Source organism: Streptomyces sp. NPDC042002 (assembly GCF_055588305.1).
In genome coordinates, this window is record NZ_JBVJCT010000007.1 from 79819 (window position 1) to 136491 (window position 56673).

Genomic DNA, 56673 nt, shown 5'->3' on the forward strand with positions numbered 1-56673 from the left:
CCGTACGACAAGGACGCTCCTGTGCCGGGTGGAGTGGACCCGGAAGGCTGGCGAGGAGTTCAGTAGACGCCACCGGACGGGAGGCGGCCTGTTTCACGTGAAACAGGCCGCCTCCCGCTGTGTGAAGCCAACGCTGCACGCAGGAGGCCGCGTCCTTGAGGGTCGCCCTGGCGTGTGCTGTACCGCGGGCGGCAGGTGGTGGCGGCAGATCGTCGGCGGCCTGCGTCAGAGCTGGAGTTTGAAACCGACGTGCGAGGCCTCGAAGCCGAGCCGCTCGTAGAAGCGATGGGCGTCGGTGCGGGAGGCGTCTGACGTCAGCTGGACCAACTGGCAGTCCTGGCGGCGGGACTCCGCGACCCCCCACTCGATGAGCTCCGTCCCGAGACCACTGCCGCGCTCGTCCGCGTGGATGCGTACGGCCTCGATGATGGAGCGGGTCGCTCCTTTGCGGGACAGCCCGGGAATCACGGTGAGCTGGAGGGTGCCGACAACGCGGTCCTCCCGGACGGCGACGACCAGATGCTGGTTCGGGTCACGGTTCAGACGTTCCAAGGCGCCCAGGTACGGGGTCAGATCGTCGGGCGATTCCCGTCGGGCACCCAGCGGGTCGTCGGCCAGCATCGCGACAATGGCGGGCACGTCGCCGGCGACCGCGGCCCGTATCTCAAGATCTGCCATGAACGCACCCTACGAGGAAACGCTCACCGAGGGCATGGCGTGCACGGGCACGCCCGCCGACTCCACGACCCGGACCAGGGGCGCCAGTTCAGGATTCTCGGCCGCTTCGTCGAGCGCCTCGCGCAGGGCGGCGTCATTGGTGGGCCGTGCCTCGGCGAGGAGCTTCAGTCCTGCCTCGCTGACATTCGTGTAGATCCCTCGCCGGTCGGTCGGGCAGAGGTAGCGGGCGAGCAGCCCTCGGTCCTCGAGCCGGGTGACCAGCCGCGTGGTGGCGCTCTGGCTGAGTACGACGGCGTCCGCGACCTGCTTCATCTGGAGATGACCGCCGTCGCCGTCGTGCTGTCGGCTGAGGACGTCGAGCAGGGAGTACTCGCGCACGCTGAGCTCGTGTTCGGACTGCAGGGCCCGCTCGATATGGGCCTCGATCCTCCCGTGCAGCAAGGAGAGGGCGCACCATCCCTGAGCGAGGGCGGTGAGCGCGGGGTCCGTGGCTGTCATGGCGTCTTCCTCCGTCCCGGAGCGGCTGAGAACCAGGATAGAGCACGGACGCAATAGACCGCTGTTGCACATAACCCGCGTCTGCAACTATTGTGAATGCAGGTAAAGCGCTCACGCAATCTTCTGGAAGGTGTACCCCACCATGCCTCTCGCGCTTCTGGCCCTCGCGATCGGGGCCTTCGGAATCGGAACGACCGAGTTCGTGATCATGGGCGTCCTGCCCGAGGTCGCCGGAGACTTCGGGGTCTCCATCCCCACGGCCGGACTGCTGGTGACCGGCTATGCCCTCGGTGTGGTGATCGGCGCGCCGATCATGACCGCGCTCGGCACCAAGGTGTCCCGCAAGCGGATGCTCATGGTGCTGATGGGTCTGTTCGTCCTCGGCAATCTGATCTCCGCCGTGGCTCCGGTCTTCTGGCTGATGTTCGCGGGCCGGGTGGTCGCCTCCCTCGCGCACGGTGCCTTCTTCGGAATCGGGTCGGTGGCCGCCGCCGAGCTGGTCGCACCGGAGAAGAAGGCCGGCGCCATCGCGATGATGTTCAGCGGGCTCACGATCGCCAATGTCGTCGGTGTCCCGCTGGGCACGCTGATCGGACAGAGCGCCGGCTGGAGGGTCACGTTCGCGGGAGTCGCCGCACTCGGTGTCATCGGGCTGCTGGGCATCGCCAAGCTGGTTCCGGAGATGCCGAAGCCCGAGGGAGTGCGTCTGCGCCACGAGCTGGCCGCCTTCAAGAACGTCCAGGTCCTGCTCGCGATGGCGATGACCGTGTTCGGTTTCGGCGGTGTCTTCGCGGCCGTCACGTACATCGCCCCGATGATGACGCACGTCGCCGGCTTCGCCGACGGATCCGTGACCTGGCTGCTGGTCCTCTTCGGCCTCGGCATGGTCGGCGGGAACCTGATCGGCGGCAAGTTCGCGGACCGCGCGCTGATGCCGATGCTGTACGTGTCTCTGGGCGGCCTCGCCGTCGTGCTCGCCCTCTTCACCGTCACCGCGCACAACAAGGTCCTGGCGGCCGTCACGCTCGTCCTGATCGGCGGCCTGGGCTTCGCGACCGTGCCTCCTCTGCAGAAGCGCGTTCTCGACCAGGCGCACGGCGCCCCCACTCTGGCCTCGGCGGTGAACATCGGCGCCTTCAACCTCGGCAATGCCCTCGCGGCCTGGCTCGGCGGCGTCGTCATCGCGGCGGGTCTCGGCTACACCGCTCCCAACTGGGTCGGTGCGGTTCTCGCCGCGAGCGCGCTCGTCCTGGCCGTACTCTCGGCCGCCCTGGAGCGCCGCACCGCTCTCCCCAGCGCCTTGGTCGCCGGGGGCATCCCCGCCGAACCGCGGACCGTCGTCCACCACTGACCGGGATCGGGCCCGTCACGGGACCAGGGCCGCTCCCGCGGGGTCTCGATCCAGCACGTCCCCGACCCGACACAGCACACCCCCACAAGGAGAAAACCCTGATGAGCACCACCACCGCCGTTGCCCCCCTGACCATCGAGGACGCCGAGGTTCTCGTCACCGCGGCCCGTCGTGCCGCCGAGGCCGCCGGTGTCCGGATCAGCGTCACCGTCCTCGACGCGGGCGGCCACCTGCTCGCCTTCCGGCGCGACGACCAGGCCGTGCTGATCTCGGGAGAGACCAGCACGCGCAAGGCCTACACGGCACTCCAGCTGAACTCGGCCACTGCCGATCTCGTCGACGCGGTGCAGCCCGGCGGTCTCTTCCACACCCTGCCCACCGCGCTGGACCGCCCCCTGCTGTTCATCGCGGGCGGCGTTCCGGTCCACCGCGAAGGCCGTCTGATCGGCGCGATCGGGATCGGTGGCGGGATGCCCGACCAGGACCACGGCTTCGCCGCCGCCGCTGTCGCATCGCTCGTCTGACACTCGGCAGTCGCGGTGCCCGCCCGAGTACGACGGTCAGAGGCGCCGGTCCCCCCACGTGCTCGGGGGATCGGCGCCTCTTCTGTGGAAGCCGTCGAGGCCCTACCCGGCGGCCACGGTCAGCGGTGCGAAGCGGCGGGTCCAGTCACCGGGCAGTTCCGGGATCCCGTACGTCATGACCGCGTTGAAGCCGACGGAGCCAAGCCCGCGTTCCTTCAGCCAGCTCAGCAGCTCTTCGTGGCGCACGTCGACGTCGGTGCGCAGCGGACGGTCGGTGTGGGCGGCGAGCGAGCGGACGAGAGCTTTCGCCGTCTCCGTGTCCCGCGCGATCAGCGGGCCCACGACATGGTCGGCCATGTTGGGCCAGGCGGCCGCGTAGCCGATGATCCGGCCGTTCTCCTCGGCCACACGCAGTTGGTCCGCGAAGGCGGGCAATCGCGTGATCATGTGGGTGCGGTCGGCGCCGAAGATCTCTTCGTCCAGCCGGAGGATGGGGGCGAGGTCCTCCGCCGTCGCCGGGCGGGTGAGGACCTCGGGCGCAGGACCGCCAGGAGCGAACACCCCACGGACCATCTCGGCCCGGCCGACGACCTTGAATCCCAACTCCTCGTAGAGCGGGAGCCCGTTCACGGTCGCGTGCAGGGTCAGCGGGGTGGTTCCCATCTCCTGGACTACGTGCCGCATCAGACGGCGTCCGACACCCCGGCGGGCGTGCCGCTCGGCGACGAGGACCATGCCGATCGCACCCAGTTCGGGGCGCTCGCGCGGTCCGTATGTGGTCACCACACAGGCGGCGATGAGACCGCCGGCGGGGTCGTCGATCCCGTATCCGGTCCTCGCGGTGAGCAGCAGGCCCCACTTGTGCTCCTCACGGGGCCAGCCCCGGTCCTCGGACAAGTCGGCGCACGCGGCGAGGTCGCGAGGCGTCAGACGACGAACGGGCAGAACGGTGAGGGAAGGTGTCGGCACACAACCAGGCTGTCCGACACCGGCCTCTGCCGTCCACCGCTTTCCCGGTGGTCCCATCGGCTCTGGTCATGTGCTGCGCCACCGGCAGTGAGCGGACAGCTGTTTCACGTGAAACCTCGGCCCTGAACGTCGGTGGCCCCAGTAGCCTCGACAGACATGGCGAGACTTCATCTCTTCGACCTCGACGGGACGTTGCTCCACGGCAGCACCGCGCCCTTGGAGATTTCCCGGCAGCTTGGACTGGAAGCCGAGACCATGGCGCTCGAAAGAGCCATCTCCGAGGGGCATATAGGCCCTCCGGAGTATGCGACGCAGGCGCATGCTCTCTGGGCGGATCTCACCGAGGCACATGTGGCGGCGGCTTTCGACGGTGCGCCATGGATGTCAGGGATTGAAGACGTCTGGAGGGAGGTCCGCCGAAACGGCGACTACTGTGCCGTCGTCTCGCTCTCGCCCTCGTTCTTTGTGGAGCGCCTGTTGTCCTGGGGAGCGCATGCGGCCCATGGCTCGCGCTTTCCCGCCGTCCCGTTCGCGGAGCCGTTGGACCCGGCGGGCGTTCTCAGCGCCGCGGCAAAGGTGCAGATCGCGGACCGGCTCTGTGAAGAGTTCGGGGTGAGTCGAACCGACTGTGTCGCCTATGGCGACTCTCTCTCGGACAAGGATCTTTTCGGCGTTGTACCGGTGTCCGTCGCGGTCAATGCGGACCGGCATCTGCGCAGCCTCGCCACTCACTCCTACGTGGGGCGGGACCTGTATGCCGCCTATCAATTGGCATGTCGCACCAGGTAATTGAGCCATGGTCGACTCCGGTGCGCGTCGGCCGAGATGTGCGCGTCCTGCGTGGCACGCGCGAATGGCAGCGCAGGCCAAAACAGCGTAACGGGACGGAGAGATCAAAGACCTGCGTTTTCCGTTATGCGGCCAGGCGTTGACCCGAAGTGCGATGCTCGATGAGGGCACTGCGGCCAATGCCACTCTCTTGCCTTACTTGTTCGTACGGGGTGGGTATCCGGCTTCAATGCGACCGGATTGGGCCGACAAGGACTGAACCGGGAAGGGGAGCAAACCGGCTGCGGGGGAAAGCAGGCATCTTCCGACCGAGGAGGTGCGCAGACCGACCGAAAGATGTTCGAGGCGAGGCAGACCATGGACGCTCCGACGACCACGTCGGCCGACAACGGCACTTCAGGCGGCAACGGCGGGGGCGGCTGGTTCACGTCGCGCAACGAGCCGTCGGCTTCCAGTAGTGACCAGGGGGCATCCGACGGCCGACGACTGGCCGCGATGCGCCCGGTGGGCCGCTCGGCCTCGACGCAGGGGCAACCGGGTCAAGCCGTCCCTGAGCAACCGGCTTCCGGCCAGGAAACCCCCGAGCAGGCCGGACGGAGAACACCCCAGCAGGAACGAATATCCCCGGTCGTCGAAGCGCCTTTGCCACCTCGTGAGACAGCACCGGTGCCCCACGGGACAGCCCCCACGGAGACGCGAACCCGCGGGACAACACCCCTGGAGTTGCGCCCTCGCGAGGTCGCGCCCCCTGGAACACGGCCTCCCGAACCCCTGGGGGCCGGACCGGTCCCGGCCGTGAAGCGCTTCCTTCCGCCGGCACCGTCCGAGCTACGGCACTTCGATCCCGAGCCCGCCCACGAAGCCGTACGGCCTCGATCGAGCCCGGGACAGGCGGAATTCGGCTCTCCGCGGCTCTCAGGGGCCTCCGCGCCCGAGCACGGGTCCGTGCAGCCACACCACGGTTCTCCTCGGTCTGACGCCCGTCCTGAGCCGCTTGTGACGGGCCGACAGCCCGCTCCCGTCCACGAGGCGTCCCCCGACGCCGTGCTGATCCGCCGGACCATGGCCGAGGTCGGTCACATCGCCGACAAGGTCACGTCCTACTTCTACGCGCTGCTGTTCGTGCGCCACCCGGAACTGCGCCCGCTCTTCCCTGCCGCGATGGACACCCAGCGGGACCGGCTGCTGAAGGCACTGCTGACCGCGGCCGAGCACATCGACAACACCGAGGTCCTCGTCGCGTATCTGCGGAACCTCGGCCGGGGACACCGCAAGTACGGCACCCGGCCCGAGCACTACCCGGCCGTCGGGGAATGCCTGATCGGCTCGCTCGGCCGGTACGCCTCGGCGGTCTGGGACGCCGAGATGGAAGCGGCCTGGGTGCGTACGTACACGACGATCTCCCAGGTCATGATCGACGCGGCCGCCACGGACGAGCTGCGTGCTCCGGCCTGGTGGTTCGCCGAGGTGGTGTCCCACGACCTGAGGACACCGGACGTCGCGGTCGTCACGGTCCGGCCCGACCAGCCGTACCCGTTCCTCGCCGGGCAGTACACAAGCCTGGAGACACCATGGTGGCCACGGATCTGGCGGCACTACTCCTTCGCCTCGGCGCCCCGCTCGGACGGCCTGCTGACGCTCCACGTGAAGGCGGTTCCGGCGGGCTGGGTCTCCAACGCGCTGGTGCACCGTGCCCGGCCCGGCGATGTCATCCGGCTGGGGCCGCCGTCCGGCTCGATGACCGTCGACCACACCACCGACAGCGGCCTGCTCTGTCTGGGTGGCGGAACCGGCATCGCACCCATCAAGGCCTTGGTCGAGGACGTCGCCGAACACGGAGAGCGCCGCCCCGTCGAGGTCTTCTACGGGGCTCGCACCGATCATGATCTCTACGACATCGACACCATGCTGCGGCTCCAGCGGAGCCACCCCTGGCTCTCGGTGCGCCCCGTCGTCGACCGGCGGGCCAATCTCCAGCTGCCGGACGCCGTACGCGAGTACGGACCGTGGAATGAATACGACGCGTATCTCTCGGGGCCGCCCGGCATGATCCGCAGCGGTGTCGACACACTCAGGGACATAGGCATCCCCTCGGACCGCATCCGCCACGACTCGGTGGAAGAACTCGTCACGACAGGCGACTGACGCACCGCGGCTTCTCCGCGTGTCAGCCCAGGTCGGGTGCGTGCATGGCGCGTACGCCCTCGATGTTCCCGTCGAGGTAGTGCCTCAGCGACAGCGGTACGAGGTGCACGGAGGCGATCCCGACCCGGGTGAACGGGACACGGACGATCTCGTACTCACCGCATGGTTCGTCCACCTCGGGACCGTGTCGCAGAGCAGGGTCCATGGACTCAAGCCGGCAGACGAAGAAGTGCTGGACCTTCACACCGGTCGCGCCGCCGCCGTCGTCGCCGATGTGCTCGACCGTGTCGACGAAGCAGGGCACCACATCGACGATCTTGGCGCCGAGTTCTTCGTGCACCTCACGATGGAGTGCTTCGACGACAGTCGTGTCCTCCGGTTCGACCCCGCCACCCGGTGTGAGCCAGTAGGGATCGACGCCGGGCTTGGTGCGTTTGATCAAGATCAGGTCGTCACCGTCCAGCAGGACGGCGCGAGCGGTTCGCTTGACCACGGGTCGGACGGTCATGGGAGAAATGTGGCCCGGCTGGTTCCACGTGAAACATCGCGCGGCCGCGATTCCGCGTGAAAGGTCCTGAAGTCCTTGCCCGGCCCCGGAGAACTGGCGAACGGGCTTCGCCCGAACCGCCACCGTTCGGTCCTCAGCGGCAGGCCTTGTTGCCTTGCGAAGCGGCTCCCGGTCCGGGCCGGCCTCAGCTCCAGTCGGAGGCCGCCCGCAGGAGCCATTCGTGCGCCCGGGCGATGTGCGGCATCGCCAGCGTTCCGGTCCGGACGACGAGGAAGTACGTACGCAGCGGGGGCACCGCGGGGTCGAGGAGCGCCACGACGTCTCCGCGTTCGATGGCGTCGGAGCAGAGATATTTGGGCAGGACGGCGAGGCCGGCGCCCGCGGTGGCGCAGGCGAGGACCGCCCGCAGATCCGGGACGACAACCGTGCCGGCGGCGGCCGGCCGGCAGTCGAAGACCGAGGCCCAGTAGCGGGCGACGAGCGGCAGCGACTCGTGGACCTCGACGATGGGGAAGTCCTCGAGCGCGTGGGCGCCCTTGCGGCGGAGTTTGCCCGGATCGATTTCCTCGGCCCAGCGCGGAGCGGCGACCAGGACATGCTCTTCGTCGCAGAGCGGAGTCGCGGTGAGAAGAGCACCGCGTGGTTGGGCCGTCGTCATGGCCAGATCATGATGTCCGGCGGCGAGCCCCTCCATCGTCTCCTCCGCGTTGCCGAAGGAGACGCGCAGCGCGAAACCCTGTCCGTCGTCGCCGGTCAGTTCCGTGAGAGCGGGCAACGCGCGTTCCGCCGTGAACTCCGGTGGCCCCGCGAGATGCAGTGTGCGAAGGGACGAGTCCTCGTCGAGTCCGGTCTCGGCTATCTCCACGAGGGCATCGAGATGCGGCGCCGCCTTGTGGGCGAGTTCGTCGCCGATGGTCGTGGGTGTCACCCCGCGCGCCTGGCGCAGAAACAGTGGCCGCCCCAACTGGCGCTCCAGTGTGCGGATCTGCGAGGTGACGGCCGGCTGGGACAGACCGAGCAGCGCGGCGGCACGAGTGAAGGAACCGGCCCGGTGCACAGTCACAAAAGTGCGCAGCAAGGCCAAGTCCATGGTGCCCCTCCCCTTTCAGCACCCCCGCGCGAGCCCCAACTATAAATAAGTCGATAGGTCTCTGTCGCTACTGTGATTGGACACTGACACAGAGTCAACTAGCCTTGTTCGCGCGGTTCTTCGCGCGCGGAACCGGGACGGTCCGAGCCACGAGGGGGGAGGCTCGGACCGTCCGTAGTACGTAGCGGGGGTACTGATCCCGACTTCATGGCCGGTTCACTTCGCAGAGGCGTCGAGGGCCCTCAGCACGTCCGCCACCAGGTCCTCGGGGTCCTCGGCGCCCGCGGAGAAGCGGATGAAGCCTTCCGGGACCGAGTCCCCGCCCCAACGGCCGCGCCGCTCCGCCGTGGACCGCACCCCGCCGAAGCTGGTGGCGTCGTCCACCAGGCGCAGCGCGTCGAGGAAACGCTCGGCACGTTCGCGCGAGGGCAGCGTGAAGGAGACCACGCATCCGAAGCGACGCATCTGCTGCGACGCGATCTTGTACGCGGGGTCGTCGGGCAGCCCCGGGTAGCGCAGCCCCGTCACCTCGGGCCGGTCCCGCAGGACCTCGGCGATCGTCCTCGCGGTGGCGGTCTGCCGGTCGGCCCTCAGCTGGAGCGTGGCGAGCGAGCGGTGGGCCAGCCAGGCCTCCATCGGGCCGGGGATGGCGCCGACGACCTTGCGCCAACGTCGTACGGGAGCCATCAGAGAGGCGTCCCGCCCGGTGACGTACCCCAGGAGGATGTCGCCGTGCCCGGTGAGCATCTTGGTGCCGCTGGCCACGGAGAAGTCGGCGCCCAGCTCCAGGGGGCGCTGTCCGAGCGGGGTGGCCAGGGTGTTGTCCACGGCGACGAGCGTGCCCTGCGCGTGCGCGGAGGCGACGAGGCGTCGCAGGTCGCAGACGTCGAGACCCGGGTTGGACGGCGTCTCGATCCACAGCAGCTTCGCGCCGTCGAGGACCTCCAGCTGGGCATCGCCGGCGGTGGGGGCGGTGCGCACCTCGATGCCGTACGCGGTCAGTTGCTCGCGCACCAGCGGCAGCACCTGGTAGCCGTCGGCGGGCAGGACGACGATGTCGCCGGCCCGCAGCTGTGAGAAGAGCACCGCGGAGATGGCGGCCATGCCGGAGGGGAAGGAGAGCGTTTCGACGGAGTCCTGTCCGGGCGCCTCCAACTCGCCGATGGCGCGCTCCAGGAGGGTCCAGGTCGGGTTCTCGTCGCGGCCGTAGGTGTACGGGCCGGTGGGTTCACCGGGCAGATGGAAGTGCGCGGCGAAGACCGGGCCGGGAAGAGTCGGCTCGTACTTGACGGGCTCGGGCAGCCCGGCACGCACCGCCCGTGTGCCGTCGCCCGGCGTTGTCGCCCGGGTGCCCTCCCTCTCTCCCGCCGGGCCTGTGCCCTCGCCGCTCGCCGTGACGAAATCCCCTGACGTCATGCGCTCATCCCTCCATTTGCTCTCGTACCGCGGCGAGCAGACCGGAGCTCGCCGCCTCCACCATCTCAAGACATTCCTCGAAGTCGTCCATATGTCCGTAATACGGATCGGGGACGTCCAGGTCGTCGGCCGCTGCGGGGTCGTACGAGCGCAGCAGCCGGATCTTCTCCGCGTCCTCGGCGCTGGTCGCGAGGCGGCGCAGGGCCTTGAGATGGCCGGTGTCGAGGGCGATGACGAGATCGAGACGGGAGAACCACGAGGCCTGGAACCGCCGGGCCGCGTGGCCGCTCTCGTAGCCGCCCGCTTCCAGCACGGCGACGGTGCGCTCGTCGGCGCCGTCGCCCTCGTGCCAGCCGTCCGTGCCCGCGCTGTCGACCTGGACCAGCTCGCCGAGTCCGGCTTCCGCCACGTAGGCGCGGAAGACGGACTCGGCCATCGGCGAACGGCAGATGTTGCCGGTGCAGACGAAGCAGACGCGGTAGGTCATCGGACTCTCTCAGTCGTTGTCGGGCAGCACGACGTTGAGCGCCCAGGAGACGACGGAGATGATCAGGCCGCCCAGGACGGCGGTCCAGAAGCCCTCCACGTGGAAGCTCAGGTCGAGTTTGTCGGCGAGCCACGAGGTGAGCAGCAGCATCAAGGCATTCACCACAAGGGTGATCAGGCCGAGGGTGAAGACGAAGAGCGGGAAGGTCAGTACCTTCACGACCGGCTTGACCAGGAAGTTCACCAGTCCGAAGACCAGTGCGACGAGGAGGAGCGTGCCTATCTCCTTGCCCGTGCTGTCGCCCGTCAGAGTGATCTTGTCGAGCAGCCAGACGGCGACTGCCAGGGCCCCCGCGTTGGCGAGTGTCTTGACTACGAAATTCTTCATGTGTCTGATCGTGGCAGAGAGATCGACTGGCAAGAAGGGGCTGTGGACACAGCCTGCGGTGCACAAGAGCGGACGAGGGCGATGAAGGCATTCCGGCTGGACGAACTGGAGGCGGAACGCGCCGCCAACGACGGCGCCTACCTGCGGTTTCTGCGTGAGCGGAACATGTCGGTCGGGCTGTACGCGCTCGACGCGGGCGGCCTCGACCCGCAGAAGCCGCACGCCCAGGACGAGGTGTACTTCGTGGTGAGCGGGCGTGCGTCGATCACGGTCGGCCTGGAGACCACTCAGGTGGCACGGGGCAGCGTCGTCTACGTACCCGCCGGGGTCGCCCACAAGTTCCACCACATCACGGAGGATCTACGGGTCCTGGTGGTGTTCTCTCCGCCCGAGAGCTGACCCGCGTCTCAGGGTTCCCTAGGGGGACGGTCAGGGGAGGACAAGGGGTGCGAGGCCACCGCACGGCCTCCCTCCGGCCTAGCATTCGTTGCGAGACATCAGAGAACCCGGAATCAGTGTCCCGGTGTTGGGGCCACGGGCCAGGAGAGGTAAGGACAGGGCGATGCGAGAGATCTTCAACGGTATGCCGTGGTGGGTGAAGTGGGTCGCGGTGCCGGTCATCGCCCTGGTGGTGTTCGGCAGTCTGATAGCGAGCATCGTCGGCTTCGTCATCGGCCTGCTCTTCAAGCTGCTGATCTTCGTCGCGCTGGTAGGCGGGCTGATCTACATCGTGCGGAAGTTCGTGTCGGGTTCCTCCTCGCGCAGCGACTGGTGAGGCGCGAGAGGGTGAGCGACAGGTAACGGCGAAGGGGGAAAGGGAACCCAAGGTTCCCTCGGCCGGGGGAAGTTTTCGGCGAGGCCGTATGCGAGCGGTGACTGGCGGTTAGAGTCCGGAACTCGACGCGGGGTCGACCCGCAGACAGCGCACAGCCCCCTCCCGTGTCTCCCCGCACGGGCGGTCCTCCTCGCGCTTCGGAGTGCCCCTTGGCCACGGTTGACACCGCACCCGCACCATCAGTCGCTCCCCCCTTCCGGCGATCGGGCACGCCCGCGGTGGCACGCGTGCCACCGGTCCAGCCGCGTACGTCACCGGGGGAGCCGCCCGTTTCACGCACCCCGCCGGCCCCACCCAGGGAGCCGACGCCGCAGCGAACTCCGACGGCGGAGGCACGTACTCGGCGCACCCAGCCGGCGGATGGGCTCACCCGGCACGCCAGACCGTCGGTGACCCCCGGTTCGCCCTCGCCGGTCGCGGGGTCGGCACGGCTCGCCCGCCCCCGTACCGCGGAGCCCGACGCCGCCGCTCTGGACTCCCACCCCACCACTCTGATCGGCTCGGTCCAGCGGGCGATGCGGCTGCTGGAGGCCGTCGCCGCGCGTGAGCAGGGCGCCCCCGCCAAGCAGCTCGCCCGGGAGGCGGGACTCGCGTTGCCGACCGCCTACCACCTGCTGCGCACCCTGGTCCACGAGGGTTATCTGTGCCGTGACAGAGGGCTGTTCTTCCTCGGTGAGGCCACCGAACGGCTGAGCAGCAGTGGAGCCCAGCAGAAACGTCGCAGCACGGTGAGGGACACGCTCGCGCACTGGCGCGATGCGCTCGGCACCCCCGTGTACTGGGCGGTCTACCGCGACGGCGAGATCGAGGTCGTGTGTGTCGCCGACACCCCGGCGAACCCCGCGGTCGAGGAGTGGGCCGACTTCCGTGAGACCGGGCACGCCCACGCGATCGGCCAGTGTCTGCTGTCCCAGCTGGACGACAAGTCCAGGCGCGACCACCTCGATCGCTACCCGGTGCAGCCGATCACTCCGTACACGGTGCGTGACAAGGACCGTCTGCTGCGGCGCCTGGAACGGACGGGGCGGATGGAACCGGTGATCGAGCGGCAGGAGTACGCGCTGGGCACGGTCTGTGCCGCGATCCCGGTCACCGCGGGCAGTTCGGCCGCGGCCGTGGCCCTGTCCCTCCCTTCCCACCAGGTCGACCGACTGCTGCCCGCGGCGCGGAAGTTGCAGAGCGAAGTCGGCAGGCTGCTAGGAACACTCGCCATCTCTATCAGTATCTGAAAACTCACTCCTTGTAATGCGGCATGCACGTTGAGCAAGATTTCCAGCAGTGTCAGGGGGACGAATCCTGGCCAGTCGATGGCAAACGACGGGGTAGGCGATGCGCGAGTCGGTGCAGGCAGAGGTCATGATGAGCTTCCTCGTGTCCGAGGAGCTGTCCTTCCGGATTCCGGTCGAGCTGCGATACGAGACCGGTGATCCGTACGCTGTGCGGCTGACCTTCCACTTGCCCGGCGACGCGCCCGTGACCTGGGCGTTCGGGCGGGAGCTGCTGATCGACGGAGTCGGCAGGCCGTGCGGTGACGGCGATGTGCACATCGCTCCGGCGGACCCGGAGGCGTTCGGCGAGGTGCTGATCCGGCTTCAGGTCGGTGGCGATCACGCGCTGTTCCGGTCCGGGGCCGCGCCGCTCGTCGCGTTTCTCGACCGGACGGACAAACTGGTGCCGCTCGGGCAGGAGCGCTCCCTCGCGGGTTTCGACACGTCTCTCGACGAAGCGCTCGACCGCATCCTCGCGGAGGAGCAGAGTGCGGGCTGAAGCCCCGGCAGCCCGGAGCGGAGGAACGCTTCCTCACAAGGGGCGTCCGTGCAGGATGGTTTCAGCGCTTCCGGCGGACGGTTCAGTGCTTGCGGCGGCGACCCTTCCCACTCCGTGCCGGCGTCCTGGCAGCCGCGGGTTCCACGGGGACGGGAGCCGTCCCCTCACGGTCCGCGGCGACCACGAGTGCGGCCAGCGCGGTCGTCACCGGCACCGCGGCGACCAGACCGATCGATCCGACCAGGGTGCGCACGATCTCCTCGGCGACCAGTTCGCTGTTGGCGACGGTGCCCACACTGCTCTGCGCGATCGAGAAGAGAAGCAGCAGCGGCAGCGCGGCGCCCGCGTAGGCCAGGACGAGCGTGTTGACGACCGACGCGATGTGGTCGCGGCCGATACGGATACCCGCGCGGTACAGGCCACGCCAGCCCATCGTGGGGTTCGCCTCGTGCAGTTCCCAGACCGCGGACGTCTGCGTCACCGTCACGTCGTCGAGGACACCGAGCGAACCGATGATGACTCCGGCCAGCAGCAGACCGCTCATGTCGATGGACGGGTACAGACCGTGGATCAGGCCGGTGCTGTCGTCGGTGTTGCCGGTCAGCACGGCCCAGTCGATGAAGACCGAGCCCAGGAGGCCGATCAGCACCAGTGAGAGCAGGGTGCCGACCACCGCCACGGATGTCCTGGCCGACAGGCCATGGCACATGTAGAGCGCGATCAGCATGATCGCGCTGGATCCGACAACGGCCACCAGCAGCGGGTTCGAGCCCTGCAGGATCGCCGGCAGGATGAAGAAGTTCAGGATCATGAAGCTGATGGTCAGCGCGACCAGCGCCATGACTCCGCGCATCCGGCCGATCACCACGACGACCACGGCGAAGATCACGGCGAGCAGCGTCAGGGGCAGCTTCCGGTTCGCGTCCGTGACCGAGTACTGGAGGTCCTTGGGGGCGGAGGGTTCGTACGCGACGACGACCTTCTCGCTCTGGTGCAACTGCCGTGACTGATCCGGCTGAACGATCTCGATGAACGTACGGCCCGTGTCCTTGCCGGTGTCGATCCGGACCGTCGCCTTCTTGCATTCACCCGCGGCCCGCTGCTGGGCGGAGGAGCCCCGGGTGGTGGAAGTGTCGCCCGTCGGGGCCTCCGAGGAGGCGTTCACGGACTTGCAGTCCACCTGGTCGATCCGCGTGACCGTCGCCTGCTGCGTCTGCCGGTCGAAGCCGACACCGGTGCGCTGGTGTGAGGGCGCACCGCCGGGCCACAGCACCACGAGACCCACCGCGACCGCGGCCGCGAAGGGGATCAGTACCGCTGCGATGACCTTGCGCAGGTGCCTGGAGACCGGCGCGGCGGGACCGTGGCTGTGCGAGTGCCCGTGCCCGGCGCTCGCGCCCTCGCCGTGCCCATCGGCGGGACCCGGTCCGCGTTTGCCGTAGGAACCGTGCTGCGCACCGCCCGCCCCGTGACCCGGATCACCACCCGGCTCATGCCCATGCCCATGCCCGTGTCCGGTGCCGGTGCCGTGCCCATGGCCGTCGCCGGCACCCGGACGGTGCGGCGGCTCGGACGGCGGGAACGGCTGCTGTTGGGTCGTTGTCACCGCCCGATCATCGCAAGAACGGCAAGGGGCCCTCTGTTCAGCGCGCCAAATATGACGCTAGCGTGGAGGCACCTTTGCACACGCGGGAGCTCGGAGCACCGGGCTGAGAGGGCGCTGACCTCCGTCTTCGCGATGTTTCACATGAAACATCGACGAACGGAAGCCGCTGCGTCGACCGCTGAACCTGTTACCGGGTAATGCCGGCGTAGGGAGTAGGTCTCATGACCAACAAGGACGTACGCACGCCTGTCTCCAGCCAGACGGACGAGGTTTCCTCTCCGTCCCTTAACGGCGAGGCCGGGAGGTCCATCGGCTGGCACAAGGCGTACGTCGGGGGTACGCGTCCCGATCTGCGGGTGCCGGTTCGCCAGGTGCACCTCACCAACGGTCAGTCCGTGACGCTGTACGACACCTCCGGCCCGTACACCGATCCGACCATCGACACCGATGTGCGCAGGGGGCTGGCACCGCTGCGCGAGAACTGGATCATCGCCCGCGGAGACACCGAGGAGTACGCGGGCCGTCCCGTCCGCCCCGAGGACGACGGGATCAAGCACACATCCCCGCGCGGGGGGTTGCGCAATCTCGACGCGGTCTTCCCCGGACGGCCGCGCCAGCCGCGCCGCGGGCGCACGGGGCAGGCGGTCACCCAGCTCGCGTACGCGCGACGCGGCGAGATCACGCCCGAGATGGAGTTCGTGGCGGTCCGCGAGAACGTCGACCCCGAGGTCGTACGGGAGGAGATCGCCGCCGGCCGGGCGGTGCTGCCCGTGAACGTCAACCACCCGGAGACCGAGCCGATGATCATCGGCAAGCGGTTCCTGGTGAAGGTCAACGCCAACATCGGCAATTCCGCGGTCACTTCCTCCATCGAGGAGGAGGTCGAGAAGATGACCTGGGCGACCCGTTGGGGCGCCGACACGGTCATGGACCTGTCGACCGGCCGCAACATCCACACCACGCGCGAGTGGGTGCTGCGCAACTCCCCCGTCCCCATCGGCACGGTGCCGCTCTATCAGGCGCTGGAGAAGGTCGACGGCCGTGCCGAGGAGCTGACCTGGGAGATCTACAAGGACACGGTCATCGAGCAGGCCGAGCAGGGCGTGGACTACATGACGGTCCACGCGGGCGTGCGCCTGGCGTACGTGCCGCTCACCGCGAACCGTAAGACCGGCATCGTCTCGCGCGGCGGCTCGATCATGGCCGCCTGGTGCCTCGCGCACCACAAGGAGTCGTTCCTGTACGAGAACTTCGAGGAGCTCTGCGAGATCCTCGCCGCGTACGACGTCACCTATTCGCTCGGCGACGGTCTGCGTCCCGGCTCCATCGCGGACGCCAACGACGCCGCCCAGTTCGCGGAGTTGAGGACGCTCGGGGAACTCAACACGATCGCGAAGCGTTTTTACGTGCAGACGATGATCGAAGGCCCGGGGCATGTCCCGATGCACAAGATCAAAGAGAACATCGACCTTCAGCAGGAGATCTGTGATGAAGCTCCGTTCTATACGCTCGGCCCGCTGACGACAGACGTCGCGCCGGCGTACGACCACATCACTTCCGGTATCGGTGCCGCGATGATCGCCTGGTGGGGCACGGCCATGCTCTGCTATGTCACGCCCAAGGAGCACTTGGGCCTGCCCGATCGTGACGACGTCAAGACCGGCGTCATCACCTACAAGATCGCCGCCCACGCAGCCGACCTCGCCAAGGGGCACCCAGGTGCACAGGAATGGGATGACGCGCTCTCCGACGCCCGCTTCGAGTTCCGGTGGGAGGACCAGTTCAACCTGGCTCTCGATCCGGACACGGCACGGGAGTTCCACGACGAGACACTGCCGGCCGAGCCCGCCAAGACGGCCCACTTCTGCTCCATGTGCGGGCCGAAGTTCTGCTCGATGAAGATCAGCCAGAGCATCAACGAGCGGTTCGGCGGGGACACGGCCGACGGCGCTTCCGCGGCGGAGATCTCCGAGGGCATGCTTCAGAAGTCCCGGGAGTTCGCGGAGGCGGGCAACCGCGTGTACTTGCCGCTGGCCGACTGAGCTGCTGAACAGGGGCGCGGTCCGGGGCGGGTTCCCGGACCGTCGCCCCCGGCCCGGTCACTCGGTGATGTCCTGCGGGTACCAGCGCAGTTCCACCGTGTTGCCGTCCGGGTCCTGGACGTAGACCGAGGTGGCGGTGCCCCGCGCGCCGAAGCGTTCCACGGGACCCTCGAGCACGGTGAAGGATCCCGACGCGATGACCTCGTCCCAGTCCAGCGGTTCCACGGTGAGACAGATGTGGTCGACGTTGGACTCCCCGCGGGCATCGGCGACCAGGTCGATGATGGTTCCCTCGGTGACCCTCACCGACGGGAACGGGACCTCGCCGCCCCGCCACTCGGCGACGCGTACGGGAGCGAGGCCGAGAAGTCCGGTGTAGAAGCCCAGGGACCGTTCGACGTCCTCGACGTTGAGGACCAGGTGGTCGAAGGCCTTCACGCGCACGGTGGTCACTTCGTCTCCAGGGCGACGGCGAGGCGGAGCCACTCGCTGAACAGGGCGGGGTCGATGTCGTCGGCACGGCTGAGTCTCACGGAGGCCATCCGGCGGGCTCCCGCGACCAGCCGGCCCGAGGGGTCGGCCACATCCTGGCCGCGCCAGAGGCCGAAGGTGACATACGACGTGTAGGCCTTGAGCAGGCAGACCGGGGTCTGACCCGGCTTGTCTCCGAGGCTCCAGGTGGGGTGGCCGTGCCACAGCGCACCGGAGTCGTCGGGGAGGGCCGAGTCGATGACGGGCCTGATCCTCTCGCCGATGGCGCGTAGCGGGCCGTCGAGTTCGTTCAAGTAGGCGGTGATGCCCGAGGAGTTCATAAGGGTCCCGTTCAGAAGGGGTGTGGTACCGAGCATGAACGCGCTGTGTGTTCGGGTGTCCGGGGGACTCGTCGGGTTCTCTCCGGCGGCCGGGTGGACGCCTTCTACGATCCGCCGCGGGACAGTTCGCCATCAAGACATGATCGGTGAACGACCGTTGAGCCAGATTTAACGCCGGGGGTTTCATGCTGGAGCGACTGGAGATCGAGACCTTTCTGACGCTGGCCGAGGAACTGCACTTCGGCCGGACCGCCGAGCGGTTGCTGATCACGACCGGGCGGGTCAGCCAGGTGATCAAGAAGCTGGAACGCGGAGTCGGCGGCTCGCTGTTCGAACGTAACAGCCGTTCCGTCCGGCTCACCCCGATCGGCCGACAACTGGCGGACGACCTGACGCCCTTGGTCGCCGGGATGGAAGCGGCGCTGCGAAGAGCGGCCGACGCCGGCCGTGGGGTCACCGGAGAGCTGCGGGCCGCCTTCCTCGGTGAGTGGACGGCACCCGCACTGCTCAGAGTGGTCGGCCTGTTCGGCGAGCGGCACCCCGACTGCCGGGTCGACGTGCGGGAGGTTCAGCTGTCCAACTCCCGGGCGAGTCTGCTGGACGGTTCGATCGACGTGCTGCTCGCCTCGTTCCCCTTCGACGGAATGGCCTGCGGGCCCGCGCTGCTGCGGGAGAGACGGGTACTGGCCGTGGCAGCCGGTCATCCGCTGGCCGGCGAGGAGCGGCTGTCCGTGGAGGTGCTCGCGGAACACCCCGTGGTGCAGTACCCACAGGTGACCTCGGCGGGGTTCAAGCGGGACCGCACACCGGAGCGCACTCCGTCGGGCAAGCCCGTTCCCAAGGGCCCGGTCGGCGGGTCGTTCTCCGAAATGCTGACTCTGGTCGCGATGGGCCGGGGCGTCCTCCCCGTCGGGGAGCACTCGCGGCAGTACTACCCCCGGCCCGATGTGGCCTACGTGCCCCTTCACGACGCCCGCCCGATCGAAAGGGGACTGGTGTGGAGGGAGGGCAACACGACCGAGCGGCTTCGCGAGTTCGTCCGGGCGGCGACGGACGCGGCGGGCTCTCCCCGCGCGTAGGCGTATCGGTCGGTTCCGGTGGCGGGTTCTCTAGGCAGACTGGACGTATGACACCGACATCGATGAGCAAGGGCGCCAACATTCCCGTTGCCGCGCAGGAGGTGCAGGTCGTGCTCAGCTGGTCCGGGGGTCCCGGTACCCCGGACGCCGATGCCTCGGCTCTGCTGCTCCGTGCGGACGGACGGGTGCGGGACGACAGCGACTTCGTGTTCTACAACCAGCCGAGGCACGCCTCCGGTGCCGTGCGTCATCTGGGGAAGCGGAGGGAGGGCGACGGGACGACGGACACCGTCGGGGTGGACCTGCGTGCCCTGGAGCCGGAGATCCAGCGGGTCGTCCTGGGCGCCTCCGCCGACGGGGGCACCTTCGGCCGTCTGTCGGGTCTGCGGCTGAGTCTGCTCGACGCCGCTACAGGGAAGGCGCTGGCGCTGTTCGACATGGAGGCGACGACGGAGACGGCGTTCATCGGGGGTGAGCTGTATCTGCGGGGCGGTCAGTGGAAGTTCCGCGCGGTGGGGCAGGGGTACGCCTCCGGACTCGCGGGCCTGGCCGCCGACTTCGGGATCAGTGTGGACGAGGAGCCGGGTGCTCCCGGGAGCACGGACGCCAAGGACGCGGCCTCCGGAGCCGTTGGCGCCGGAGGCACCTCGTCCCGGGCCGAGGCGGCACCTTCGCCGTCCTCGCCTGCCGTTCCGCACAGGCCCGCGGTGACGCCACCTTCCGCACCGATGCCCTCGGCCGCACCGATGCCCCCGTCCACATCGACACCCAAGCCCGTAGGGGCACCGCCGTCAGCGCCCACCCCTCCGGCCGCGCCCGTCCCCACGGCTCCCTCGGCATCCCCGGCCCCGGCCTTCGGCTCGGCTCCTCGTCTCATCAAGGGCGAGGAGCGGTTGCCCGTGGACATGCGCAAGCGGCTCTCCCTGCGCAAGGAGCAGGTGGCGGTCAGTCTGCGCAAGCACGGGGCGGTGGGTGTCACGGCCCGCGTCATCCTGGTCCTGGACGCCTCCGGGTCGATGGCTTTCCTGTATTCGAAGGGCGTCGTGGCCGATGTGGTGGAGCGCATGGCCGCGGTGGCGGCGCAGTTGGACGACGACGGAGAGATGCAGGCGTGGACCTTCGCGTCGAACCCGGCCCGGCTTCCGGACCTTGTCCTGGGGGACCTGCCGGAGTGGCTGGAGCGCCATGTCCGGGTCGGTGAACTGACCTTGTTCCGGCGGAGCAAGAAGCCGCGGAAGGGGATGCTGCCGGGCCAGGTGGACATGCGGGCGGTCGGGATCCAGAACGAGGAACAGAAGGTGATCGCCGAGGTCCGGACGTATGTCCGCGAGCACCCGGCCGCCGATCCCACGCTGGTGCTCTTCTTCTCCGACGGCGGCGTCCACCGCAACAAGGAGATCGAGAAGGAGCTGCTGGAGGCGGTGGACGAGCCGGTCTTCTGGCAGTTCGTCGGGCTGGGGCGCTCCAACTACGGCGTTCTGGAGCGGTTCGACACGCTGCCGGGCCGACGCGTCGACAACGTGGGCTTCTTCGCGGTCGACGACATCAGCGACGTACCGGATCCGGAGCTCTACGACCGGTTGCTGTCCGAGTTCCCGTCGTGGACGAGGGAGGCACGGCGGCTGGGCATCATCTGAGACGCCCCGAAGGCAGTGGCCGACGCCCGCGGGACCGCCTCCACCGCGCCGTACAGGCCCGTACTCGAGGCAGCTGTACGAGGCGCTCGCGGCGGTCGTACGGACTCGCAGCCATGACGCGGCGGCATGGGCCCGCAGCCGTGACGCGGCCGTACAGGCGCACTCGTGACGGCCGTACGGGCCCGCGCGCCCGCGCGGGCCCCTTTCCTCCCTTGAACCCGGCCGTCGGCCGACCGGGTCACTCGGGCTGGTGTTCCGGTCCCCCGAAGTCCGGGCTGGAGAAGTCCGGGCTGGAGAAGCTCGGGCGCGGGCCGGCCGCGGGTCCGCCGTCGGGGCTGCTGAACCCCGGTCGGCCGTAGCCGAGGTGGGGGATACGGCTGGGAGCCGGTGCGGGGCGGCCCAGCGCCGCCGAGCCCGGGTCCGAGAGAGCTTCCCGGAGGAACGGCAGGATGCCGCGCTCCAGCAGGGCATCGCGCCAGGCTTCCTTGGCCCGGGTGACCTGTTCGGTCAGCTCGCCGCCCGCTTCGGCCCGGAGCGAGGACGAGCTGTTGCGCAGTGCGGTCAGCAGCAGTCCGGCCGCGGCGACCAGAATCGCGGCCGCCGTGACCGCGCCGAAGACCCAGCCCGTGGTCAGGAGGGTCTTGGCGATGGTCGGCTCGGGATCGAGCATCTTCAGGACGTAGCCCACGAGCAGGAAGATCACCGCGGCTGTTCCGGCGAGGACGGGGGCGAGCACCGCGACGACGGCGACCGCGCCGGCACCGGCGGTCTCGGTGACCTCCCCCACGGTGGCGGCGAGTCCCATCGCGGTCGTGCCCGGCTCCGTGAAGCCGACTTCCTCGTTCTCGACCGGGGTGGACCGCGCCGGGCGGCGCAGTTCCTCGCGGACCTTCACGTAGTGCGCGTACTCGTCCGACGCGGCCGTCGTGATGAGGGCCGTCGCGTTCAGTGCCATGGTGCGCAGTTGTTCGAGGTTGAGCCGCTGGCCGACAGCGGCGAGTTCCGGGCGGTGTGGTGCGGAGCGCAGCGCCTCGTCGAGGATCCGCTCGTATTCCTGGCGGTCCTCGCTCAGCAGGTGCTGCGGAACGCTGTTCATCTGCATCCCCCGATGCTCCGTAGGGCTGGTGGCTCGCACGCTGACGAGCCGTTGGGCAGAAACGGAGGGGAGCCTGCTACGGATAAGCCGATGGTAGAGCGGTGACGGCACGCCGTGACAGGGGGTTTCCAGAAATTGGCCCCCGGCCGGAGTGGTCCGCCCGGGAGGCGCCTGCCCGGTGAACGCTCAGATATCCAGCGGAAGTTGTTGGACCAGCAGCTTTCCGGCCATGGTCACTCCGCCGTCCATCGCGATGGCCAGCCCGTCGGCGTAGACGTGCGGTCCTTCGACCACGGGGCCCGCGCCGGCTTCGCCGTCCTCCGGGCCGACCTCGCCCAGCAGGTAGGGAATGGGGCTGTGACCGTGGACGACGCGTGAGCCGCCGTACGAGCCGAGCAGCTCGCGGACGGCCTCGGCGCCGTCGTCACGGAAGGCGAAGCGCCGGGTGAACTTGCGGAAGAGGTCCCAGCACTCGTCGGCGTCGTTGCGGGTGAGGGTTTCGCGGACGGTGTCGTTGACCGCTTCGATGGAGTCGCCGTAGTCGAGGTAGGCGGTCGTGTCGGAGTGCACCAGGAGGTGTCCGTCGACCTGTTCCATGGCGTCGAGGCGGGCCATCCACTGCAGGTGGTGGTCCTGGAGGCGGTCCATGTCCGTCTTCTGGCCGCCGTTGAGCAGCCAGGCGGCCTGGAAGGTGGCGGTGCCCGCGCCGGAGCTGACGGGGGTGTCGCCGAACCGCTTGGCGCCGAGGAGCAGCAGCTCGTGGTTGCCCATGAGCGCCTTGCAGTAGCCGCCGGCCGCGGCCGCCTCGGCGGACAGCCGCATCACGAGGTCGATCACGCCGATGCCGTCCGGGCCGCGGTCGGTGAAGTCGCCGAGGAACCACAGCCGTGAGGTCCCGGCCGACCAGTTGCCCGCGGCGTCGACGAGGCCCTTCTCCTGGAGCGCGGCGACGAGCTGGTCGAGGTAGCCGTGCACGTCCCCGACGACGTACAGCGGGCCGGGGCCCGCGCCGGGCGAGGGGACGGGCGCGCCGGTGGAGTCGACGGCGACCTGGAGGGTGTCACCCCGATGGATGACCGGCAGATCGCGCTGTGTGGGGGTGTACCCCTCGGAGAACTCTCCCGGAAACTCCGCGGGAGACTCCCCGGACGCGTAGGGAGAGGATTCCCCCGACGCGTACCGCGCAGTCTCCCCGACGGGTCCGGCGCCCTCGCCCTGAGGCGTGTTCTGCGCATACGGACCGGTCTCGTGGACGTACCCGGGTACCCGGAAGTCGCGCAACGTCGCCGTCCGCACCACCTCGGGTCCCTGACCGGCCCCCTGAGTCATCGACCCCTCCACCACCATCGCGCCGCATCTGCACCGGTTCGGACTGCCTGGTCGCAGCGGCCCGCGGTGTCGTCCGCCCATCATAGGAATGCGGATCGCGCCATGTGATGACCCAGGGGTGGTGAATCGGAACAGGAGCCCGGTTCACCGCGGTTTTCGCCCGAATTGGGCGGGGCTCGCCCCGCCCTCGTCGCCTCGGGCGTCAGCCCTGCTCGGGTGATCGGGGCGGACTGACGGTCGTACGGGGCGGACGGCGCTGGGACGAGGTCCGCACGATCAGCTCCGTCGGTATCACCTGCTCGACCGGTTGGTCCGATTCGACCCCCTCGATGGCGTCGATCAGCAACTGGACGACGGCGGTGCCGATTCTGCGCGGTTTGAGGGACAGGGTCGTGACGGGCGGCTCGGTGCTGGCGTAGACCGTCGACTCGCTGCAGCAGACCAGCAGCAGGTCGTCGGGTACGCGCAGACCGTAGCGGCGGGCCGCGGCCAGCAGATCGGTGCCGTTCGGGTCGAAGAGGCCGTAGACGGCGTCCGGGCGGTCGGGCCGGGCGAGGAGCCGGTCGGCGGCCACGGCTCCCGCGCACGGATCGTGCGCCGGATAGGCCTCGTACACCGGATCCTGTCCCACGCGCTCGCACCAGCGCAGGTATGCGGTGGTGGAGAGGTGGGTGTACGTGTCGGTGGTGGTGCCGGTGAGAAGGCCGATGCGGCGGGCGCCGGCGGCGGCCAGGTGGTCGAGGATGCCGAGGACCGCGGCCTCGTGGTCGTTGTCCACCCAGGCGGTGACCGGGAGGGATCCCGCGGGGCGGCCGTCGGAGACGACGGGCAGCCCCTGGCGGACCAGCTCGCTGACGACCGGATCCTGGTCGGACGGGTCGATGACCACGGTTCCGTCCAGGGCGACGTTCGACCACACGTCGTGGCGGGAGGTCGCGGGCAGGATGACCAGGGCGTATCCCCGGGCGAGCGCGGCCGAGGTGGCGGCTCTGGCCATCTCGGCGAAGTAGGCGAACTCGGTGAAGGTGAAAGGTTCATCCCCGTATGTGGTGACGGTCAGGCCGATCAGGCCCGACTTGCCGGTACGGAGGGTTCGGGCCGCGGCCGACGGGCGATAGCCCAGCCGGTCGGCGACTTCGCGGACGTGGCGTCGGGTGGCGTCCGGGAGCCGGCCCTTGCCGTTGAGGGCATCGGACACAGTTGTGATGGAGACCCCTGCTGCCGCGGCCACGTCTCTGATACCCGCCCGGCCCGGCCGACCGCCTCGGCGGGAGGTCTCCGCCCGGCTCACCTGGTGCTTCCCTGCTGCTGTCATGGCGAGCCGATAGTAGGGCTCATTCGATGGGGTAGTGCGGACGCATATGCACGCGTTGACAGACACGTTTCTGCATGGTCCAAAAGGCCTAACTTCCTTTGAAGTAAAGGCAGTTGAGCGATTCCATGCCAGTACGTGACTTGTCGGCGCGCATGGGCCTGCCAAGTGGGCCATGTTTCGAAGAGGTCTCAACTCACCTGTACGAGGGATGCGCGCCACGGCGTGAGCCACCGGCGCATGTGACGGCTGTCGGCGCGCCCCCTTTTCGTACGACTTCGTACGAGGACGGCCGCCGGGTCGTGCGACGCCGATGGCCGGTCCGGCGTACGCGGATGATCACCGGCTCGGACACGGTGTGGTGTCCGGTTGTCCACAGGCCATTCGCAGCGGCGCCGAATCCTCATAAGGTGAGAAGTATTGGTAGCCGGTGGTGATCATGAGCCGCTGGTGGTCACGAGGAGGACTGCGGTGAGCGAGACGAACCCCAAGCTGCGTGCGGAGCTGGCGGGTATCCCCACCTACAAGCCCGGCAAGCCCGCCGCGGCCGGTGCCGTGGCGTACAAGCTGTCCTCCAACGAGAACCCGTATCCGCCGCTGCCCGGCGTGATCGAGAGCGTCACCGCGGCCATGGGGTCGTTCAACCGCTACCCGGACATGGCCTGCACCGGGCTGATGAACGAGCTGGCGGACCGGTTCGGCGTCCCGGTCTCCCATCTGGCGACCGGCACCGGCTCGGTCGGTGTCGCGCAGTCGCTTCTGCAGGCCACGAGCGGTCCCGGTGACGAGGTCATCTACGCCTGGCGGTCCTTCGAGGCGTACCCGATCATCACGCAGATCAGCGGGGCCACCTCGGTGCAGGTGCCGCTGACCCCGGGCGAGGTGCACGACCTGGACGCGATGGCCGACGCCATCACCGACCGCACCCGGCTGATTTTCCTCTGCAACCCGAACAACCCGACCGGCACCGTGGTGCGCCGGGCCGAGCTGGAGCGGTTCCTGGACCGGGTGCCGAGTGATGTGCTCGTCGTCCTGGACGAGGCGTACCGCGAGTTCATCCGTGATGTAGAGGTGCCGGACGGCGTGGCGATCTACCGCGACCGGCCCAACGTCTGTGTGCTGCGCACCTTCTCCAAGGCGTACGGGCTGGCCGGTCTCCGGGTCGGCTTCGCGATCGCTCACGAGCCGGTGGCCGCGGCGCTGCGCAAGACTGCGGTCCCGTTCGGTGTGAGCCAGCTGGCCCAGGACGCCGCCGTGGCGAGCCTGCGTGCCGAGGACGAACTGCTCGGCCGGGTCGGCTCCCTGGTCTCCGAGCGCACCCGGGTGGTCGACACCCTGCGCGGTCAGGGCTGGACGGTGCCCGAGACGCAGGCCAACTTCGTGTGGCTGCGCCTGGGGGAGCGCACTCTCGACTTCGCCGCCCACTGCGAGCAGGCCGGTGTCGTCGTGCGTCCGTTCGCCGGCGAAGGCGTTCGCGTCACCATCGGTGAGAACGAGGCGAACGACATCTTCCTGAAGGCGACCGAGAGTTTCCACGAGGAGCTGTAGCCGCCCGGCGGAACACCTGCCGGCGGGCGCGCCCGCCCATCGGGCCGGCCTGTCCACCGGGCAACGCCTGCCCGCCGAGCCATGCTTGTCCGCCGAGCCAGGCTTGTCCGTCGGTCAGGGGCCATCCGACCGCGAGCCGTGAGAGGGCCCCGTACGCGTTCACCGCGTACGGGGCCCTCGGCATGCGCGGCGGGATCGGGATGGAGGCGGGGACGGGGCGGACCCGGGAACCTCTCGCACGCCATGGGCCAACTGGGCCCTCCCGGTCGGGGCCCATCGGGTCCCGCTTGGGGACCCCCCACCCCTCATCTCTCGAACGGTCATGCGTCATAATTGCTTGTGAATGTGAACGCGTTCACAAGCGTGTCCTGTTGCTCCCGTGATGTCTGCGATAAAGCGGGCAAACTGCCGCTGTGACCACGGCGACGTAAGGAGACTGACGAAGTGGAATTGGCTTTGGCGCCGGAGACACTGGCGCGATGGCAGTTCGGCATTACCACCGTCTACCACTTCTTCTTCGTCCCCCTGACGATCTCGCTCGCGGCGCTCGTCGCCGGCCTGCAGACGGCCTGGGTGCGTACGGAGAACCAGAAGTACCTCAGGGCCACCAAGTTCTGGGGCAAGCTCTTCCTGATCAACATCGCGATGGGTGTCGTCACCGGCATCGTCCAGGAGTTCCAGTTCGGCATGAACTGGTCCGCCTACTCACGCTTCGTCGGCGACATCTTCGGCGCGCCGCTCGCCTTCGAGGCCCTGATCGCCTTCTTCTTCGAGTCCACCTTCATCGGGCTGTGGATCTTCGGCTGGGACAGGCTCCCGAAGAAGCTCCACCTCGCCTGCATGTGGATGGTCGCCATCGGTACCGTCCTGTCGGCGTACTTCATCCTCGCGGCCAACTCGTGGATGCAGCACCCCGTCGGCTACCGGATCAACAAGGCGAAGGGGCGCGCGGAACTCACCGACTTCTGGCATGTGCTGACCCAGAACACCGCGCTCGCCCAGGCGTTCCACACCCTCACGGCGGCCTTCCTGACCGGCGGCGCCTTCATGGTGGGCATCGCCGCGATCCACCTGGTCCGCAAGAGGCACGTCGCCATCATGAAGACCTCGCTGCGGCTCGGCCTGGTCACCGTGGTCATCGGCGGTCTGCTCACCGCGATCAGCGGTGACACCCTCGGCAAGGTCATGTTCAAGCAGCAGCCGATGAAGATGGCCGCCGCCGAGGCGCTGTGGGACGGCCAGGAATCCGCACCTTTCTCGATCTTCGCGTACGGCGACGTCAGCAAGGGTCACAACAGCGTCGAGCTGTCCATTCCGGGGATACTGTCGTTCCTCGCCAACGACGACTTCAACTCGTATGTCCCCGGCATCAACGACACGAACAAGGCCGAGCAGGCGAAGTACGGCCCCGGTGACTACCGACCCATCATCCCGGTCACCTTCTGGGCGTTCCGCTGGATGATCGGGTTCGGCATGGCGTCCTTCGTGATCGGCGTGATCGGACTCTGGCTGACCCGCAAGAAGTTCTTGCTGCCGCAGCACTTGAGGGTCGGCGAGGACGAGGTGCCGCATCTGGTCCTGTTCAAGAACAAGGCACTCGGCCCGAAGCTCACCAAATGGGGCTGGCGCATCGCCATCTGGACCCTGGCATTCCCCCTGATCGCCAACTCCTGGGGCTGGATCTTCACCGAGATGGGCCGCCAGCCGTGGGTCGTGTACGGCGTGCTGCAGACCCGGTTCGCGGTCTCCCCCACCGTCTCGCAGGGTGAGGTCATCACGTCGATGACCGTCTTCACGACGCTCTACGCGTTCCTCGCGTTCATCGAGGTCAAGCTGCTCGTGAAGTACGTCAAGGCAGGGCCCCCCGAGCTCACCGAGTCCGACCTCAACCCGCCCACCAAGATCGGCGGCGACTCGAGTGACGCCGACAAGCCGATGGCCTTCTCCTACTAGGCTCAGGGAGCTGCTGAGTCATGGAACTTCACAACGTCTGGTTCGTACTCATCGCGGTCCTCTGGATCGGCTACTTCTTCCTGGAGGGCTTTGATTTCGGAGTCGGCATCCTCACCAAGCTGCTGGCCCGGGACCGCGCCGAGAAGCGGGTGCTGATCAACACGATCGGTCCCGTGTGGGACGGCAACGAGGTGTGGCTGCTCACGGCGGGCGGTGCGACCTTCGCGGCCTTCCCGGAGTGGTACGCCACGCTCTTCTCGGGCTTCTATCTGCCCCTGCTGATCATCCTGGTCAGTCTGATCGTGCGCGGTGTCGCCTTCGAGTACCGGGCGAAGCGGCCCGAGGAGCACTGGCAGCGCAACTGGGAGACGGCGATCTTCTGGACCTCGCTGATCCCGGCGTTCCTATGGGGTGTGGCCTTCGGCAACATCGTTCGCGGAGTGAAGATCGACCGGAACTTCGAGTACGTGGGCAACTTCTGGGACCTGCTCAACCCGTACGCGATCCTCGGCGGTCTGGTCACGCTGACCCTGTTCACCTTCCACGGGACGGTGTTCGTCGGACTCAAGACGGTCGGGGACATCCGGGAACGGTCACGGAAGCTGGCGCTGCAACTCGGCCTGGCGACAGCCGTTTTGGCGTTGATCTTCCTCATCTGGACCCAGATCGACAACGGTGACGGCGCTTCGCTGGTCGCGTTGATCGTGGCCGTGGTCGCCCTCGTCGCGGCACTGGTGGCGGTCAACGGGGGGCGGGAGGGCTGGGCCTTCATGCTCTCGGGGCTCACCATCGTGGCCGCCGTCGCGATGCTCTTCCTGTCGCTCTTCCCGGACGTCATGCCGTCCTCGCTCAACGCGGACTGGAGCCTCACGGTCACCAATGCCTCGTCGAGCCACTACACCCTGAAGATCATGACCTGGTGTGCCGCGATCGCCACACCGATCGTCCTGCTCTATCAGAGCTGGACCTACTGGGTGTTCCGCAAGCGCATCGGCACGCAGCACATCGCCGTGGACGTGTCGCACTGAATCCGACGTAATGGCATGTTTCACGTGAAACATGCCTGATGAGCCAGGGGTGTGTTTCACGTGAAACCAATCGATCCGCGTCTGCTTCGGTACGCCCGAGCCACCCGCCTCTTCCTTGTGGCGGTCGTGGGTCTGGGTGCCGCTGGAGCGGCGCTGGTCATCGCCCAGGCGATGCTCATCGCGGAGGTGGTGGTCGGCGCATTCCAGCACGGGTTCTCCGTCGCTGAACTCCGCACTCCCCTGGTGTTGTTGATGGCCGTCGCTGCCGGGCGGGCGGTCGTGGCCTGGCTCACCGAGCTCGCCGCGCACCGGGCGAGCGCCGCGGTCAAGTCGGAGTTGAGGGGGAGACTGCTGGAGCGGGCCGCATCCCTCGGGCCCGGGTGGCTCAGCGGTCAGCGGACGGGCTCACTGGTCGCCCTGGCGACGCGGGGAGTCGACGCGCTGGACGACTACTTCTCGCGCTATCTGCCGCAGCTGGGACTCGCGGTGGTGGTCCCGGTGGCCGTGCTGACGCGGATCGTCACCGAGGACTGGGTGTCGGCGACGATCATCGTCGGCACTCTGCCGCTGATCCCCTTGTTCATGGTGCTGATCGGCTGGGCCACGCGCAGCCAGATGGACCGCCAATGGCGGATGCTGTCCCGGCTGTCCGGACACTTCCTGGACGTGGTCGCGGGACTGCCCACGCTCAAGGTGTTCGGCCGGGCCAAGGCGCAGGCCGAGTCGATCCGGAAGATCACCGGTGAGTACCGGCAGGCGACCATGCGGACGCTCCGGATCGCCTTCCTGTCGTCCTTCGCCCTGGAACTGCTCGCCACCATCTCGGTCGCGCTGGTCGCGGTGGCCATCGGAATGCGGCTCGTCCGCGGCGAGATGGACCTGTACGTGGGGCTCGTCATCCTCGTGCTGGCGCCCGAGGCCTATCTGCCGCTGCGGCAGGTGGGAGCCCAGTACCACGCCGCCGCCGAGGGGCTAGCGGCCGCAGAGGAGATCTTCGCGGTGCTGGAGACCCCGGCGCCGAGGTCCGGTTCGCTGCACGCGTCCGCGGGGGAGATCGCGTTCGAGGGTGTGACCGTGCGGTACCCGGGGCGCTCCTCGGACGCGGTCTCGGACGTCTCCTTCACGGTCGAACCCGGTGAGACGGTCGCCCTGGTCGGACCCAGTGGCGTGGGCAAGACGACGCTGCTGAACGTCCTGCTCGGATTCGCCGAGCCCACCGCGGGCCGGGTCAGGGCCGGGGGAGCCGATCTCGCCGAGGCCGACCTCACCGAGTGGCGCTCACGGATCGCCTGGGTGCCGCAACGACCGCACCTGTACGCCGGATCCATCGCCGACAACGTACGGCTGGCGCGACCCGACGCGGACGAGGCGGCGCTGCGCGGGGCTCTCGTCGACGCCGGCGCGGCCGGATTCGTCGACGCGCTGCCCGACGGGGCCGACACGGTTCTCGGCGAGGACGGCGCCGGGCTGTCGGCCGGTCAGCGTCAGCGCCTCGCAATCGCCCGGGCGTTCCTCGCGGACCGGCCCCTGCTGCTGCTCGACGAGCCGACGGCCTCGCTCGACGGGGCGACCGAGGCCGAGGTCGTCGCGGCGGTACGACGGCTCGCCGTGGGGCGGACCGTACTGCTGGTCGTACACCGGCCGGCCCTGCTGGAGGTGGCGGACCGGGTGGTGCGCCTGGAAGCCGCTGGGACCGACGAGCCGCGGCCGGCGGTTGCGGCTCCCGTCGAGGTTCCCGGTTCCGCGGAGCCGGGCCGTACGCAGTCGCCCCGGGGAGTCGAACCGGAAGGTGTGCCCTCGGCGGACGGTGAAACACTCGCCCCGAGGTACCGGAGCCGGGATGGCGTGCTCGCCCGCGTCCGTGCCATGGCGGTTCCCCGCCGTGGACCGCTCGCGCTCGCCCTGCTCCTCGGCAGCCTCGCGCTCGGGAGCGCCGTCGGCCTGATGGCGACCTCCGGGTGGCTCATCTCGCGGGCCTCCCAGCAGCCGCCGGTGTTGTATCTGATGGTGGCCGTGACAGCCACCCGGACGTTCGGAATCGGTCGGGCGGTGTTCCGGTACGCGGAACGGCTCGTGTCGCACGACGCCGTGCTGCGGATGCTGGCCGATACGCGGGTCGCCGTCTACCGGCGTCTGGAGCGGCTCGCGCCCGCCGGGCTGCGGACCACCCGGCGCGGCGATCTGCTGTCGCGGCTCGTCGCCGACGTGGACGCCCTCCAGGACTACTGGCTGCGGTGGCTGCTACCGGCCGGAGCCGCCCTCCTGGTGTCCGCCGGCTCCGTCGGCTTCGCCACCTGGCTGCTGCCCGAAGCCGGTGCCGCCCTCGCCGTCGGTCTGCTGGTGGCCGGTGCCGGCGTTCCCCTGGTGACCGGCGCCGTGGCACGCCGCGCCGAGCGCAGGCTGGCTCCCGCACGCGGCGCGCTGGCGACCCAGGTGGCCGATCTGCTCACGGGGACCGCCGAGTTGACCGTCGCGGGCGCGCTGCCCGTCCGTACCGCGGAGACACGGCGAGCGGACGCCGTCCTCACCCGGATCGCCTCGCGAGCCGCCACCGCGACCGCCCTCGGCGACGGACTCACGGCACTCGTGTCCGGACTCACCGTCGCGGCCACCGCTCTCGTGGGCGCCCAGGCGGTCGCCGCCGGGCGCCTGCCCGGTGTGCTGATGGCCGTCGTCGTCCTCACCCCGCTCGCCGCCTTCGAGGCCGTCACGGGACTGCCGCTCGCCGTCCAGTACCGGCAGCGGGTGCGCAAGAGCGCGGAGCGCGTGTACGAGGTGCTGGACGCCGCCGATCCCGTACGCGAACCCGAGCAGCCGCGGCCGGCGCCCGCGTCGCCGTTCCCGCTCCGGGTGGCGGGGCTCAGGGCCCGGCACGCGGGACAGGACCGGGACGCACTGGCCGGCCTCGATCTGACCCTCGAAGAAGGCCGCAGGGTCGCCGTGGTCGGCACGTCCGGAGCCGGCAAGACCACGCTCGCGCAGGTGCTGCTGAGGTTCCTGGACGCGGAAGCGGGGACGTACACGCTGGGAGGGGCGGACGCCTGCGGGATGGACGGGGACGCCGTGCGCCGGCTGGTCGGACTGTGCGCCCAGGACGCGCACCTCTTCGACAGCACCGTGCGCGAGAACCTGCTGCTCGCCCGCAAGGACGCGACCGAGGCGGCGTTGCGCGACGCGCTCGGGCGGGCCCGGCTCCTCGGCTGGGTGGACGGGCTGCCCGACGGGCTCGACACCCTGATCGGTGAGCACGGGGCACGGCTGTCCGGCGGCCAGCGCCAGCGACTCGCGCTGGCCCGTGCGCTGCTCGCCGATTTCCCCGTACTCGTTCTCGACGAACCGGCGGAACACCTCGACCTGCCGACGGCCGACGCGCTCACCGCCGATCTGCTGGCCGCGACGCGGGGCCGTACGACCCTGCTGATCACGCATCGGCTGGCCGGGCTCGACGCGGTCGACGAGGTCATCGTGCTCGCGCACGGACGCGTGGTCCAGCGCGGGTCGTTCGCGGAGCTGTCGGCCGTCGAGGGACCGCTGCGGGAGATGGTGGAACGGGAGACCGCTGGAGATCTGCTGGTGGGTGCGGTGGCGCGCTGAGCGCCGTACGGGCAGGTCATGGGTGGGGTGGCGCGCCGAGCGTCGTTATGGGCAGGTCATGGGTGGGGGGGCGGGTGGCGTGCTGAGCGCTTATGGGCCGGTCGTGGGTCCGGTGGTGTTGAGCCCTTACGGGCCGGTCGGCGGTGATGCGCGCGATGGGCGGCGACCGGTGGCCTGCGGGAGGTGGTGGGGGTCTTGAGCTCGCTTCCTCTCCTGAACCGACTTTCCCTTGCAAAGGTGACTAATTAGGCTCAAGGCATGTCAGCAGAGCCGGCCTCCCCCGTTCCGGACGGCAGCTCGGACGCGGCGGCCCGGGCGGTCCGTGGTCTGGGAGGGCTGCCCGACGAGCTGGCCGCACGGGTACCGCGGCTGCTGGAAGCCATGCGGTCGGTCGGATCGGGGCTGGAACTGCACGCCACGCTGGACCGGATCTGCGAGACCGCGGCCGAACTCACGGACGCGCGCTACGCGGCCATCGGGGTCGTGGGCGAGAGCGGGGAGGGACTCGCGGACTTCGTCCAGCACGGCGTCGACGAGGAGACCACCCGACGGATCGGACGGATGCCCGACGGCCACAAGGGGCTGCTGGGGGCACTCATCCGCGACCCCGACCCGGTGCGCCTCGCGAACCTGACCGACGACCCGCGCTCCTGTGGATTCCCGGCCGGCCATCCACCGATGCACAGCTTCCTCGGGCTGCCGATCCGGGTGCAGGGGGAGATCTTCGGGAATCTGTACCTCGCGGAGAAGCGCGGCGGCGGGACCTTCGGTGACGACGACCTCAACATGGTCCGGGTGCTGGCCACGGAGGCGGGTATCGCCATAGGCAATGCCCGCCTGTACGAGGCGGCGAAGCAGCGTGAGCGCTGGATCGACGGCTCGGTGGCCGTCACCACCGCGCTGCTGGCGGGCGGCGACGCCGAGGACGCGTTGCAGGTCGTCGCCGAACAGGCGCGCCGGCTCTCCGGATCCGCCGCCGGGATCGTGCTGCTGCCCGCCGAGGAGGGCGGCCTGGAGGTGGTCGCGGTGGCCTCGGAACACCCTGCGAAGCTGCTCGGTGTGGTCGTCCCGCCGGAGAGCGAACTGGTCGCCGAACTCCGCGACGGGAAGCCGGTGTTCCTGGAGGACGCGGCCGTCGACCCGCGCCTGCGCGCGGATCTCACCCGCGCCTACGGGCCCGTCATGATGCTCCCCCTGCAGAGCGACGGCCGGGTCCTCGGGGCGCTCCTCACCCCGCGGAGCCGCGCGGGACACCCGTTCACGCGGACGGAGCGGACCCTCGCGACGCAGTTCGCCTCGCAGGCCGCGCTGGCGCTGATGATGTCCGAGGCACAGCGCGACCGGGAACGGCTCGCGGTGTACGAGGACCGCGACCGGATCGCCCGTGACCTGCACGACCTGGTCATCCAGCGGTTGTTCGCGACCGGAATGATGCTGGAGAGCGCGCAGCGCCGGTCGAACGTGCCCGAGGTGCAAAGGGGCGTCGGCAAGGCGGTCGACGAACTCGACGTCACCATCCAGGAGATCCGCACCGCGATCTTCGCGCTCCGGCAGGGACCGGCCGACGTGCCGTCCGGGCTGAGCACCCGCGTCCTCCGCGAGATCAACATGGCCGCCGTCCCCCTCGGTTTCCAGCCGGGCCACCGCTTCACCGGCCCCGTCGACACGTCGGTCGGCGAACTCACCGGCAAGAACCTCATAGCCGCGCTGCGCGAGGCCCTCTCCAACGCCTTCCGGCACGCGGGGTCCTCCCGCATCGAGGTCTCCGTCGACGCGGACGCCCTCCTGCCGGACGGGCGGCCGGGGGTGCGCCTCGCCGTCGCGGACGACGGCGTCGGCATCCCCGACGGCGGTCGGCGCAGCGGTCTGAAGAACCTCAAACGGCGTGCCGAGTCGCTGGGCGGCGCCAGTTGGTACGGGCCGGGGATCGACGCGGACGGAGGCGGCACGACGGTGGTGTGGCAGGTTCCGCGCTGAACCCCCTTGCGCGGATGACCCGTTCGCGGGCCACGCCGCCGGTACGGGGCCGTTCGGTCCCGCCGCTGGGCCATTCGTGACGTCCTGTCCCCCAGGTGTACCCCTTGAACAGGCCGGGCCCGAAGGCGCGGGCCACGATCGCTGTCATGCGCTCCTCTCGTCGCCATCCCCTTTTCGTACCGGCGCTGTTGTGCGCGCTCGTGGTTCTCGCCGCCCGGCCGGCGATGGCCGACGGCGACGGCGACGGCGCGGATCTCGACATCAGCGCCCAGGTGGCGCGGCTGTACGAGGACGCCTCAGTGGCGACGGGGCAGTACGAGGTGGGACGGAAGGATGCCGAGGCGCAGCGTGGCCGGGCGGAGCGGGCTGAGCGGCTCCTCGTGCAGGAGCGTCAGGAGATCGCGGCACTGCACGAGGACCTGGGCCGGATCGCCAGCGCTCAGTACCGGCAGGGCGGCGGGCTGCCGTACACGGCGCAGATCCTGTTCGCGAAGGACCCCGACGATCTGATGCGCGGTCAGCGTGCCGTGCGGCGGGCCGATCTGGTCGTCGTCAGCGCGGTCGCGAAAAGCCGGCGGGCCGAGGGCCGGCTCGCCGCGGACGAGGAGAAGGCCCGGTCCGAGTGGCAGGCGCTGGAGAAACGGAACGGGGAACTCGCCGAGATCAAGCGGACCATCGAGACGAAGCTCGACGAGGCGCGGTCCGCACTGCAGGGCCGGGCGGACGCCTCGGTGGCGGCGGGTTCCTGCCGTGGTGCGGTCCGTCTCGACCAGCCGCCGGTGGACCCCACGCGCGCGTGGGTCGCTCCGGTGGAGACGTACGAACTCTCCGCGGGCTTCGGCAGCGGGGGCGAGCACTGGGCGCAGCGGCACACCGGGCAGGACTTCGCGGTGCCCATCGGCACCCCGGTGCGAGCGGTCGGGGCGGGCCGGGTGGTGAAGGTGTCGTGTGGCGGTGCCTTCGGCATCGAGATCGTGGTCGAGCACCCCGACGGCTACTACACGCACTACGCGCATCTCGCGTCCGTCGCCGTCGATCAGGGGGAGCGGGTAGCGACCGGGCAGTGGATCGGGCAGTCGGGCACGAGCGGCAACTCGACCGGCCCGCATCTGCACTTCGAGGTGCGGGTGACGCCGGACATGGGATCGGCGATCGACCCTGTGCCGTGGCTGGCGGAGCACGGGGTCGTTGTGTAGGGCCTCCGGCGGCTCGCCGCGGTTGCGGTGAGGCGACCGGCACTACCGCCGTACGACGGCGGTGAGGGTCCGTCGAACGCCTACGGCGGGACGGGGAAGTGACCGCCGCGGGGCCTCCGGCATGTTCGCCGGTGGCTCCGCGGTCGCACTGCCGAGTGGTCAGGTGGCCCCGTGGTCGCGCTGCCGGGTGACGTCCGGCGGTCCCCCTGCCGTGCTGTCGGGCGGTTAAGAACGGCCGGCCAGGATCCGTTCGATCACGACCGCCACCCCGTCCTCGTTGTTCGCGACCGTGCGCCCGGAGGCGGCGGCGATCACGGCGGGGTGGGCGTTGCCCATCGCGTACGAGCGGCCGGCCCAGGTGAGCATCTCGACGTCGTTCGGCATGTCACCGAAGGCGACGACCTCCTCGGGGGAGATACCGCGCTCGGCGCAGCACAGCGCGAGGGTGCTGGCCTTGGAGATGCCGGGGCCGCTGATCTCCAGCAGGGCGCTGGGGCTCGACCGGGTCACGTTGGCCCGGTCGCCGATGGCCGGGCGGGCGACGCCGAGGAAGTCGTCCGGGTCCATGTCCGGGTGGTACGCGAGCACCTTCAGCACCGGCTGATCGGCGTCCAGAGCGTCCTCGGCGAGGAGTTTCTCGGCGGGGGCGACGATCTCCGGACCCTCCATGTGCATGAGGGGGTAACCCGGTTCGAGATGGAGGCCGTACGTCCGCTCGACGGCACACACCGTGCCGGGCGCGGCGGAACGCAGTACCTGGATGACGTCCAGGGCGATGTCGGGCGTCAGTTCGCGGATCTTGACGAAGCGGTGGGCGCCGGGTCCGCCGTGCAGGTCGACCACGGCGGCGCCGTTGCCGCAGATGGCCAGGCCGTGCCCGTGGACGTGGTCGCTGACGACGTCCATCCAGCGGGCCGGGCGGCCGGTGACGAAGAAGACCTCGATACCGGCCTGTTCGGCGGCGGCGAGGGCGGCGATCGTGCGGGCGGACACCGATTTGTCGTCGCGCAACAAGGTGCCGTCGAGGTCCGTGGCGATCAGCCGGGGCGGGACGGTGGAGGCCGGAGTCTCGGGCCGGCGAGTCGCTGAGGTCACGTGCTCATTCTCCCGCATATATGCGCACGGTCGTGCGGCGGTCCGCACACTTGAGTGGTCACCGTCCTCACCAGCGCCGTTACACCCTGTCGAACCCTTGGTGGGCGACGGGCGTCAGCGCAGCTGGGCCACCGCTTCCGTGGCGATCCGCTCGAAGACCTTCTCGTCGGCGGCGAAGTCCGAGTCGGGGATCGGCCAGTGGATCACGATGTCGGTGAAGCCCAGCTCGACGTGCCGGCCCGCGAAGTCGACGAACGCGTCGAGGGACTCCAGGGGGCGCCCCCGGTCCGGGGTGAAGCCGGTGAGCAGGACCTTGTCGAGCTCCGCCACGTCCCTGCCGATCTCGGCGCACGCGTCGGCCAGCCTGCCGATCTGCCCGCGAATGGCTTGAACCGACTGTTCGGGGGTGCCCGTCTCGTACAGCTTCGGGTCGCCGGTCGTCACCCACGCCTGTCCATGCCGGGCGGCGAGCCTCAGTCCGCGCGGGCCGGTGGCGGCCACCGCGAACGGCAGCCGGGGGCGCTGGACACAGCCGGGGATGTTGCGTGCTTCGTGCGCCGAGTAGAAATTGCCGCCGTAGGAGACGGAGTCCTCGGTGAGGAGCCGGTCGAGCAGCGGGACGAACTCACCGAAGCGGTCGGCGCGCTCACGCGGGGTCCACGGGTCCTGGCCGAGCGCGGTGGCGTCGAAACCGGTGCCACCCGCGCCGATGCCCAGCGTGACCCGGCCGTTCGAGATGTCGTCGAGGGAGATCAGGTCCTTGGCGAGGGTGACCGGGTGCCGGAAGTTCGGCGAGGTGACGAGCGTGCCGAGGCGCAGCCGGTCGGTGACGGCGGCCGCCGCGGTCAGTGTCGGCACGGCTCCGAACCACGGGCCGTCGCGGAAGGTCCGCCAGGAGAGATGGTCGTAGGTGAACGCGGTGTGGAAGCCGAGCTGCTCCGCACGCTGCCACGCGGAACGCCCGCCCTCGTGCCAGCGGACGTACGGCAGGATCACGGTGCTCAGACGCAGACTCATGCGTCGAGCGTAAACGGAGCCGGGGCGTGGCCGCCTCAGGGTGGTCCCCGGGCCGGCGTCCGGCGCCGGGAATCAGTGAGGACCGGGAAATCGCAGGTAGCGCGGGGGTACGGCCTCCGTCAGCCAGACGCCGTTGGCGCTGACCCGGAAGACGTGGCCGTCGCGGTGCATGGCGGCGGCGTCCACGGAGAGCACGACCGGGCGGCCGCGGCGGGCGCCGACGCGGGTGGCCGTCTCCCGGTCCGTCGAGAGGTGCACGTCGTGCCGGTTCATGGGCTTCAGTCCCTCGGCGCGGATCGCGTCCAGGGTGCGGGCCACGGTCCCGTGGTAGAGGTACGCCGGCGGGGTCGCCGGGGGCAGTCCGAGGTCGACCTCGACGGAGTGACCCTGGCTGGCCCGGATCCGGGACCCCTCGACGGCGAAGCGGCGCTTGTCGTTGTCGGCCACCACATGATCGAGTTCGTCGCGGGTGAACCGGAAGCCGTGGGCGGCCGCCGCGGAGATCAGCGTGTCGATCTCGACCCAGCCGCCCTCGCCGAGCGTGAGTCCGATCCGCTCGGGCTGGTGCCGCAGATGCTTCGAGAGGTACTTCGACACCTTCACGGTGCGTTTTTCATCCATCTGTTCATCGGCCTGTCTTTCCGTCCGATCGTCCGTCCGCTCATGCGTTTGGTCACGCGTCCGGTCACGCGTCGGTCCCTGCGTCCGGCCGTCCGTCTGTTCCTTCATCCTCCCAGCGTGCCTGGCGAGAGACGGATCACGCATTTGATTTTGGATCGGAGGTTTGATCCACAGCCAAGTCCTGTTATCCACAGGTGAATTGACGAATCTGTGGACAACGCGGCGGCTGTTTAAGGTAGTTCGTCAACAATGCTGGGATTCGCGCCCTTTGTGGCCAGCCGGTCCAACGTGCGCGCCTGTAGCTCTCGTTCGGCGGCCGCCGTGACGAACGCAGCCGCGTGTTCAGTGCCAACAAGGCCCTCCACGGCCCGCATTGTCCCGGCGGCGACCTTCACCGTGCGTACGCTTTCCGGTTCGTCCGGGAGCTGCCCTGCCGCGAGGTGCCGGCTCAGATGGCGGGTGGCGAAGAGCCGCATGGCGCGGGCTAGTTCGGCATCCACGGTCTGCTGCGCGAGCGGTCGCAGCCGCCGGACGAGCGAGGCAGCCTCGGCCGCCTCCGCGTCGCTCGGTGGGTGCTCCCCCAGATAGCGCGCGAAGACATGCTCCGTGGTGAACTCCAGGAAACGCGAGGCGATGTGCTCGACCTGTCCCCTCAACTCCCTTAGATGGCAGGAGATCGCGGACAGGGGAACTCCTGCCGTGTACAACTCGACCGCCGCGGAAAGCTCTTGAGGACTCGGAACGAGGAAGGTGTCCGCGTCGCCCGGAACGGGCTCCAGCACGCCGAGTTCCACGGCGTCCGCCACCGCGGCGTCGTCCGGACGGCCGCCGAACCGCGCCTCCAGCTCGGCCCGCGAGATCCGGGCGGCCTCCTCGTCGGTCCACGGACCGTCCACCTCCGCGACCAGGCCGAGTATCCCGCCGAGACCCCGGCCCGCGTCCCAGGCCTCCAGGAGTTCCTTGATCGAAGCCAAGGTGTAGCCCCGGTCGAGGAGTTCGGCGATCTGCCGCAGCCGCGCCAGATGGGCGTCCGCGTACACATTGGCGCGACCGCGCCGCTCGGGGCGGGGCAGCAGTCCGCGGTCCTGATAGGCGCGGATCGTCCGGACCGTGGCACCGCTGCGGTGCGCCAGGTCCTCGATGCGGTACGCGGCACCGCCCGGCTCGTCGCTCATCTCCCGCAGCCTCCTGCCCTCTCCGCCCCTGGGCCCTAAGAGGCCGCCGCCCGCCCGATCGCCCCCACCGCCGACCGCGCCGCGGGCGACTGCGCCAGATACTCGACGGCCCTGAGCAGAGAGCCCTCCTTCGACGGATGGTACGACCGCCGCAGATAGCGCGGTATGGCCGAGCCGAGCTCCTTCCAGCTGGGCAACAGACCCTTGCGGACCGCCTTGTTGTGGGCGGCGAGCGAGTAGCGCAGCCGGCCGGCGAGCTGGGGGTCGTGGCGGATCAGATAGGCGGTGCCCCACATCCACAGATAGAGCATCATCGGCGCGGTGACGGCCATGCCCGCGACCCGGCGGGCGTACCGGGGCGCGCCCTCGCCGCCGCAGTGCTGGTACAGGTCGAAGGCCACCGAGCGGTGTTCGACCTCCTCCGCGCCGTGCCAGCGCAGCAGGTCGAGCATGACCTCGTCCGCGTCGGCGAGGTCCAGGCCCTCGGCCGTCAGCACCCAGTCGCCCAGCACCGCGGTGAACTGCTCGATCGCCGCGACCATCGACAGCCGGAAGCGCAGCCACTCCCGGGCCGGGACCGGCACCCCCAGGGGCGGTTCCTCGCCGAGCAGCTTCTCGAAGAGGAAGTCGACGTGCCGGGTGAAGGCGGAGGTGTCGAGCCGCTGGGCGGCGAGGTGGTCGAGGACGTACGCGTGCTGCACGCTGTGCGTGGCCTCCTGGCCCATGAACCCCTTGACGTCCTTGCGGAGTTCGGGGTCGCGGACCAGCGGCAGCGCCTCCTTGAGGACCCGCACGAACCACCTCTCCCCGGCCGGGAGCAGCAGATGCAGCACATTGATGACGTGGGTGGCGGTGGGCTCCTCCGGGATCCAGTGCAGCGGTGTGTCCTGCCAGTCGAAGGACACCCGTCTCGGGAGGATCGCGTGGTGGCCGCCGCTCACGGAACCACTGGCCGGGCCGTCTCCGAGCGGTCCTGCCGCGCCGTCTTCCGGCGGTCCGGCCGGGCTGTCCGCCGCGTCGTGCGATCGTTCGCTCACAGGGGTGGCTCCATTCGTGCGATCGCGCGCAGCGTCCTGGGCGCGAAGCGGTGCATGAGGTGGGCTCCGCGCGCCTCGGGGGTGACCGGCACGACCGCCTCGTTGCGTACGACCGCGCGCAGGATCGCGTCGGCGACCTTCTCCGGCGGGTAGTTGCGCAGCCCGTACAGCCGCGCCGACTTCTTCTGGCGCCGCTTCTCCTCGGCCGCGTCGACGCCGGCGAAGCGCGCGGTCGAGGTGATGTCGGTGTTGACGAAGCCTGGGCAGATCGCCGAGACGCCGATGTCCTGCCCGGCAAGCTCCGCGCGCAGACACTCGCTGAGCATCAGGACGGCCGCCTTGGAGGTGCTGTAGGCGGGCAGCGCCTTCGAGGGCTGGTACGCCGCCGCCGACGCGGTGTTGACGATGTGGCCGCCCTGCCCGCGCTCGGCCATCTGCCTCCCGAAGAGCCGGCAGCCGTGGATCACGCCCCACAGATTGACGTCGAGGACCTTCCTCCAGTCCTCCGGGGTGGTGTCGAAGAAGGAACCGGACAGGCCGATACCGGCGTTGTTCACCAGCACGTCCACCACGCCGTACTCGGTGGCGACCCTCTCGGCGAGCTTCTCCATGGCCTGCTCGTCGGAGACGTCGACCGTCTCGGCCCAGGCCGCGGGTGAGCCGATCAGCAGGGACAGCTCCGCCGTGCGGGCCGCCGCCTCCGCGTCCCTGTCGACGGCCACCACGCGCGCGCCGGCCTCGGCGAACGCGAACGCGGTGGCCCGCCCGATGCCGCTGCCGGCGCCGGTGACCAGGACCAGCTGCCCGCCGAACCGGTCGGCGTACTTGCCGGTGGCCGCCGGCCCGGGTGCGGGCATCCCCGCCTCGCGGCCCTCGTTGGCCGTCACGAACTCGGATATCCAGGCGGCCAGTTGGTCGGGGCGGGTCCGCGGGACCCAGTGCTTGGCCGGGAGCGTGCGGCGCACCAGCCGCGGCGCCCACGTCTCCAGTTCGTCGTAGAGCCGCTCGGAGAGAAAGGCGTCCCCCAGGGGCGTGACGAGCTGCACGGGCGCGTGCGCGTAGGCGTCCTCACGAGGGCGGCCGAGCCGGGACCGGACGTTGTCGCGGTACAGCCACGCGCCGTGCGCCGCGTCCGAGGGCAGCGACGGTGTCGGGTAGTCGCCCGCGGGCACCTTCTCGATCCGCTGGAGGATCTTCGGCCACCGCTTGCCCAGCGGGCCGCGCCAGGCCAGCTCGGGCAGCACCGGCGTGTGCAGCAGGTAGACGTACCAGGACTTGGCGCCCTGGCCGAGGAGCTGGCCGATCCTGCGCGGGGTGGGCCGCTTCATCCGCCGCTTGATCCAGTGGCCGAAGTGGTCGAGGGACGGACCGGACATCGACGTGAAGGACGCGATCCGGCCCTCGGTTCGCGCGACCGTGACGAACTCCCACGACTGCACCGAACCCCAGTCGTGGCCCACCAGGTGCACGGGCTCGTCGGGGCTCACCGCGTCGACGACCGCCAGGAAGTCGTCCGTCAGCTTCTCCAGCGTGAACCCGCCGCGCAGAGGCTGCGGCGCCGTCGAACGGCCGTGTCCCCTTACGTCGTACAGCACGACATGGAAGCGGTCGGCCAGCCGGACGGCGACCTCGGACCACACCTCCTTGGAGTCCGGATAACCGTGCACGAGCACCACGGTCGGCTGCCGCTCGTCGCCCAGCTCGGCGACGCACAGCTCGATCCCGCCCGTCCGCACCCAGCGCTCGCGCGCGCCCACGAGACTCACTTGTCCTCCGCCCAGCGCCGCACGTGCGGCAGATCGTCGTCGAGCCAGAACGCGCTCTGTTCGGGGTCCCTGGAGTCCGTGACGACCAGGATCTCCTCGAACTTCGCGCCCGTACCCCGGAATCCCAGGTGCGGTTCGACCGCCCACAGCCCCGGCCGGGGCGGGTGGTCGGAGAATTTGTACGGCGACCACAGTGGGGACCAGCCCTCCCGGTGCCCGTGCAGCGCGTCGCTCGCCAGCCCCTTGAGGGACTGTGTGCCGAACCCGAACAGACGCGGCGACCAGGACCGCTCCCGCACCCGGTCCACCTTGTGCGCGATCACGCCGAACGGATACGCGCGGTGCCGGTTGGCACAGCCCTGACGGGTCATGAGCCGGTCGACGTCCTCGTAGATCTCCCGCAGGGGCCGCCGCTCGCGCACCTCGCGCAGGATCAGCTCGCGGTGCGCCTCCAGATCGGCGAGCAGCCTGTCCTGCACGGGGTTCGGCCCGAGCGAGCCCGAATAACCGATGTCCGCCGTGAAGCCCTTGTGCACCGGGGCCATGTCCAGGATGAACGGCATCCCCGGCTTCAGCCGGCGGTCGGTGGGGAAGAACTGCAGCGGGATCCGGAAGCCGGCGAAGGCCGTGCGGTCGCCGAACCAGGCGAACGGCAGATGGAACCAGTCCCGCACCCCGCGCTCGCGCAGCCACACCCGCTGCATGCGCGCCGCCTCCCGCTCGGTGACGCCGGGCTTCAGCTGCGCCGCGACCGCCTCCGCGCACTCGTACGCGAGGCGCTGGACCTCTCTGAACCCCCGCAGTTCCGCCGCGAGTTCGCCTGCCACTGCCGTCGTCATGCCACCGTCCCACCCTGTCCGCACCGACTGCGGTACGTGCCCGTAACGTGACACTGGCGAATGTGACAGTTGTTAGAGGCTGCGTCAATAGGCCCGTGGGCGACCTGTGGACAACCGACCGGATGGGGATACGGCCGTCCCTGGTAGCCCGTACCTGAGGGTGACCCCTACGGGCCTGTACGACTGGAGACTGACGCGGATCCACCTCCGTGGGCTGACGACCGCTGTGGTGTGCGCCACTACCGTCGAAGCGTGACTGTGATCGCGACCGAAAGCCTGAGCAAGCGGTACCCCCGGGTGACCGCGCTTGACCGGCTCTCCGTGGACGTCGGGCCCGGTGTGACCGGACTCGTCGGAGCCAATGGAGCCGGCAAGTCCACACTGATCAAGATCCTGCTGGGTCTGTCCCCCGCCACCGAGGGCAGCGCACGCGTGCTCGGCCTCGACGTCGCCACCGAAGGCGGCGCCATCCGCGAGCGGGTCGGGTACATGCCCGAGCACGACTGCCTGCCGCCCGACGTCTCGGCCACCGAGTTCGTCGTCCACATGGCGCGGATGTCCGGGCTGCCGCCCGCCGCCGCCCGCGAGCGCACCGCGGACACCCTGCGCCATGTCGGGCTGTACGAGGAGCGCTACCGCCCCATCGGCGGCTACTCGACCGGCATGAAGCAGCGCGTCAAACTCGCGCAGGCCCTCGTCCACGACCCCCAGCTGGTCTTCCTGGACGAACCGACCAACGGCCTGGACCCGGTCGGCCGCGACGACATGCTCGGACTGATCCGCCGCATCCACACGGACTTCGGCATCTCGGTCCTGGTCACCTCGCACCTCCTGGGCGAACTGGAACGCACCTGCGACCACGTCGTCGTGGTCGACGGCGGGAAGCTGCTGCGCTCCAGCTCCACCACGGACTTCACCCAGACCACCACGACCCTCGCCATCGAGGTCACCGACACCGACGAGCACCCGGACGGCACGAGCGCGGTGCGCGAGGTCCTCCACGCGCGCGGGATCGAGACCCACGACGGCAGCGGACTGCCGGGCGCCGGACACATCCTGCTGCTCACCACCGAGAGCGAGGACACCTACGACCTCGTCCGCGACGTGGTCGCCGACCTCGGTCTGGGGCTGGTCCGCATGGAGCAGCGCAGGCACCACATCGCCGAGGTCTTCGCCGACAGCGACGAACAGCGGGCGAGGAACGAACGAGCGGCGAGCGGCGAACCGCGGACCGGCGACGACCAGCGGAAGGAGGCGGTCGGCCATGGCAGTTGAGCACCCCCTCACCCAGCCGGGTGAGCAGACCCGTATCCACAACATCGGCTACCGCAACTACGACGGCCCGCGCCTCGGCCGCGCCTACGCCCGGCGCTCCCTCTACTCGCAGTCCCTGCGCGGCGCCTACGGCCTCGGCCGCTCGGTCAAGTCCAAGGTCCTGCCGATGCTGCTCTTCGTGGTGATGTGCGTCCCCGCGCTGATCATGGTGGCCGTCGCGGTCGCCACCAAGGCGAAGGACCTGCCCGTCGACTACACGCGCTACGCGGTGATCATGCAGGCGGTCATCGGCCTGTACGTCGCCTCGCAGGGCCCCCAGGCCGTCTCCCGCGACCTGCGCTTCAAGACCGTTCCGCTGTACTTCTCGCGCCCCATAGAGACCGGCGACTACGTGCGTGCCAAGTACGCGGCGCTGGCCTCGGCACTGTTCATCCTCACGGCCGCCCCGCTGATCGTGCTCTACGTGGGGGCGCTGCTGGCCAAGCTCGACTTCTCCGACCAGAGCAAGGGCTTCGGACAGGGACTGCTCTCCGTGGCACTGCTGTCGCTGCTCTTCGCCGGCATCGGCCTGGTCATCTCGGCGATCACGCCGCGCCGCGGCTTCGGCATCGCGGCCGTCATCGCCGCCCTGACCATCTCCTACGGAGCGGTCTCCACCGTCCAGGCCATCGCCTTCGAGCGGTCCAGCAGCGGAGCCGTCCCGTGGCTCGGGCTCTTCTCGCCGATCACGCTCATCGACGGAGTACAGACGGCGTTCCTCGGCGCGTCCTCCGCCTTCCCCGGCGAGGTGGGCCCCTCGTCCGGACAGGGCGTCGTCTACCTCGTCGTCGTCCTGGGTCTCATCGCCGGCTGCTACGGCCTCCTGATGCGCCGCTACCGAAAGGTCGGGCTGTGACCACCCTCAACATCGACCATGTCTCGCGCTGGTTCGGCAACGTGGTGGCGGTCAACGACATCACGATGACGATCGGCCCCGGCGTCACCGGCCTGCTCGGCCCGAACGGCGCCGGGAAGTCCACCCTCATCAACATGATGGGCGGCTTCCTCGCCCCCTCGACGGGCACCGTCACCCTCGACGGCCGGCCGACCTGGCGCAACGAGGACATCTACCGGCACATCGGCATCGTCCCCGAGCGCGAGGCGATGTACGACTTCCTCACCGGGCGCGAATTCGTCGTCGCCAACGCCGAGTTGCACGGGCTAGGCGCGAAGGCCGCCCACCGGGCCCTCGCCACGGTCGAGATGGAGTACGCGCAGGACCGCAAGATCTCCACGTACTCCAAGGGCATGCGGCAGCGCGTGAAGATGGCGTCCGCGCTGGTCCACGACCCGTCGCTGCTGCTGCTCGACGAGCCGTTCAACGGCATGGACCCGCGCCAGCGCATGCAGCTCATGGATCTGCTGCGCCGCATGGGCGACGAGGGACGCACCGTGCTGTTCTCGTCCCACATCCTCGAAGAGGTGGAGCAACTCGCCGCCCACATCGAGGTGATCGTCGCCGGACGGCACGCGGCGAGCGGCGACTTCCGGCGCATCCGCCGGCTGATGACCGACCGCCCGCACCGCTATCTGGTCCGCTCCAGCGACGACCGGGCACTGGCCGCCGCACTGATCGCCGACCCGTCGACGTCCGGCATCGAAGTCGACCTCGCCGAGGGCGCGTTGCGCATCCAGGCGGTCGACTTCGGCCGGTTCACCGCACTGCTGCCGAAGGTCGCGCGTGAGCACGGCATCCGGCTGCTGACGGTGTCGCCGTCCGACGAGTCGCTGGAATCCGTCTTCTCGTATCTTGTCGCGGCGTAGGAGGCCGAAGATGTACGACCCCACAGTCGCCCGGCTCACCTATCGGGGCCTGCTCGGCCGCCGCCGCGCCCTCATTCTCGGCATCCTTCCCGTCCTGCTCATCGTCATCTCCGTGGCCGTCCGCAGCTTCTCCGGAGCCGACGACCAGGTGGCCTCGGACCTGCTCGGCGGGTTCGCGCTCGCCACCATGGTGCCGATCATCGGTGTCATCGCCGGTACGGGAGCCATCGGGCCCGAGATCGACGACGGCTCGGTGGTGTATCTGCTGGCCAAGCCCCTGAAGCGGCCCACGATCATCTTCACCAAGCTGATCGTCGCGATCGCCGTCACCATGGCTTTCTCGGCCGTGCCGACCTTCATCGCGGGCATGATTCTGAACGGCAACGGCCAGCAGATCGCCGTCGCCTACACCGTGGCCGCCCTGGTCGCCTCGATCGCCTACGCCGCGATGTTCCTGCTCCTCGGGACCGTGACCCGGCACGCGGTGGTCTTCGGGCTCGTCTACGCGCTCGTCTGGGAGGCCCTGTTCGGATCCCTGGTGTCCGGCGCCCGCACGCTCAGCGTCCAGCAGTGGGCGCTCGCGGTGGCCCACAAGGTGACCGGCGGCGAGCTGGTCACCTCGGACGTGAGCCTGCCGACCGCGACGGTCCTGCTGATCGTGGTCACCGTCCTCGCCACCTGGTACGCGGGACAGCGGCTGCGGTCGCTGACGCTGGCCGGCGAGGAGTGAGCGGGGGCTCCCCGCGCGCGTGCCGGCTGGTGGGCGGCACGCGCGCGGGGAGCCCCTTTTTTCTTGACAGCGGCTTCATCTCCGTCCGAGCACACTGGGCGGACGGAGACGCACGGCCAGGAGGAACGGGGATGACAGCCGAGGAACCACGGGGTGACGGCCGCGAACAGGCCGGGAACCGGTCCGGGAACAGGGCGGGGGACGGGCTCGGGGACACGGCAGGAGAGCCGTGGGACGACCTCGTACTCGACGAGAACTTCGTACGGTCCGCCGAGACGACCGAGCCGTCGGCCCGCGCGCGCATGCTCGCCGCCCGGTGGCGCGCGGGAGGCCCCGATCCGCAGCCCTGGCGCTCGGACGAGCCGCCCGCGGGGTGGTTCTTCAGCAAGGGGCGCCGGCGCAGGTGGCGCCGCAAGTGAGGTCCCACGGGGGCGGCCTTTAATCAGTGGCGCCCAAGTCGGCTTACAGGCACAGTGATTGTGTTCACGCCGCCGCATCGAGCCGGCGCCACATTCTGGGAGAGGAGCGCGACGATGTTCATCAGGAGCAGTACGTCGAGCTCCCGGCAGGGCAGCCCGCGGCGGGTCCCGGAGTAGTTACCGCTCCGTCGAACCCGCTCAGCAGGGGGAGTTGCCCGGGGCGGCCGCTTCGAGCGCGCATCACGCGCGGGCCGCCCACCCGGAGGATTGGCCGAGTGGAAAGGCACCGGCTTGCTAAGCCGTGGTCGGGGGTGAAACCCCGCGCGCGTTCGATCCGCGCATCCTCCGCAAGACCAGGCCGGGGCACCCGGCGACCGCAACCCCGACCCGCGACCCGGCGACGGCAACCGCCGGCCCGGGATCCCGAAGTGGGTTCCCGCAACGGCTACGGCTGCGTCAGCAACCGCTCCAGTACCACCGCGATCCCGTCCTCCTCGTTCGAGGACGTCACCTCGTCCGCGATCGCCTTGAGGTCGTCATGGGCGTTGGCCATGGCCACCCCGTGGGCTGCCCAGGCGAACATCGGCAGGTCGTTCGGCATGTCGCCGAAGGCGATGGTGTCCGCGGCCTTGGCGCCGAGGCGCCGGGCAGCCAGGGACAGCCCCGTCGCCTTGGAGAGGCCGAGGGGGAGAAGCTCCACTATCCCCGCGCCCGCCATCGTGACGCCGACGAGTCCGCCCGCGACCTCCGTGGCCACGGCCGCCAGCTCGTCGTCGGAGAGCGTCGGGTGCTGGACGTACACCTTGTTCAGAGGGGCCGACCAGAGGTCCGTCGCGTCCTTGATCGGGACGACCGGGAGCGCGCCATCCAGCCTGCGGTAGCCGGGGCCGACCAGCACCTCGCCGTCGAGCCCGTCGCGGCTCGCGGCCAGCAGCAGCGGGCCGACCTCCGCCTCGATCTTGGCGAGCGCGAGACCGGCCAGCTGCCGGTCCAGCGTCACCGAGGTGAGCAGCCGGTGCTCCCCGGCGTCGTAGACCTGCGCACCCTGACCGCAGACCGCGAGGCCCTGGTAGCCGAGGTCGTCGAGGATGTGCCGCGTCCAGGGCACCGCGCGCCCGGTGACGACGATGTGGGCCGCGCCCGTCCCGGTCACCGCGGCGAGCGCGCCACGCGTGCGCGCCGAGACCGTCCCGTCGGAACGCAGCAGCGTCCCGTCGAGATCGGTCGCGACGAGCTTGTACGGGAAAGCCCCCGGCCCCGTGGCCCCGGACGGTCCCGTCGACCCAGTCGTGCCGGTCACTTGGAGATCGGCTCCAGAACTTCACGTCCGCCCAGGTAGGGCCGCAGTACCTCGGGAACCCGTACCGAACCGTCGGCGAGCTGGTGGTTCTCCAGGATCGCGACGATGGTGCGCGGGACCGCGCACAGCGTGCCGTTCAGTGTGGCGAGCGGCTGGACCTTCTTGCCGTCGCGCATACGGACGGACAGGCGGCGGGCCTGGAAGCCGTCGCAGTTGGAGGCCGAGGTCAGCTCGCGGTACTTGCCCTGGGTCGGGATCCACGCCTCGCAGTCGAACTTGCGGGACGCCGAGGCGCCCAGGTCACCGCTCGCCACGTCGATCACCTGGAAGGGCAGTTCGAGGCCGGTCAGCCACTGCTTCTCCCAGTCGAGGAGCCGCTTGTGCTCGTTCTCGGCGTCCGCCGGGTCGACGTACGAGAACATCTCGACCTTGTCGAACTGGTGGACGCGGAAGATGCCGCGGGTGTCCTTGCCGTAGGTGCCGGCCTCGCGGCGGAAGCACGGCGAGAAACCGGCGTAGCGCATCGGCAGCTTGTCGGCGTCGAGGATCTCGTCCATGTGGTACGCCGCGAGGGGGACCTCGGAGGTGCCGACCAGGTAGTAGTCGTCCTTCTCCAGGTGGTACACGTTCTCCGCGGCCTGGCCGAGGAAGCCGGTGCCCTCCATGGCGCGCGGGCGGACCAGGGCCGGGGTCAGCATCGGCGTGAAGCCGGCCTCGGTGGCCTGCGCGATCGCCGCGTTGACGAGGGCGAGCTCCAGGAGCGCGCCGACGCCTGTCAGGTAGTAGAAGCGCGAGCCGGACACCTTGGCGCCGCGCTCGACGTCGATGGCGCCCAGGGCCTCGCCGAGTTCCAGGTGGTCCTTGGGTTCGAAGCCCTCGGCGGCGAAGTCGCGGATGGTGCCGTGCGTCTCCAGGACGACGAAGTCCTCTTCGCCGCCGACCGGGACGTCGGGGTGCACCAGGTTGCCGAGCTGGAGGAGGAGCCGCTTGGTCTCGTCGTCCGCCTCGTTCTGTTCGGCCTCGGCGGCCTTCACGTCGGTCTTGAGCTGCTCGGCCTTCTTCAGCAGCTCGGCGCGCTCGTCCGGGGAGGCCTTGGGGATCAGCTTGCCGAGCGACTTCTGCTCGGAACGCAGCTCGTCGAAGCGGACGCCGGACGACCTGCGCCGTTCGTCGGCGGAGAGGAGGGAGTCGACGAGCGCGACATCCTCTCCACGGGCGCGCTGGGAGGCGCGAACACGGTCGGGGTCCTCACGAAGCAGGCGAAGGTCAATCACCCCTCAAGGCTACCGGTGCGGGCTTCCGGCCAACGACCCGATATTCCAGAGCGTGAGGGCTGTCACGGTATGAGTGAAATGCCGGACCGAATCCCTTGATCGCCGGGCGACGTCAATGAAAAGGGTCCTACTCCCTGAAACGGGGCAGATGGATCTTCATCGGTTGACTGGATTTCCTTGCGGGGGGCGGGACTTGCGAGCCGGGTTGTCCACAGGTGCCAGCCCCTTCGGATAGTTATCCACAGGCTGTGTGGAAGATCTGTGGATGCCGGAATAGATCATTCCGAGTAGCCTTCGCGGGCTGAGGAATTCCCGGTTCAAACCCTCCGTACACCCACTTTCGGGTGTAAATGATTCCCTCTATAGGGTTGATCAATGGAAAAGGGTAGACGAAGGGTGTCGTACGCGGCTGTGGAAGGACTTGGGTCCAGTAGCCGATTTGTCGATGATGTAGTGCTTCGTTGTCGACTTGTCCCCAGGTCGAGAAGCGCGCCTGTGGATAACCTCTGTGGATGACGAAAATCAGCAGGTAGGACCGTGAGGAAACGTTCGGACGGGCGTGGATCCGCCGTTCAGAACCGGCCGTCCGCGCAGCGCGTCAGCCAGTCCGACGCGGCGGAGAACTCGTTGTCCGACGTACCGGGCCGCAGCGGCCTTACGTCCTCCAGGGCGACACCGGCCCGCGGATAGGAACCGAGGAACCGCACCTTCGGGCAGATCCGCTTGAGGCCCATCAGCGCCTCGCCCACCCGGCGGTCGGTGATGTGCCCCTCGGCGTCAGCCGAGAAGCAGTAATTGCCGATGCCCTGGCCGGTCGGGCGGGACTCGATCCGCATCAGGTTGACGCCGCGCACGGCGAACTCCTGAAGCAGTTCGAGCAGCGCGCCGGGGTGGTCGTCGCCCAGCCAGATGACCACGGACGTCTTGTCGGCGCCGGTCGGCGCGGCGGGCCGGGCCGGGCGGCCGACCAGCACGAAGCGGGTCTCGGCGTTCGCCGCGTCGTGGATCTCGGTCACCAGCGGTTCGAGGCCGTACGTCGCCGCGGCGAACTCGCCCGCGAAGGCCGCGTCGAAACGGCCCTCCTGGACCAGCCGGGCGCCGTCCGCGTTCGAGGCCGCCGACTCCCACAGGGCGTCCGGCAGGTGCGTGGCCAGCCAGTTGCGCACCTGGGGCTGGGCGACCGGGTGTCCGGTGACCGTCTTGACGTCCTTCAGCGTCGTGCCGGGCCTGACCAGCAGGGCGAAGGCGATCGGCAGCACGACCTCGCGGTAGATCATCAGCTGGTCGCCCTTGGCGAGCTCGTCGAGGGTGGCGGTGACACCGCCCTCGACGGAGTTCTCGATCGGGACGAGCGCGCCGGCGGCCTGGCCGCCGCGTACCGCGTCGAGCGCGGCCGGTACGGACACCATGGGCACCAACTCCCGCGTCGCGGCCTCGGGAAGCGTGCGGAGGGCGGCCTCGGTGAACGTACCCTCGGGGCCGAGATAGGTGTAGCGCGTCGCCGACATACCGTCACCCTAATAGGCCCCGCCCGACGCGGCTCACGCCTGTGGAACGCCGGCACCGAGCCCGGAAGGGCCCGACGCCGAGCCTGATACAGAATTCGGTACAGAACTCGGTACGGAGCCAGGCACTGAGCTTGGCCAGAGCCCGCTGGGAGCCCAGCAACGGGCCTGTTCAGAGCCCGCTACGGAGCCCAGCACCGAGCCCGGTACGGAGCCTGGTCAGAGCCCGGTACGGAAGGCCCCCGTCACCCCTCCAGCAACCGCTGCCCCACGTACTCCCCCTCCGGCGCGCCGCCCGGCACCGCGAAGAGCCCGCTCGACTCGTGGCGGATGAACGTCGAGAGCGCGTCACCGCGGTCGAGTTTGCGCTGGACGGGGACGAAGCCGCGCACCGGATCGGCCTGCCAGCACACGAAGAGCAGGCCCGCGTCGGGTGTCCCGTCGGTGCCGATGCCGTCGTGGAAGGAGAACGGGCGGCGCAGCATCGCGGCGCCGCCGTTCTGGTCGGGCCGGGTGATGCGGGCGTGCGCGTTGACGGGCACGACCGGGCTGCCGTCGGCGTCGGTCTTGTCCAGGTCCATCGCGGTGGTCTCGGTGCCGCCGCTCAGCGGCGCCCCGGTGGACTTCTTCCGCCCGATGACGTCCTCCTGGGCGTTGCCCGAGAGCTTCTCCCAGTCGTCGAGAAGCATGCGGATACGGCGTACGACGGCGTACGAGCCGTTCGCCATCCATCCCGGGTCGCCGGAGGCGGGGACGAAGACGCGCCCGTCGAAGTCGGGCTCGGACGGCTTCGGATTGCGGGTGCCGTCGATCTGGCCCATCAGGTTGCGCGCGGTCATCGGCTCGGCGGTGGCGCCCGGAGAGCGGTTGAAACCGTTCATCTGCCAGCGCACACGCGCCGCGCTGCCCGCGTCCTTCTGGATCGCGCGCAGGGCGTGGAAGGCGACGAGGGCGTCGTTCGCGCCGATCTGCACCCACAGGTCGCCGTCGCTGCGCGCCTTGTCGAGCCGGTCGGAGGAGAAGTCGGGCAGCGGGTCCAGGGCGACCGGGCGCTGCTTCTCCAGGCCCGTACGCGCGAAGAAGCTGTGTCCGAAGCCGAAGGTGACGGTGAGGGACGACGGGCCGGCGTCACGCGCGACATCCGTGTCCTCGTGGGCCGCGGCCTCGCCCGCCATCAGCCGCTCGGCCGTCACCGACCAGCGGCGCAGCAGCGCGGCGGCCTCCCTGCGGCCCGCGCCCGCCGTCAGGTCGAAGGCGACGAGGTGGCCGCGTGCCTGGAGCGCGGTGGTGATGCCGGGCTGATGTTTCCCGTGAAACATTGCCATGTCCGCGCCGACCGAGGTCAGCGGGACGGTCTTCTCGGGGGTGGGCGCCGCCGCGTAGCCCACGGCCGCCCCCGCCGCTCCGAGGGCGAGCCCGGTGGCGCCGGCGGTGCCGAGCAGTCGGCGCCGCGACATGACCCCCTTCGGGGAGTCTCCGGGAGTCGCGATGCCAGGAGACCCGATGCCGGGGGACGCCTCGGGGGAGGGGGCCTTCCGAGCGGAGGAGGAGGTCCCGGGGGTGGACTGGTCAGCCATGGTCAGGTTCAGCCGATCTGCGCGTTCTTGTTCACGGTGGCCTGGTCGATGTCCGAGGTGCGCACGGTCACCGCGATCTTCCAGTCGCCCGCCATGGGGATCTGCACTCCGCTCGCCGCCCAGTGTCCGGTGGCGACCCGGTCGGGGGTCACGGGCAGCGGGCCGACATCCTTCGCCGCGAGCGTGAAGGCGACCTTCACCTCGGGGACGTCGAAGGCCTTGCCGTTCGGCCGGACCACGAAGACGTGCATGTCGTTGCCGCCGACGCGGGCCGGGTCGAGGGTGACCTCCACCGTGCCCTTGCCGTCCTCGCCGCCCGTGTCGAACGGGATCTTCAGGGACAGCGGCCCGGAGCGCTGCGAGGCGGACGCGGTGGCCTGCCGGGCCGCCTCCGCCGTACGCCCGGGCTCGGTGGTCGTCAGCGCGGTCGTGACCGCGAGCAGGACGACCGCGACCCCGGCCTCGGCGAGCACCGAGCGGCGCAGCCCCGAGCGGTGCGGGTCGGCGTCGCGGACGCGCTTCTCGCGCGTGGAGGCCACGGCGGCCTGCTGCCGGGCGAGTTGGGCGGCGCGCCGGGAGTCGGCGGGGGCGGTGGCGGGCGTCCGCGGCGTGGAGCGCTGCTCCACGATGGCGGCGGCCTCGGGAGCCGTCGCCTCGGCCAGTTGGGCCGTCCAGCGCCGCGAGATCCACGCGATGCCCACGAGCAGGGCCACCAGGCCGACCTTGACGAGCAGCAGCTGTCCGTACGTCGTGTCGGTGAGCGCCGACCAGGATCCGAGCTGCCGCCACGACTGGTAGATCCCGGTCGAGACCAGGACGAGGACGGCGCCGAACGCGAGGCGGGAGAACCGGCGTACGGCCGTCGCCTCGATCTGCGCGTCCGCCGGCGCCCGGAACAGGGCCACCACCAGCGTCGACAGACCGCCGAGCCAGACGGCGACGGCCAGCAGGTGCAGGACGTCGACGGGCATCGCGATGCCCGGCTGGATGCCGGTGGAGGCGTGCTCGGCCATGGCCCAGGTCGCGGCCAGGCCGGCTGCGACGACCGCGCCGCCGACGGCGAGTCCGAAGGTGAGATCGCTCTTCTCCGCGGCCAGGTCGTCGGCGTCGACGGCCAGGTCCCCGGCGGCCGCGGCGTCGCCGTCCGCCGCCCCGGCCGGTTCGCCGACCGTCGCCTTCGTGACGACGGTCTTCGTGCCGGCCGCCTGCGCACCAGCCGCTTTCGTGCCGGCCGCCTGCGCACCAGCCGCTTTCGTGCCGGCCGTCTTCGTGTCAGCCGTCTTCGCGGTAACCGCGTTCGTGTCGGTCGTCTTCGCGGTAACCGTCTTCGCGGCGACGGTCCTCGTGCCCGCCATACCGGCGGATTCCTCCGTGCCGGCCGTCTCCGTCGCGGTGGTGTCCCCGGCTTCGGTACTGGCCGCCGCCCGTTCGTCCTCGTCGCGCTTGGCGTACGCGCCGAAGAGCACCGCGATGAACAGGGCCGCCGCGGCGAGCAGCAGCAGTCGTGACACCAGCGCCGCGCCCGACTTGGTCTGCAGCACCTCCCCGAGCAGGGTCAGGTCGAAGATGTCGCCGACCTTGCCGGACCCCACGTACGAACCGCGCAGGAGCAGCAGGGCGAGCGTGGAGGCGGTCAGCGTGAGCCAGCCGGAGACCACGAGCCGCTGCACCGGCCGGATGCCGGAGCCCCGCTGCCAGCAGCCCAGCACGAAGGCGGCGCCGCCGACGAGCACGATGAATCCCGCGTACGAGAAGTAGCGCGCGGTTCCGTAGAGGAAGCCGACCACGCCGCCGCCCACCGCCTGGTCCGACAGCGCGACGGAGGTCTGCGAGGGGGCGCCGACGGAGAAGGTGAAGGCACCGGACACGGGGTGGCTGTCCGCGGACACCACCTGGTAGGTGACGGTGTACGTGCCGTCGGGCAGCCCGGGGCGCACCTTCAGGCCGTACGTGTCGCCGCCCAGGTCGCTCGCGCCGCCGGTGTCGACCCGCTTGCCCTTGGGGTCGAGCACGCGGAGCGAGCCGTCGTTCAGCGAGACCTGCTCGGAGAAGGTGAGCGAGACCTGGGTGGGTGCCTGGTCGACCACCGATCCCTGCGTCGGGTTGCTCCCGGTCAGCGCGGCGTGCGCGGAGGCGGGCGCGGCGCCCGCCAGGAGCGCGCCGCAGACGGCGAGGAACAGCAGCAGGAGGGTCCGGAAGCGGGGGGCGATGGTCAGTGTCACGGTGATGCCTCCCTCAGTGCCCGGTCTTCGGGTTGTATGTCGCGGACTTCACGGGCATGGAGATCCTGATCGTGCCGGACTTGGCGAAGTGCAGTTCCACGGACACCTTCTCGCCCTGTTCGGGCTTGTGGGTGAGCTTTGCGAACATGAGGTGGTTGCCGCCGCTCGCGAAGTCCAGGGTGCCCTCGGCGGGCACGGCGAATGATTTCTTCTCCCGCATCGCGCCGTCCTCGGTCGCGTGCATCGTCACCTGGTCCGAGAGGTCGCTGGTGACCGAGGTGAGCGTGTCGGCGCCGCCGGAGTCGGTGACGGTGAAGAAGCCCGCCGCCATGGTGTCCATGCTCGGGGCGGGCATGTAGGCGCCGGTGACCTTGAGTTCGGGCTCCGCCGAGGGCGACGAGGAGCCCGAGCCGCAGCCCGCCAGTGTCCCGGCGGCGGCTATGACCAGGGCGCCGGCGGCGAGGAGTCCGGTGCGACGGCCCGGACGGCCGCTCACGGGTTCTCCCCCTCGGCGATCTTGGGCAGGTCCTTGGTGTAGTCGTCGACGGTGGCGTCCTCGCCGTACAGCACATAGCCCGCGTCGGTCTTCGGCGAGAAGGCGATGACCTGGGTGCCGTGCACGGAGACGACCTTGCCGTTCTTGTCCTTGGTGGTCGGCTCGATGGTGATGCCCAGGGTGCGGGCCCCGGCCTGGATCGTGGCGAAGTCGCCGGTCAGGCCGATGAAGTCGGGGTCGATGCCCTTGAGCCACGCGCCGAGCGCGGCGGGGGTGTCGCGGGCCGGGTCGGTGGTGACGAACACGACGCGCAGCTTGTCCTGCTCGGCCTTCGGCAACTGCTTCTTGGCGACCGCGAGGTTGTTCATCGTCAGGGGGCAGACGTCGGGGCAGTGGGTGTATCCGAAGTAGATGAGCGTCGGCCGGCCCTTGGTCTCCGCGCGCAGGTCGTACTTCTTGCCGGTCGTGTCGGTGAGCACGAGGTCCGGCTTCTCGAAGGGATTGTCGAGGACCGTCGCGGCCTTGCCGGAGCCCGCCTCGGCGGACACGACGGCGACCGGCTTGTTGCTGTCGTCGCCACCGCCGCAGGCGGAGAGGGTCAGAGCGGCGGCGGCGAACAGGGCGGCCACCGCGTACGTCTTCTTGCGCATAGAAAAATGTCCCAGATGTGAGCGCTCCGGTGCGCACCGGGGGTCGAACGAGGCCGAACGGCCAGGTCGGACGTGACCGGGGGCGGGTCCGGGCCGGTCGGGTCGGGCCGAGCCGGTCCGGTCGGTCCGGAGAGCCGCGTCCGCGACCCTCCGGTGCGCACCGGGAGCGGTTGTGTCTCAGTACCTCAGGTGTTTGCGGGCACCTCAGGCGTTCGTACG

At 69.8% G+C, this 56673-nt stretch carries 52 protein-coding genes and 1 tRNA gene (2 of these 53 cut by a window edge); 24 read left to right on the plus strand and 29 right to left on the minus strand.

Annotated features, from left to right (window positions below):
- Positions 1-66 carry the 3' end of a serine hydrolase domain-containing protein gene (locus ACZ6KY_RS13465; RefSeq protein WP_469310444.1) on the plus strand. 1320 nt of this gene lie to the left of the window's left edge, so only the last 66 of its 1386 coding nucleotides appear in the window; its start codon lies off the left edge, out of view; the stop codon is at positions 64-66.
- Between the two features lie 159 nt (positions 67-225).
- On the opposite strand, the gene ACZ6KY_RS13470 is transcribed toward ACZ6KY_RS13465, so the two are convergent.
- Positions 226-678 (minus strand): GNAT family N-acetyltransferase, encoded by a 453-nt coding sequence (locus ACZ6KY_RS13470; RefSeq protein WP_469310445.1) that lies wholly within the window; start codon positions 676-678, stop codon positions 226-228.
- 9 nt (positions 679-687) lie between these two features.
- Positions 688-1176: a MarR family winged helix-turn-helix transcriptional regulator gene (locus ACZ6KY_RS13475; protein WP_469310446.1), complete on the minus strand. Its 489-nt coding sequence runs from the start codon at positions 1174-1176 to the stop codon at positions 688-690.
- Between the two features lie 142 nt (positions 1177-1318).
- Between ACZ6KY_RS13475 and ACZ6KY_RS13480 the strand changes: the two genes are divergently transcribed.
- Positions 1319-2527: an MFS transporter gene (locus ACZ6KY_RS13480; protein WP_469310447.1), complete on the plus strand. Its 1209-nt coding sequence runs from the start codon at positions 1319-1321 to the stop codon at positions 2525-2527.
- Positions 2528-2628: 101 nt separating this feature from the next.
- The gene (locus tag ACZ6KY_RS13485; protein WP_469310448.1) at positions 2629-3051 is read left to right on the plus strand and encodes a GlcG/HbpS family heme-binding protein; all 423 of its coding nucleotides are present in this window, start codon (positions 2629-2631) and stop codon (positions 3049-3051) included.
- Between the two features lie 102 nt (positions 3052-3153).
- Here ACZ6KY_RS13485 and ACZ6KY_RS13490 read toward each other — a convergent pair whose 3' ends face one another.
- Positions 3154-4020, minus strand: a complete 867-nt coding sequence (locus tag ACZ6KY_RS13490) for a GNAT family N-acetyltransferase (RefSeq protein ID WP_469310449.1) — start codon at positions 4018-4020, stop codon at positions 3154-3156.
- A 156-nt stretch (positions 4021-4176) separates the two neighbouring features.
- Here ACZ6KY_RS13490 and ACZ6KY_RS13495 point away from each other — a divergent pair, with 156 nt between their 5' ends.
- The gene (locus ACZ6KY_RS13495; RefSeq protein ID WP_469310450.1) at positions 4177-4809 is read left to right on the plus strand and encodes an HAD family hydrolase; all 633 of its coding nucleotides are present in this window, start codon (positions 4177-4179) and stop codon (positions 4807-4809) included.
- Between the two features lie 495 nt (positions 4810-5304).
- Positions 5305-6954 carry a globin domain-containing protein gene (locus tag ACZ6KY_RS13500; RefSeq protein ID WP_469310630.1) on the plus strand — a complete coding sequence of 550 codons (1650 nt, stop codon included), beginning with the start codon at positions 5305-5307 and terminating at the stop codon, positions 6952-6954.
- Between the two features lie 22 nt (positions 6955-6976).
- On the opposite strand, the gene ACZ6KY_RS13505 is transcribed toward ACZ6KY_RS13500, so the two are convergent.
- From ACZ6KY_RS13505 to ACZ6KY_RS13525, 5 genes are all read right to left on the minus strand, one after another.
- Positions 6977-7462 carry an NUDIX domain-containing protein gene (locus ACZ6KY_RS13505; RefSeq protein ID WP_469310451.1) on the minus strand — a complete coding sequence of 162 codons (486 nt, stop codon included), beginning with the start codon at positions 7460-7462 and terminating at the stop codon, positions 6977-6979.
- A gap of 184 nt (positions 7463-7646) precedes the next feature.
- Positions 7647-8552, minus strand: a complete 906-nt coding sequence (locus tag ACZ6KY_RS13510; RefSeq protein ID WP_469310452.1) for a LysR family transcriptional regulator — start codon at positions 8550-8552, stop codon at positions 7647-7649.
- Between the two features lie 216 nt (positions 8553-8768).
- Positions 8769-9968: a cystathionine gamma-lyase gene (locus ACZ6KY_RS13515; RefSeq protein WP_469310453.1), complete on the minus strand. Its 1200-nt coding sequence runs from the start codon at positions 9966-9968 to the stop codon at positions 8769-8771.
- A gap of 4 nt (positions 9969-9972) precedes the next feature.
- Positions 9973-10455 carry a low molecular weight protein-tyrosine-phosphatase gene (locus ACZ6KY_RS13520; protein ID WP_469310454.1) on the minus strand — a complete coding sequence of 161 codons (483 nt, stop codon included), beginning with the start codon at positions 10453-10455 and terminating at the stop codon, positions 9973-9975.
- A 9-nt stretch (positions 10456-10464) separates the two neighbouring features.
- Positions 10465-10842 carry a phage holin family protein gene (locus tag ACZ6KY_RS13525; RefSeq protein WP_469310455.1) on the minus strand — a complete coding sequence of 126 codons (378 nt, stop codon included), beginning with the start codon at positions 10840-10842 and terminating at the stop codon, positions 10465-10467.
- 81 nt (positions 10843-10923) lie between these two features.
- Here ACZ6KY_RS13525 and ACZ6KY_RS13530 point away from each other — a divergent pair, with 81 nt between their 5' ends.
- The 4 genes from ACZ6KY_RS13530 to ACZ6KY_RS13545 all read left to right on the plus strand — a co-directional run bounded on the left by ACZ6KY_RS13530 (position 10924) and on the right by ACZ6KY_RS13545 (position 13444).
- Positions 10924-11241 carry a cupin domain-containing protein gene (locus ACZ6KY_RS13530; RefSeq protein ID WP_469310456.1) on the plus strand — a complete coding sequence of 106 codons (318 nt, stop codon included), beginning with the start codon at positions 10924-10926 and terminating at the stop codon, positions 11239-11241.
- 163 nt (positions 11242-11404) lie between these two features.
- On the plus strand, positions 11405-11617 hold the full coding sequence (locus ACZ6KY_RS13535; RefSeq protein ID WP_469310457.1) for a DUF5326 family protein: 213 nt from the start codon (positions 11405-11407) through the stop codon (positions 11615-11617).
- A 551-nt stretch (positions 11618-12168) separates the two neighbouring features.
- The gene (locus ACZ6KY_RS13540) at positions 12169-12906 is read left to right on the plus strand and encodes an IclR family transcriptional regulator (protein ID WP_469310631.1); all 738 of its coding nucleotides are present in this window, start codon (positions 12169-12171) and stop codon (positions 12904-12906) included.
- Between the two features lie 100 nt (positions 12907-13006).
- Entirely contained in the window at positions 13007-13444 is a 438-nt protein-coding gene (locus tag ACZ6KY_RS13545) for an SsgA family sporulation/cell division regulator (RefSeq protein ID WP_401329172.1), read from the plus strand.
- 82 nt (positions 13445-13526) lie between these two features.
- Here the strand turns inward: ACZ6KY_RS13545 and ACZ6KY_RS13550 are convergent, their stop codons facing one another.
- The gene (locus tag ACZ6KY_RS13550) at positions 13527-15050 is read right to left on the minus strand and encodes a YibE/F family protein (RefSeq protein WP_469310458.1); all 1524 of its coding nucleotides are present in this window, start codon (positions 15048-15050) and stop codon (positions 13527-13529) included.
- 221 nt (positions 15051-15271) lie between these two features.
- Here ACZ6KY_RS13550 and thiC point away from each other — a divergent pair, with 221 nt between their 5' ends.
- Entirely contained in the window at positions 15272-17092 is a 1821-nt protein-coding gene (gene thiC / locus ACZ6KY_RS13555; protein ID WP_469310459.1) for a phosphomethylpyrimidine synthase ThiC, read from the plus strand.
- Positions 17093-17149: 57 nt separating this feature from the next.
- Here thiC and ACZ6KY_RS13560 read toward each other — a convergent pair whose 3' ends face one another.
- Entirely contained in the window at positions 17150-17536 is a 387-nt protein-coding gene (locus ACZ6KY_RS13560; RefSeq protein ID WP_469310632.1) for a VOC family protein, read from the minus strand.
- 5 nt (positions 17537-17541) lie between these two features.
- Positions 17542-17940 (minus strand): DUF1801 domain-containing protein, encoded by a 399-nt coding sequence (locus ACZ6KY_RS13565; protein WP_469310460.1) that lies wholly within the window; start codon positions 17938-17940, stop codon positions 17542-17544.
- A 149-nt stretch (positions 17941-18089) separates the two neighbouring features.
- Between ACZ6KY_RS13565 and ACZ6KY_RS13570 the strand changes: the two genes are divergently transcribed.
- Positions 18090-18983 (plus strand): LysR family transcriptional regulator, encoded by an 894-nt coding sequence (locus ACZ6KY_RS13570; RefSeq protein WP_469310461.1) that lies wholly within the window; start codon positions 18090-18092, stop codon positions 18981-18983.
- A 47-nt stretch (positions 18984-19030) separates the two neighbouring features.
- Positions 19031-20620 carry a VWA domain-containing protein gene (locus ACZ6KY_RS13575; protein WP_469310462.1) on the plus strand — a complete coding sequence of 530 codons (1590 nt, stop codon included), beginning with the start codon at positions 19031-19033 and terminating at the stop codon, positions 20618-20620.
- Positions 20621-20858: 238 nt separating this feature from the next.
- On the opposite strand, the gene ACZ6KY_RS13580 is transcribed toward ACZ6KY_RS13575, so the two are convergent.
- The 3 genes from ACZ6KY_RS13580 to ACZ6KY_RS13590 form a co-directional block, all read right to left on the minus strand.
- Positions 20859-21722, minus strand: coding sequence for a hypothetical protein (locus tag ACZ6KY_RS13580; RefSeq protein WP_469310463.1), 864 nt, complete (start codon positions 21720-21722; stop codon positions 20859-20861).
- A 180-nt stretch (positions 21723-21902) separates the two neighbouring features.
- Positions 21903-23045, minus strand: coding sequence for a metallophosphoesterase (locus ACZ6KY_RS13585; protein WP_469310464.1), 1143 nt, complete (start codon positions 23043-23045; stop codon positions 21903-21905).
- A gap of 202 nt (positions 23046-23247) precedes the next feature.
- A complete protein-coding gene (locus ACZ6KY_RS13590) occupies positions 23248-24360 on the minus strand; it encodes a LacI family DNA-binding transcriptional regulator (protein WP_401329191.1) in 1113 nt (370 codons plus the stop codon).
- A gap of 468 nt (positions 24361-24828) precedes the next feature.
- Here ACZ6KY_RS13590 and hisC point away from each other — a divergent pair, with 468 nt between their 5' ends.
- From hisC to ACZ6KY_RS13620, 6 genes are all read left to right on the plus strand, one after another.
- Positions 24829-25905, plus strand: a complete 1077-nt coding sequence (gene hisC / locus ACZ6KY_RS13595) for a histidinol-phosphate transaminase (protein WP_469310465.1) — start codon at positions 24829-24831, stop codon at positions 25903-25905.
- Positions 25906-26349: 444 nt separating this feature from the next.
- Positions 26350-27858, plus strand: a complete 1509-nt coding sequence (locus ACZ6KY_RS13600; RefSeq protein WP_469310466.1) for a cytochrome ubiquinol oxidase subunit I — start codon at positions 26350-26352, stop codon at positions 27856-27858.
- A gap of 20 nt (positions 27859-27878) precedes the next feature.
- Positions 27879-28886 carry a cytochrome d ubiquinol oxidase subunit II gene (cydB, locus tag ACZ6KY_RS13605; RefSeq protein WP_469310467.1) on the plus strand — a complete coding sequence of 336 codons (1008 nt, stop codon included), beginning with the start codon at positions 27879-27881 and terminating at the stop codon, positions 28884-28886.
- Between the two features lie 60 nt (positions 28887-28946).
- A complete protein-coding gene (cydD, locus tag ACZ6KY_RS13610) occupies positions 28947-32480 on the plus strand; it encodes a thiol reductant ABC exporter subunit CydD (RefSeq protein WP_469310468.1) in 3534 nt (1177 codons plus the stop codon).
- A 258-nt stretch (positions 32481-32738) separates the two neighbouring features.
- A complete protein-coding gene (locus tag ACZ6KY_RS13615; protein WP_469310469.1) occupies positions 32739-34457 on the plus strand; it encodes a GAF domain-containing sensor histidine kinase in 1719 nt (572 codons plus the stop codon).
- A gap of 146 nt (positions 34458-34603) precedes the next feature.
- The gene (locus ACZ6KY_RS13620) at positions 34604-35653 is read left to right on the plus strand and encodes a M23 family metallopeptidase (protein WP_469310470.1); all 1050 of its coding nucleotides are present in this window, start codon (positions 34604-34606) and stop codon (positions 35651-35653) included.
- A gap of 225 nt (positions 35654-35878) precedes the next feature.
- Here the strand turns inward: ACZ6KY_RS13620 and ACZ6KY_RS13625 are convergent, their stop codons facing one another.
- The 7 genes from ACZ6KY_RS13625 to ACZ6KY_RS13655 all read right to left on the minus strand — a co-directional run bounded on the left by ACZ6KY_RS13625 (position 35879) and on the right by ACZ6KY_RS13655 (position 43203).
- On the minus strand, positions 35879-36766 hold the full coding sequence (locus tag ACZ6KY_RS13625; RefSeq protein ID WP_469310471.1) for a Cof-type HAD-IIB family hydrolase: 888 nt from the start codon (positions 36764-36766) through the stop codon (positions 35879-35881).
- Between the two features lie 96 nt (positions 36767-36862).
- Positions 36863-37765, minus strand: coding sequence for an LLM class flavin-dependent oxidoreductase (locus tag ACZ6KY_RS13630; protein ID WP_469310472.1), 903 nt, complete (start codon positions 37763-37765; stop codon positions 36863-36865).
- Between the two features lie 72 nt (positions 37766-37837).
- Positions 37838-38386: an RNA 2'-phosphotransferase gene (locus tag ACZ6KY_RS13635; protein WP_469310473.1), complete on the minus strand. Its 549-nt coding sequence runs from the start codon at positions 38384-38386 to the stop codon at positions 37838-37840.
- 230 nt (positions 38387-38616) lie between these two features.
- Positions 38617-39561, minus strand: coding sequence for a MerR family transcriptional regulator (locus ACZ6KY_RS13640; protein ID WP_469310474.1), 945 nt, complete (start codon positions 39559-39561; stop codon positions 38617-38619).
- A gap of 35 nt (positions 39562-39596) precedes the next feature.
- Positions 39597-40502: a metal-dependent hydrolase gene (locus ACZ6KY_RS13645; RefSeq protein WP_469310633.1), complete on the minus strand. Its 906-nt coding sequence runs from the start codon at positions 40500-40502 to the stop codon at positions 39597-39599.
- Between the two features lie 92 nt (positions 40503-40594).
- Positions 40595-42364, minus strand: a complete 1770-nt coding sequence (locus ACZ6KY_RS13650) for an SDR family oxidoreductase (RefSeq protein ID WP_469310475.1) — start codon at positions 42362-42364, stop codon at positions 40595-40597.
- A complete protein-coding gene (locus tag ACZ6KY_RS13655; RefSeq protein ID WP_469310476.1) occupies positions 42361-43203 on the minus strand; it encodes a M24 family metallopeptidase in 843 nt (280 codons plus the stop codon). The genes ACZ6KY_RS13650 and ACZ6KY_RS13655 overlap by 4 nt, the downstream gene beginning before the upstream one ends.
- Before the next feature lie 258 nt (positions 43204-43461).
- Here ACZ6KY_RS13655 and ACZ6KY_RS13660 point away from each other — a divergent pair, with 258 nt between their 5' ends.
- The 6 genes from ACZ6KY_RS13660 (at position 43462) to ACZ6KY_RS13685 (ending at position 47778) form a co-directional block, all read left to right on the plus strand.
- Positions 43462-44478 carry an ABC transporter ATP-binding protein gene (locus tag ACZ6KY_RS13660; protein ID WP_469310634.1) on the plus strand — a complete coding sequence of 339 codons (1017 nt, stop codon included), beginning with the start codon at positions 43462-43464 and terminating at the stop codon, positions 44476-44478.
- Positions 44468-45373, plus strand: coding sequence for an ABC transporter permease subunit (locus ACZ6KY_RS13665; protein WP_469310477.1), 906 nt, complete (start codon positions 44468-44470; stop codon positions 45371-45373). The genes ACZ6KY_RS13660 and ACZ6KY_RS13665 overlap by 11 nt, the downstream gene beginning before the upstream one ends.
- Positions 45370-46281, plus strand: a complete 912-nt coding sequence (locus ACZ6KY_RS13670) for an ABC transporter ATP-binding protein (RefSeq protein ID WP_469310478.1) — start codon at positions 45370-45372, stop codon at positions 46279-46281. The genes ACZ6KY_RS13665 and ACZ6KY_RS13670 overlap by 4 nt, the downstream gene beginning before the upstream one ends.
- 10 nt (positions 46282-46291) lie before the next feature.
- The gene (locus ACZ6KY_RS13675; protein ID WP_469310479.1) at positions 46292-47011 is read left to right on the plus strand and encodes an ABC transporter permease; all 720 of its coding nucleotides are present in this window, start codon (positions 46292-46294) and stop codon (positions 47009-47011) included.
- 131 nt (positions 47012-47142) lie between these two features.
- A complete protein-coding gene (locus tag ACZ6KY_RS13680; protein ID WP_469310480.1) occupies positions 47143-47430 on the plus strand; it encodes an SGM_3592 family protein in 288 nt (95 codons plus the stop codon).
- Positions 47431-47691: 261 nt separating this feature from the next.
- A tRNA-Ser gene (locus ACZ6KY_RS13685) sits at positions 47692-47778 on the plus strand.
- A gap of 97 nt (positions 47779-47875) precedes the next feature.
- Here ACZ6KY_RS13685 and ACZ6KY_RS13690 read toward each other — a convergent pair.
- From ACZ6KY_RS13690 to ACZ6KY_RS13725, 8 genes are all read right to left on the minus strand, one after another.
- Positions 47876-48730: an HAD family hydrolase gene (locus ACZ6KY_RS13690; RefSeq protein ID WP_469310481.1), complete on the minus strand. Its 855-nt coding sequence runs from the start codon at positions 48728-48730 to the stop codon at positions 47876-47878.
- The gene (serS, locus tag ACZ6KY_RS13695; protein ID WP_401329238.1) at positions 48727-50004 is read right to left on the minus strand and encodes a serine--tRNA ligase; all 1278 of its coding nucleotides are present in this window, start codon (positions 50002-50004) and stop codon (positions 48727-48729) included. The genes ACZ6KY_RS13690 and serS overlap by 4 nt, the downstream gene beginning before the upstream one ends.
- A 572-nt stretch (positions 50005-50576) precedes the next feature.
- Complete coding sequence (pheA, locus tag ACZ6KY_RS13700; RefSeq protein WP_469310482.1) at positions 50577-51512, minus strand: prephenate dehydratase; 936 nt, start codon at positions 51510-51512, stop codon at positions 50577-50579.
- Positions 51513-51754: 242 nt separating this feature from the next.
- Positions 51755-53086: an iron uptake transporter deferrochelatase/peroxidase subunit gene (gene efeB / locus ACZ6KY_RS13705; RefSeq protein ID WP_469310483.1), complete on the minus strand. Its 1332-nt coding sequence runs from the start codon at positions 53084-53086 to the stop codon at positions 51755-51757.
- Positions 53087-53094: 8 nt separating this feature from the next.
- Positions 53095-55308: a copper resistance CopC/CopD family protein gene (locus ACZ6KY_RS13710; RefSeq protein ID WP_469310484.1), complete on the minus strand. Its 2214-nt coding sequence runs from the start codon at positions 55306-55308 to the stop codon at positions 53095-53097.
- A gap of 13 nt (positions 55309-55321) precedes the next feature.
- Entirely contained in the window at positions 55322-55804 is a 483-nt protein-coding gene (locus ACZ6KY_RS13715) for a copper chaperone PCu(A)C (protein WP_469310485.1), read from the minus strand.
- On the minus strand, positions 55801-56454 hold the full coding sequence (locus tag ACZ6KY_RS13720) for an SCO family protein (RefSeq protein ID WP_469310486.1): 654 nt from the start codon (positions 56452-56454) through the stop codon (positions 55801-55803). The genes ACZ6KY_RS13715 and ACZ6KY_RS13720 overlap by 4 nt, the downstream gene beginning before the upstream one ends.
- A gap of 204 nt (positions 56455-56658) precedes the next feature.
- Positions 56659-56673 carry the end of a YcnI family copper-binding membrane protein gene (locus ACZ6KY_RS13725; protein ID WP_469310487.1) on the minus strand. Its footprint extends 720 nt past the window's final position, so the window shows 15 of its 735 coding nt (coding positions 721-735); its start codon lies off the right edge, out of view — the gene reads right to left on this strand; its stop codon occupies positions 56659-56661.

Excerpts from the sequence above, each read along its gene's own strand:
- ACZ6KY_RS13470 (WP_469310445.1), bottom strand. The coding sequence starts at position 678 with ATGGCAGATCTTGAGATACGGGCCGCGGTCGCCGGCGACGTGCCCGCC.
- ACZ6KY_RS13475 (WP_469310446.1), bottom strand. The coding sequence starts at position 1,176 with ATGACAGCCACGGACCCCGCGCTCACCGCCCTCGCTCAGGGATGGTGC.
- ACZ6KY_RS13480 (WP_469310447.1), top strand. The coding sequence starts at position 1,319 with ATGCCTCTCGCGCTTCTGGCCCTCGCGATCGGGGCCTTCGGAATCGGA.
- ACZ6KY_RS13485 (WP_469310448.1), top strand. The coding sequence starts at position 2,629 with ATGAGCACCACCACCGCCGTTGCCCCCCTGACCATCGAGGACGCCGAG.
- ACZ6KY_RS13495 (WP_469310450.1), top strand. The coding sequence starts at position 4,177 with ATGGCGAGACTTCATCTCTTCGACCTCGACGGGACGTTGCTCCACGGC.
- ACZ6KY_RS13500 (WP_469310630.1), top strand. The coding sequence starts at position 5,305 with ATGCGCCCGGTGGGCCGCTCGGCCTCGACGCAGGGGCAACCGGGTCAA.
- ACZ6KY_RS13505 (WP_469310451.1), bottom strand. The coding sequence starts at position 7,462 with ATGACCGTCCGACCCGTGGTCAAGCGAACCGCTCGCGCCGTCCTGCTG.
- ACZ6KY_RS13510 (WP_469310452.1), bottom strand. The coding sequence starts at position 8,552 with ATGGACTTGGCCTTGCTGCGCACTTTTGTGACTGTGCACCGGGCCGGT.
- ACZ6KY_RS13515 (WP_469310453.1), bottom strand. The coding sequence starts at position 9,968 with ATGACGTCAGGGGATTTCGTCACGGCGAGCGGCGAGGGCACAGGCCCG.
- ACZ6KY_RS13520 (WP_469310454.1), bottom strand. The coding sequence starts at position 10,455 with ATGACCTACCGCGTCTGCTTCGTCTGCACCGGCAACATCTGCCGTTCG.
- ACZ6KY_RS13525 (WP_469310455.1), bottom strand. The coding sequence starts at position 10,842 with ATGAAGAATTTCGTAGTCAAGACACTCGCCAACGCGGGGGCCCTGGCA.
- ACZ6KY_RS13530 (WP_469310456.1), top strand. The coding sequence starts at position 10,924 with ATGAAGGCATTCCGGCTGGACGAACTGGAGGCGGAACGCGCCGCCAAC.
- ACZ6KY_RS13535 (WP_469310457.1), top strand. The coding sequence starts at position 11,405 with ATGCGAGAGATCTTCAACGGTATGCCGTGGTGGGTGAAGTGGGTCGCG.
- ACZ6KY_RS13545 (WP_401329172.1), top strand. The coding sequence starts at position 13,007 with ATGCGCGAGTCGGTGCAGGCAGAGGTCATGATGAGCTTCCTCGTGTCC.
- thiC (WP_469310459.1), top strand. The coding sequence starts at position 15,272 with ATGACCAACAAGGACGTACGCACGCCTGTCTCCAGCCAGACGGACGAG.
- ACZ6KY_RS13565 (WP_469310460.1), bottom strand. The coding sequence starts at position 17,940 with ATGCTCGGTACCACACCCCTTCTGAACGGGACCCTTATGAACTCCTCG.
- ACZ6KY_RS13570 (WP_469310461.1), top strand. The coding sequence starts at position 18,090 with ATGCTGGAGCGACTGGAGATCGAGACCTTTCTGACGCTGGCCGAGGAA.
- ACZ6KY_RS13575 (WP_469310462.1), top strand. The coding sequence starts at position 19,031 with ATGACACCGACATCGATGAGCAAGGGCGCCAACATTCCCGTTGCCGCG.
- ACZ6KY_RS13580 (WP_469310463.1), bottom strand. The coding sequence starts at position 21,722 with ATGCAGATGAACAGCGTTCCGCAGCACCTGCTGAGCGAGGACCGCCAG.
- ACZ6KY_RS13585 (WP_469310464.1), bottom strand. The coding sequence starts at position 23,045 with ATGACTCAGGGGGCCGGTCAGGGACCCGAGGTGGTGCGGACGGCGACG.
- ACZ6KY_RS13590 (WP_401329191.1), bottom strand. The coding sequence starts at position 24,360 with ATGACAGCAGCAGGGAAGCACCAGGTGAGCCGGGCGGAGACCTCCCGC.
- cydB (WP_469310467.1), top strand. The coding sequence starts at position 27,879 with ATGGAACTTCACAACGTCTGGTTCGTACTCATCGCGGTCCTCTGGATC.
- ACZ6KY_RS13615 (WP_469310469.1), top strand. The coding sequence starts at position 32,739 with ATGTCAGCAGAGCCGGCCTCCCCCGTTCCGGACGGCAGCTCGGACGCG.
- ACZ6KY_RS13620 (WP_469310470.1), top strand. The coding sequence starts at position 34,604 with ATGCGCTCCTCTCGTCGCCATCCCCTTTTCGTACCGGCGCTGTTGTGC.
- ACZ6KY_RS13625 (WP_469310471.1), bottom strand. The coding sequence starts at position 36,766 with ATGCGGGAGAATGAGCACGTGACCTCAGCGACTCGCCGGCCCGAGACT.
- ACZ6KY_RS13630 (WP_469310472.1), bottom strand. The coding sequence starts at position 37,765 with ATGAGTCTGCGTCTGAGCACCGTGATCCTGCCGTACGTCCGCTGGCAC.
- ACZ6KY_RS13635 (WP_469310473.1), bottom strand. The coding sequence starts at position 38,386 with ATGGATGAAAAACGCACCGTGAAGGTGTCGAAGTACCTCTCGAAGCAT.
- ACZ6KY_RS13640 (WP_469310474.1), bottom strand. The coding sequence starts at position 39,561 with ATGAGCGACGAGCCGGGCGGTGCCGCGTACCGCATCGAGGACCTGGCG.
- ACZ6KY_RS13655 (WP_469310476.1), bottom strand. The coding sequence starts at position 43,203 with ATGACGACGGCAGTGGCAGGCGAACTCGCGGCGGAACTGCGGGGGTTC.
- ACZ6KY_RS13665 (WP_469310477.1), top strand. The coding sequence starts at position 44,468 with ATGGCAGTTGAGCACCCCCTCACCCAGCCGGGTGAGCAGACCCGTATC.
- ACZ6KY_RS13675 (WP_469310479.1), top strand. The coding sequence starts at position 46,292 with ATGTACGACCCCACAGTCGCCCGGCTCACCTATCGGGGCCTGCTCGGC.
- ACZ6KY_RS13680 (WP_469310480.1), top strand. The coding sequence starts at position 47,143 with ATGACAGCCGAGGAACCACGGGGTGACGGCCGCGAACAGGCCGGGAAC.
- pheA (WP_469310482.1), bottom strand. The coding sequence starts at position 51,512 with ATGTCGGCGACGCGCTACACCTATCTCGGCCCCGAGGGTACGTTCACC.
- efeB (WP_469310483.1), bottom strand. The coding sequence starts at position 53,086 with ATGGCTGACCAGTCCACCCCCGGGACCTCCTCCTCCGCTCGGAAGGCC.
- ACZ6KY_RS13720 (WP_469310486.1), bottom strand. The coding sequence starts at position 56,454 with ATGCGCAAGAAGACGTACGCGGTGGCCGCCCTGTTCGCCGCCGCCGCT.